The following is a 56699-nucleotide window of genomic DNA, read 5'->3' as shown; positions in this document are numbered from 1 at the left end:
AGCGCTGCTTCAGACGCGACAGCCCGTCGAACAATTTCGCGCCCATATGCCGGGCGCGGTCGACCAGCCGCTCCTCCTCCACCACATCGAGCACGGCGAGGCCGACCGCCGCCGGCAGCGGGTCGGAGACATGCGTGGTGTAGAACAGGAAGCCTTTCTCGTGCGCGGCGTCTTCGATGTCGGCTGTCGTCATCACGGCCGACAGCGGCAGGCCGGCGCCGATGGTCTTGGACAGGGTAAGAATATCTGGGGTGACGCCGTCCCTCTGGAAAGCGAACATGTCGCCGGTGCGGCCAATACCGGTCTGCGCCTCATCCAGGATCAGCAGCATGCCGCGCTCGCCGCATTTCTGTTTGAGTGCCGCCAGATAGCCGCGCGGCAATTCCAATATGCCGCCGCTCGACAGGATCGGCTCGGCGACGAACGCTGCCAGGCTCCCCGTCGACTGGCTGTCGACGAGGTCGAAGGCATCGTCGAGTTCGGTGCGCCAGTCGAGCGAGCCGTCGGCATTCCTGAAGCGCGGCCGAAAGCTGTTAGGGGCAGGGATGGCCAGCGACCCGACCGTGGCCGGACCGTAGCCCTTGCGGCCGGCGCTGTAGGTCGCCGATGCCGCAGCCCCGGTCATGCCATGCCAGCTCTTGGAGAAGGCGACGACCTCGTGCCTGCCGGTCACCAGCTTGGCCATGCGGATCGCGGCTTCATTCGATTCTGCACCCGTCGAAAGCAGCATGACCCGGTCGAGTCCTGGCGCCAGTGCCGCAAGGCGTTCGGCAAGCTCGACCACCGGTCGCGACAGCATGCCGCTGAAGAGATGCGCGACCTCCGCGACTTGGCGGGTCACCGTCGAAACGATCCTGGGGTGAGAATGGCCGAGCAGCGCGCTCATCTGACCGGAGGTGAAGTCGAGGATCGGCCTGTCGTCGGCATCGTAGACGAACGAGCCGCCGGCGCGCTCGATGATGGCGGGTTCGAAGCTGCCGCCATAGCGTATCAAATGCTTCTGCGCCGCCGCCCAGAATTCCCGATCCGCATTTTTCGACATGCCGCAGCTCCATAAAACCATTGAGGAGGAAAAAATAGCCGATGGCGCGGGTGCAGTAAAATTGATAGTAGTCGGATTCCGATATCAATGGAATTGATATGCAGGTTCCACTCGATCTCAAGCTGCTGACGACCTTCGTGCGTGCGGCGCATTCGGGAACGCTGAGCGCGGTGGCCATACAGGTCGGGCGCACCCAGTCGGCCGTGACCATGCAGATACAACGGCTCGAGGAGGCACTGGGCCAAAACCTGTTTCATCGCAGCGGCAGCGGCGTGCGGCTGACCGGCAGCGGCGAGCGGTTCCTCGCCTATGCCGAGCGCATCCTCAAAATCCATGATGAAGCGATCTCGGCGCTGTCCGATAAGGGCCTGCACGGCTCGATCATTTTCGGCAGCCCCGAGGATTATCTCAGCGCCTTCTTTCCCGCCCTCCTAAAGAGTTTTGGGACGATGTATCCCGATGTCGAGATCAAGGTCGTCTCGGCACCGACCGTCGAATTGCGGACGCTGCTCAACGCACGCCAGATCGATCTGGCACTGGTTTCGAATGCGCATGATGCACAAGGCGTCGTGCGCACGGAACGGCTGGTCTGGGTCGGCAGCAAGCCGACCCTGGATCTCTATGAGTTCGGCGACACCGTGCCGCTGGCACTGTCGGCGTCGAACGCTGTCGACCACAGAGCGGCGTGCGAGGCCATGGCCCGCGCCGGACTGCGCTACAAAATCGCCTACGCCAGCAACAGCCTTGCCGGGTTGATCGCGGTGGCGCGGTCGGGTCTCGCCATCAGCGTGATGGCACAGGAGGCGGTGCCATCCGACCTGCATATTCTGCCGCTGCCGCCACTGCCGCGCCTTGGCATTCTGATCGCCTTTGCCGACACCGAGCGGTCGCCTGCGGTGGAGGCGTTTGCCAATCACATCCGCAGCGTTCTTCCGTCGCTTTGACAGGCTGGCCGGTCGGGAGGCAACCGGCCAATTCCCGGCCGTGGCCTCAGCCTGCCGCCAGTTGCGGCCGGCTTGCCGTCAAAGCCATTCTCAATGCCGCCAGGCAGCCGACAATGCCGAGCGGCACGAAGGCGAGGAACAGCCAGCCGGCGACGCTGGCCGCCGCATCGCGGTTCAGCCCTGCGGAGAAGCCGCTGGCATTGGCGATGATGCCGGCCACGGCAGCACCGACGGCGTAGCCGATGCGCTGCATGGTCGGCACGGCGGCCGAGGCAATCGTCTGCTCGCCATCGCGAGCCGAGGCGACGATGATCCGCGTCAGGAACGGCCAGGTGACGCCGAAGCCACCGCCTTGCAGCAGGGCGCAGACCAGGATCAGCGGGATCGACCCCGACGGGATCGAGTAAGCGAAACCGGCGAGGCCGGATGCAATCATCAGCGCGCCGATGACGATGATTTGCCGTTCGCGCTCCAGCGGCGCATTGGCGACGGCAATCGACAGGATCGACCAGGCGATCGATTCGGCGGCGATGATGTAACCGGTGGTCAGGATCGGGATGCCGTGCAGCGTGGTCAGCAGCAGTGGCCCGTAGATCGAGAAGGAGACCGTCGCCACCGAAAAGGCGGCGACCACGGTCATGCCGCTGCCGACCGGCGAGCGCCACGAAAACAGCTGTGAAGGGAACAGCCGCGAGCGCGGCTTCATGGCGTCGACGAATACGAACAGCGCCAGGCCGGCGAGGCCGAGGATGAGCAGCAGCGAGGAGCGCAGCAGGGCGACGTCGACGCCGGCGGTGGCGATCAGCACGACGGCGATGGCGAGACAGCCAAGTGCTGCATAGGGGAAGGGTGGCGAGGTGCCGGCGGCGGCTTGCGGCTTTGTCGCTTCCGGCGTGTTCAGCACGATGAAACTCGCCAGCGCCATGGCGATGCCGCCGAGCACGAAGACGCCGAAGGCCCAGCGCCAGGACAACAGCTCGACCATGATGGCGCCGAGCATCGGGCCGCTGAAGGCGGCAACGCCCCAAATCGCCGACATGATGCCGAACAGCTGCGGCCAAATCCTACGGTCGAACAGCCGCTCGACCGAGACGAAGGCCAGCGACACCAGCGCGCCGCCGCCGAGACCCTCGACCAGGCGGCCGGCGAGAAACACCGGCATGGACGGTGCGGTGGCGCAGATCAGCGCGCCGGCGGCATAGAGCAAAGCGGCGACCGTGACGTTGGAACGCAGCGCGACATAGCTGACCATGCGCCCCGCGGCAGCACCGGCGACGATGGCGCCCAGTTCGTAGACCGCCAGCGACCAGCCGACGAACTGAACGCCGGCGAGGTCGCCGACCATGGCCGGCATGACGGTTGCCACCATCGTCTCGTTGGTGGCGTGCAGCAGGATGCCGAGGCTGATGAAGCAGAAGCGCGCGAGGTCGCCGCTTGCCCACAAGGCCCGCCAGTCGACTTTGTTGCTGGGGATGTCAGTCATTCTTTTTACCCTGCCTTTGCATATCTCGATGCCGGCGCGTTGCACCAGAAGCCAGTGTGGCTTTCCGGCCGGGCCATGCGTGCTGTTTCAGTCAGGGCAGGCTTGTAAAACCTCAACCGAGGTTGAGTTCAAGCGGCTTTTTCGCCAGTGCGATCAGTTCTCGGTGCTGCGCAGCTGGAACTGGCTGACGCCGATGGCGATGTTGATGCCGGTCTGGGTCTGCAGGCTGAGCGGCTGCAAGGTGAAGGCCTGCGAGGAGCCGCCGACCAGGAGGTTGGCCCCGGCGCCGACCGCCGCCGTGACCTCGGCGCTGGCGCCGACATAGTCGCCGGCCAGCGCGCCCGGCGCATAGATGTTCTTCAGCGGCGTCAGCACCAGCCACTGCATGACGGCCTGCTTGGTGGTGCCGATGTCGAGCCCGTATTTGTTGACGGCGCCGAAATAGGCTTCCGGCGAAAAGCTCTTGTCGGCCGGGGTGAAGGTGCAGCTCAGATCCTTGCTGGAGCCGAAGATGAAGCCGGTGCCGCCGCCTATGGCGCAATCGAGCACGCCGAGTTCTATGCCCTGGTCCTGCGCTTGAGCCTGTTCTGCCCAGGCAATGGCGATGATGGCGGCGGCGATGGTCTTCAGCACGGCGGTTCCCCCCAAAAAGCATACGGCGCGAAACAGTATCCTGTTCCGCGCCGCACGTAGAGGGATCAGTCGATCCTTATTTGCCGATACTTACTTGAACGAGTGGATCAGTTCCAGCGAGGTCACCGCAACCGCCACGTTGACGCCGGTCTGCGCCTGAACGCTGAGCGGCTCCAGCACAAAGGCGCCGTCCAGCCCGCCGACCAGCAGATTGGCGCCGCCGCCGGTCACCACGCTCGCCTCGGCGTTGACGCCGTAATAATGGCCGGCAAGGTCGCCCCCGTCATGGCTGCGGGTGGCGGCCAGAACAGCCCACACCAGCTGGCCCTGATGCGTCTGGCCGAGATCGACGCCGAGCTTGGAGATCATCCCCGTGTATTTCTCGGACGGCCCATGGTGGTAGGGGCGGAAGGTGCAGTCGACGCCCTTGTTCGACGTGACGACGTAACCGACGCCACCGTCGATGGTGCAATCGAGCGTGCCGAGTTGAAGCTTGCCGGCGCTGGCGGGAACGGCAAACAGCGTCGTGGCGAGCGCTGCGGCGCAGCCGAGTTTCTTGATCATGGGTCAGTCCTTTCGAAAAATTGCCTTCAACAACGGTTGAACGGCCCGGAGCGTTCCGCTGAAAACTTGGCGCGATCAAGGCAAGGGTTAACGCTTTGCCCCTCGGTGGTTAAGATTGAGTGATGGCGTGTCGGCCAGAGCTCAGTGGCGCCACAGGCGCCCGAGCGCCGACCAGGCCTTGTCCAGCGGGCCTGGGTCCGGCAAATCGACCAGCACCGTGCCGTGGAAATCCTCGGGATAGCGCCGGTAGAAGTCGATGTCGTTGACGGGCCGCCGTCCGCGAAGGGCGCGGCGCATATCCGGATGCGGCTTCAGCGGCGAGTGGGTCAACTGCTCCGCCTTCTCGACCAGCTCTTCAAAATCCTGCTCTATGAAATCATCCACGTCGAACGCGATCTTCGACCTGACATAGCCATTGGCGTTGATGCGCTGGGCAATGACCTTCAGCATCTGCCACACCGGGGCGTCGCTGTCGTCCGTCCCGCCGTTTTCCGCGGCCAGGATGAGGTAATAGGCCGGCTGCCCCAGCCAGAACATGGTCAACGCGGTGGCCTTGTCGCATTGCGGCTGGCGCGCGAGCCAGAACAGTGGGTCGATGTCCCCATCCCAGTTGAAGTCGAGGACGGCCCGATGCCAATCGTCGGGCGAGGCAGTCTCAAGCCAGGCGATCTGTCGCTTGATCAGGAGTTCGTTGTCATCCATCGCGGTGCCGTTCCGATGTCGCGGTCGCTTCTCCGGCTTCCATTCTGGCACGCAAAGATTGCGATTTTGCTGCGCGGGCCGCTTTGCGGCGACCTGCACAGGGAAAGGAACACTGTTGAATAAAACGTTGCGGGCGACGACTCGCGCGGCGAACCGGCTGGGTATCAGCCGGCGGCGGCGGTGGCGGTGCGCGACAGGCCGTCCTTGGCCGGCTGGTAGGTCGGGTCGAGGTGAACCGCTTCGCGGTAGGCCTTCGATGCCTTGACCTTGTCGCCGCGGCGCTCATAGATCAGCGCCTGATTGGACCAGGCCTCGGCGTTCTTGCCGTCGAGCTTGATGGCCATGTTGAAGTCGGAGAAAGCGTTGTCCTCGTCATTCATGGCGAGATAGGACAGGCCGCGGCCGTTATAGGGTTCGGCGGCATCGGGCGCCAGCGAGATGGCGGTCGAGAAATCCTCGATGGCAAATTTGTGCTGGCCCTGGCTCTGATAGATCAGGCCGCGATTGTGGTAGGCGCGGGCATCGGTGGTGTCGAGCTGGATCGCCTTCTGGAAATCGTTGAAGGCCTGCTGGGTCTGGCCGGCCTTGCGGTAGAGGTTGCCGCGGCCGATATAGGCGGCGTCGTAGTTCGAATTGATCTGGATCGAGCGGTTGTAGTCGGCAAGGGCGGCGGACTGGTTGCCGAGGAAGCGCTGGATCAGCGCCCGGTTCGAATAGGCCTGGTAGAAATTCGGGTTGAGCTGGATGGCGGTGTCGAAGTCCTTCAGCGCCGCCTGGTACTGGCCGCCACGGCCATAGGCCGAGCCGCGCACATTGTAGCCTTCCGGATCCTGCGGATTGCGCTGGATCACCGCCGACAGCGAGGAGATGTTCTCGGTCGAGCCTTGCGCCTTGTCGATGTTGTTGAACTCGCCGGTCGGGACGCTCTGGCAGCTGGCAAGCACCAGGCCGGAGAGCAAGGCTGCCGTCAGGGCGAAACCGCGCATTGTGGTTCTGCGCTCTACGCTGGTTGCGTTCATGTCTGCCCTGTCCTCACTTCAGTCGCGTCGCTCAGTCCAGGTCCCCCCTCCGGGCCGGGTCCACAGATTGTCGTAACAAAATCTAGAGCGTCGTTTGCGCGTTCAAGGGAACGCCCTCTAACAAAAAGGCGGCGCTCTAAACAAAAAGGTGGCGGCGATTCCGCATCGCGCCACCTCAAATTATCCTTCGAAAAGGACGAAAAATTGGCGTTAGAACCGCGGCGGGCGCGGAGCACCACCAGGACCACCGGCGGCGCCGGCAGCAACCGGGCGCGGCGTCATCGGCAGCAGGCCTTCGCGCTGAGCGCGCTTGCGGGCCAGCTTGCGGGCGCGGCGAACGGCTTCAGCCTTTTCACGGGCGCGCTTCTCGGAAGGCTTCTCGTAGTGGCCGCGCATCTTCATTTCGCGGAAAATGCCTTCGCGCTGCATCTTCTTCTTGAGAGCGCGAAGCGCCTGATCAACGTTATTGTCGCGGACGAGTACCTGCACGGGCAATCCTGTCTTTCGGGTTTGATATCAACAGGCAAGCGGCCATAGCCACATGCCTCCGCAGCGATTTACACCACGAATTGTGGCGGCTGATAGCAGAATCAGGCCGCGCTGTCCACACTCGAAATGAAGGACAACCGCCAATTTGCCACGGTCGCCCCGAGATAGGGCACCAACTAGGCGCTGGCTAGGTGCAGTCGCGCGAAATCCTCGAAGAATTCGCCGTAGTCGCAGGTGATTTCCTCGCCGGCTGATATATCGCGAGTGGCGGTGGCGCCGCCATATTGCGAGAAATCCGTGTTCGGCCGCTCGGCATGGTTCATGAAGCGGCCATTGTCGACCTCATAGACCATGAAGCCGGGACGGTCGGGGCTCGGATAGGCGTAGCGGTCGAGCAATTCGCGGAGGTGCGGCGGGGCCGTCTCATATCTATCCATCGGGATCAGCCGGTCGAAATCCGGATCGAGCCGCCAGATCGAGGCGCCCTTCCTGATCGGCTCGGCGGCGAAGACGCCGACGCCTTCGATTGCGCTCTGGGCGATATAGGTTCTGATCAGCAGCATGTCCGTCTCCTTACTCGAAACCGAATCGCCAAATCGGGTGGAAAAAGCAAGGCCGGTTTCGGGCTCTATGGCTGATCGGTGCAGGCTGTGACCGCGAAATGCTTCACGTCCGGGTGATCGAGATGCCGCCATCGGCAAACAGCGCCGATCCGGTGGTGAAGCTAGAAGCATCCGAGGCCAGAAAGAGCGCCGCGCGGGCGATCTCTTCGGGCTCCGCCACACGCTTCAAGGCATGCAGGTTTTCGACGAAACTACGCGATTCCGGAGTCTTGAACGTCGCCGACGGCGTGTTGGTGCCGCCCGGCACCAGCGCGTTGACCCGCACGCCCTTGGGACCATATTCGGCGGCCAGCACCTGCGTCAGCCCGATCAGTCCGGCCTTGCTGGCGGCATAGCTGGTCATACCGGGCATGCCGACGGTGTGACCGACAAAGGTGGAGGTGAAGATCAGCGATCCGCCGCCACGCTCGACCATTGCCGGCACCTGGTATTTGGCGCCGAGAAAGGCGCTGGTCAAATTGGTGTCGAGCGTTTCGCGCCAGCCCTTGAACGACAGGTCCGAAATCGGACCCATTGGGCCGACGGCGCCGACATTGTTGAAGGCGATATCGAGCCCGCCAAACCTTTCGATGGCCAGATCGACAAGGGCTTTTGCATAGGCCTCTTCAGTGACGTCGCCGGCCAGCGCGATTGCCGTGCCGTCGGCCTCCTCGATTTCGGCGACCAGCGCGTCAAGCCCGGCCTGGCGGCGAGCGGCGACAACGACCTTGGCGCCTTCCTCGGCAAACAGTTTTGCCGTGGCGCGGCCGATGCCGGAACTGGCGCCAGTGACAATGGCGATCTTATTGGCGAGTGCGAACATTTTCTGCATCCTTTTTTCGCGCCAGCATCGCCGGCAATCGGGATGGTGATCGCAGGCTGGGGCGGCGCGAGCCACCCGATACGTGCGAAGCCTGCCGAGACCTCTTTTCCACCACGGCGCAAAACGGCAAGCGCCGTCGCAAACAGCGCAAGGGTGGAAGCGCTGTTTCGCTAGTGATACACCTCGCGCGCCGGGGCCGAATGAATGCCCCTGCCGCCATTTGCGAGGCTGGAACGTTGAAAAAATATTCGGTATTCGCCATCGCCCGCGAGGCCATGCGCGGCCATAAGGGCTGGGAGGAACAATGGTCCTCGCCGGAGCCGAACAAGGAATACGACGTCATCATCGTCGGCGCCGGCGGCCATGGCCTTGCCACCGCCTACTATCTCGCCACCGTGCACGGCATCACCAATGTCGCGGTGCTGGAAAAGGGCTGGCTCGGCGGCGGCAATACCGGCCGCAACACCACCATCATCCGCTCCAACTATCTCTATGACGAGAGCGCCGGCATTTACGACCATGCGCTGAAGCTGTGGGATGGGCTGAGCCAGGAGCTCAACTACAACGTCATGTATTCGGCGCGCGGCGTCATGATGCTGGCGCACAATGTGCACGACATCCAGGTGCTGAAGCGCCATGTTCACGCCAACCGGCTCAACGGCATCGACAATGAATGGCTGACGCCGGAGCAGGCGAAGGAATTCTGCCCGCCGCTGAACATTTCCAAGCAGGCGCGGTATCCCGTCGTCGGCGCCGCCTTGCAGCGCCGCGGCGGCACGGCGCGTCACGATGCGGTCGCCTGGGGTTATGCGCGCGGCGCCTCGGCACGCGGTGTGCACATCATCCAGAACTGCGAGGTCACCGGGGTCAAGCGCGCGGCCAATGGCGCGGTCATGGGCGTCGACACCACGCGCGGCTTCATCGGCGCCAAGAAGGTCGGCGTGGTGGCTGCCGGCCATTCTTCCGTCATCATGAACATGGCCGGAGTGCGCATGCCGCTGGAAAGCTATCCGCTGCAGGCACTGGTGTCGGAGCCGGTCAAGCCGGTGGTGCCATGCGTGGTGATGTCGAACACGGTGCACGCCTACATCTCGCAGTCCGACAAGGGCGAACTGGTGATCGGCGCCGGCACCGATCAATATGTCTCCTACTCGCAGACCGGCGGCCTGCACATTTTGCAGCACACGCTGGACGCTATCTGCGAAATGTTCCCGATCTTCACCCGCATGAAGATGCTGCGCTCGTGGGGCGGCATCGTCGACGTCACGCCCGACCGTTCGCCGATCCTGGCCAAGACGCCGGTGCCCGGCCTCTACGTCAATTGCGGCTGGGGCACGGGCGGCTTCAAGGCGACACCTGGCTCGGGCCATGTCTTTGCCCACACCATTGCCAAGGACGATCCGCACCCGATCAACGCGCCCTTCACCATCGAGCGCTTCCGCACCGGCCGCCTCATCGACGAGGCGGCGGCGGCGGCGGTGGCGCACTGATGGCTGCCATGAGGCTTTGCGACCAACCGGCCATCGGCCACGGCGAATTTTAGGACCAAACAGATGCTTCTCATCCGCTGCCCCTATTGCGAGGAAGAGCGCCCGGAGCTCGAGTTCCGCAACGCCGGCGAGGCGCATATTGCGCGCTCGGCCAACATGGCGGGCGAGAGCGATGACGACTTCGAAAAGTTCTTCTTCATCCGCTCGAACCCCAAGGGCATCATCTATGAGCGCTGGCGCCACATCCATGGCTGCGCACGCTTCTTCAACGCGGTGCGCGACACCGTCACCGACAAGTTCGTCATGACTTACAAAGCCGGCGAGCCGAAGCCGTCCAAGCTTCCGGGAGCTGTGAAATGAGCGGCGCCTTCCGTATCCCGAGGGCCGGCCGCCTCAGCCAGGCCAAGACCGCGCGCTTCTCCTTCGACGGCCAGTCCTATACCGGCATAGAGGGCGACACGCTGGCCTCGGCGCTGCTGGCCAATGGCGTCCATCTCGTCGGCCGCTCGTTCAAATATCACCGTCCCCGTGGCTTCCTGTCGGCTGGCGCGGAAGAGCCCAATGCGCTGGTTCAGGTCGAGCGCGATGCGGCGCGCAAGGCGCCGAACATCCGCGCAACCGTGCAGGAGCTCTATGACGGGCTCGTTGCCCAATCGCAGAATCGCTGGCCCTCGCTTGCCTTCGACATCGGCGCGGTCAACGACATTGCGTCGCCGCTGTTTTCGGCCGGTTTCTACTATAAGACCTTCATGTGGCCGAAGGCGGCCTGGAAGAGCCTGTACGAGCCGAAGATCCGCGCCGCGGCAGGCCTCGGCGTTTCTCCTGACAAGCCCGATCCCGATCATTATTCGTCGCGCTATGCGCATTGCGATGTGCTGGTGCTGGGCGGCGGTGCCGCCGGCATCACGGCCGCTCTGGCTGCGGCTGAAACCGGCGCCCGCGTCATCCTCGCCGACGAGCAGGCGGATTTCGGCGGCAGCCTGCGCTTCGAGACCGGCGCGAAGATCGATGGCCAGGACGGCTATGCCTGGGCGCAAGCAGCGATCGCGAAGCTCAAGGGCATGGACAATGTCCGCGTGCTCTCCCGCACCACGGCGTTCGGCTACTACGCGCAGAATTTCGTCGGCCTGGTCGAGCGCGTCAGCGACCATCTGCAAAGCCCTGGCCATGACCTGCCGCGCGAGCGGCTGTGGCAGGTCCGCGCCAAGCGCGTGGTGCTGGCGACCGGCTCCATCGAACGCCACATGGTGTTTGCCGACAATGACCGGCCCGGCATCATGCTGGCCTCGGCTGCGCGCATCTATCTCAACCATTATGGCGTGGCGGTCGGCAAAAATGTCGGCGTCTACACCGCCAATGACTCGGCTTATGCGGCGGCGATCGACCTGAAGAAGGCCGGCGTCAACATCGCGGCGATCGTCGATTTACGTGACCATCCGACCGGGCCGGTCATCGACGAGGCGAGGGCGCTCGGCATCGAGGTCAATTTCGGCCGTGCGGTGATCCGGGCCGGCGGCAAATTGCGCGTGACGTCGATGACCGTGCAGCCAAAGAATGGCGGCGGCGAGCGGACCATTCCGGTCGATGCCATCCTGATGTCGGCCGGCTGGACGCCATCGGTGCATCTCTTCTCGCAATCGCGCGGCAAGGTCGCTTTCAACGACGAAACCAAGCGTTTCGTGCCCGGAATTTATGCGCAGGATTGCATCTCGGTCGGCGCCTGCAACGGCACGGACGGGCTGTCGGCAAGCATCGACGAGGCCTATGCGGCCGGCGCCAAGGCGGCGAAGGACGCCGGTGCGAAAACCGCGAAGGGTACAAAGCCAAAGGTCGATGCGTCGGAAAGCTGGTCGCGCGGCATGCTGGGGGCTGCGCCCGGCGCCGGGCCGGACAAGACGGTCAAGGCCTTCGTCGATTTCCAGAACGACGTTACCGCCAAGGACATCCGCCAGGCGGTGCATGAAGGCATGCGCTCGATCGAGCACGTCAAGCGCTTCACCACCAACGGCATGGCGACCGACCAGGGCAAGACCTCCAACATGCACGGACTGGCGATTGCCGCCGAGACGTTGGGCAAGCCGATCCCGGAGGTCGGCCTGACCACCTTCCGCGCGCCGTACACGCCGGTGACCTTCGGCGCGATCGTCAGCCATGCGCGCGGGCCGCTGTTCGACCCGACGCGCAAAACCGCGATCCATCCGTGGGCCGAAGCGCAGGGCGCGGTGTTCGAGGATGTCGGGCAGTGGAAGCGCGCCTGGTATTTCCCAAAGGCGGGCGAGGACATGCACAAGGCGGTCGACCGCGAATGCGTCGCGGTGCGCACCAATGCCGGCCTGTTCGACGCTTCGACGCTGGGCAAGATCGAAGTGGTCGGGCCGGATGCGGCCAAGTTCATGGAGCTTCTCTACACCAATCCGTGGGAAAAGCTGGAACCCGGCCGCTGCCGCTATGGCATCATGCTGCGCGAAGACGGCTTCATCTATGATGACGGCGTCGTCGGCCGGCTGGCGCCGGACCGTTTCCATGTCACGACGACGACGGGCGGTGCGCCTCGCGTCATGAACCATATGGAGGATTATCTCCAGACCGAATTCCCGCATCTGAATGTCTGGCTGACCTCGATCACCGAGCAGTGGGCGGTCATCGCGGTGCAGGGGCCGAAGTCGCGCGACATCATCGCGCCGCTGGTCGAAGGCATCGACATGTCGGATGAAGCGCTGCCGCATATGTCGGTGCGCGAAGGCAAGATCTGCGGCGTGCCGACAAGGCTGTTCCGCATGTCGTTCACCGGCGAACGCGGCTTCGAAGTCAACGTGCCGGCGGATTACGGCCAGGCCGTCTGGGAAGCGCTGTGGGCCGAAGGCCAGAAGCATGGTGCGGCCGCCTATGGCACCGAGGCCATGCACGTGCTGCGCGCCGAAAAGGGCTACATCATCGTTGGCCAGGACACAGACGGCACGGTGACGCCGAACGATGCCGGGCTCGACTGGGCGGTCGGCAAGAAGAAGACTGACTTCGTTGGTATCAGAGGCCTGACGCGGCCCGACCTCGTCGCCAAGGGCCGCAAGCAACTGGTCGGCCTGAAAACCAAGGACCCGAAGGTGGTGCTGGAGGAAGGCGCGCAGATCGTCGCCGATCCCAAACAGGCGATCCCGATGAAGATGATCGGCCACGTCACTTCGAGCTACTGGTCGCAAAATTGCGGCCGCTCCATCGCGCTGGCGCTGGTCGCCGGCGGGCGCGACCGGATGGGCGAGACGCTTTACGTGCCGATGCCGAACGGGGTGATCGAAGTGGAGGTTACCGGCATGGTGTTCTTCGACGAGACGGGAGGGCGCCTCAATGGCTAAGGCCACTGCGAAAACCAACGCATCTTCGGCTGAGCGCCGTCCGGCACAGGCCGGGCGCAACGTTTCGGCGAAGAACGTGAAGGTCGAGGTGCTGCCGCCGGCTGAGCGTGTGTCGCTGCGCGCGCCGGAGGCTTCCATTGCCGCGCTGTCGAAGGCGCTCGGGCTGACCTTGCCGAAAAGCCCGAAGACGTCGGCTTCGAAGGCCGGCCGCACGGCGCTGTGGCTCGGACCGGACGAATGGTTTCTGATCGACGAGGCCGGCAAGGACCTGCTCGCCGACTGCGCCAAGGTATCCGCGCTGCATTCGGCCGTCGGTATTTCACACCGCAACGTCGCCTTCGAAGTCACCGGCCCGGCAGCAGCCGCTGCGATCAATGCCGGCTGCCCGCAGGATCTGTCGCTCGAGGCCTTTCCGGTTGGCGCGGCGTCGCGCACCATTCTCGGCAAGTGCGAAATCGTGCTGCTGCGCACGGCAGCCGACGCCTTCCGGGTCGAGTGCTGGCGTTCTTTCTCCGACTATGTCTTTACTTTCCTGTCGGAGGCAGCCAGCGACGCGGCGGCGTAGAGCAATCCTTTTGGATTGCTCCGGGAACGCCTGACACGGGCGCTCGTTCTGCTTGCGCTGTCGAGGGAGAATGCCGATGCCGTCGAAATCTGCGCCGAAGTCAGCCAGGAAAACCGCCGCGGTCCGCTCGCTCGAACGTGAACAGCACCACGAGGTGAGTGCCGAAGAGGAACTCGAGGAAGGTCTCGAGGACACGTTCCCGGCCAGCGATCCGGTGTCGATCACCGCGACCTCCATCTCCGGCGCGCCCGCAAGACACGGCAAGGCCAAGAGGGTGCCGGGACGCAAACCGCGCAAGAAATAATCTCTCCGCTGCGCCCAGGCTTGAGTTAAGGAAAACCCCGGCCTGCGCCGAGGAAAAACGGGCGGCCGGGATTATCCTGCCGCCCTTAGCCGTTGTGCTGTCTGGTGGTCGAGCTTAATCAACTCAGAACGTGCTCGGCACGATCCACGGGTTGATCTCGATGCCGAGGCGCGGGCCCTTGGCCTTGACGTCGGACTTTTCGACCGAACCGGTCACGCTGCAATCGAGCTTGGCATGGGTCGTGGCGTCGACGCAGGTCGCGGCCGGAGCCTGCTTGGGCGAAACATTGTTGCCGGCAGCGACAGCCGAGCCGGAGAGCGCCAGCACGGTGGCAAGGGCGAGAACGGTCTTGTTCATGTCAGTCTCCAACGGTTAAATTGTTTTCATACATGTACGATTAAGCGTACATATACGTCCGCGGAAACGGGCCTTCAAGTCAGAAAATGTACATGTACGACAGTTTTTTTTGAACGCCGAAAATTGCGGCTGACTGACACAGCCGAAGCTGTCAGGCCGGACGTTCAATTGAAGGGGCGAAGGATACCCAGGTGCTCAGCAGGTGACGGGGGTCTTCGTCAGCGGTGGCACGTCCTGCATGGTGAGCGAGGCAAGGGTGGAATCGCACATCCGCTTCACGAAAGCCTCCGGATCGCCAAAGGGGTAGAACGGAAAGGTGATCAGCAACGAGATGGTGCCGTGGCCGACGGCCCACAGCATGGTGGCGATGGCGCGCGCATCGCCGTGCAATTTGCCGGCGGCGACGCAAGCCTCGACCCTTGAGATCAGCGCTTTCATCGCCGGGTTGCCCTCTTCCATGTCCTCATAGCTTCTGCCCTCCGGCAGCTTGGTCTTTTCGGTCATGAAGACGGTACGGTATTCGTTGGGGTTGCCTAGCCCGAAGGCGGCATACTCGGTCATCACTGCCTTCAGCGCCTCGATCGGGTCGTCGGAGGGATGCGCCTCGATGTTGCGGGCAAGTGTTTCGAACGCATCCTCGGCCAGCGCAAACAGGATGTCCTGCTTGTCGGCGAAGTAGGAATAGACCGACATCGGGGCGTAGCCGACCCGGTTGGCCAGCTTGCGGATCGTCAGGCCTTCATAGCCCTCTTCCTTGACAAGCTTGTGGGCTGCGTCGAGCAGCTCGGAACGCAGTTCGGCCTTTTGTTTCTCGCGGCGTTTCTGGACGCTCAGCGGCACGTGAGTCTGCCTTCATGTGGTGGGGTGTTGGCTAAATTATATACGCTGTACGAAAACGGACAAGGGCGCCGTAGGTTCCCCTGCGGCAATGGTTACCAAATCTTGGGTTGCTCAAATCTGGGGTTGCCAAATCTGGGGTTATCAAATCGCGCCGACGCCGCCGTCCACGGCCAGCGTGTTGCCGGTCATGAAGGAATTGGCGGGGTCAGCGGCAAACAGGATGGCGGTCACGACCTCGTCCACTTCGGCGACCCGTTTCATCGGCACGCCGCGCGTCAACTCGGCCAGGGCTTCGGCTTCCGGCGCGCCGGAGATGCGCACGAAGCTGTCGACCATGGCTGTGCGGGTGTGCGCCGGGCAGACGGCGTTGATGCGTATGCCCTTGGTGGCGTATTCGGCGGCTGCCGACTTGGTCAGCCCGACGACGCCATGCTTGGCGGCGGCATAGACCGACAGTTTCGGTGCGCCCACCAGCCCGGCAACCGAGGCGATGTTGACGATGGCGCCGCCTTTCCCGTCCGATTTGAACTGCCGCTCCATCTGCGGGATCTGGTGCTTCATGGCGTAGAAGACGCCGAGCAGGTCGATCTCCAGCACGCGGCGCGCCTCGTCGGAGTCCACTTGCGGCAGGCGCACGAAGCTTTGGACGATGCCGGCATTGTTGATGGCGATGTCCAGCCGGCCGAATTTCTCCGCCGCCAGCCTCACCAGATCCTCCGACAGTTTTTCGTCCGCTATGTTGCCAGCAAGGATAGCTGTTTCGGCCCGCAGCGAGCCGGCAAGTTCGGCCAGCGCCTTTTCGTCGATGTCGGACAACACCAGGCGGGCGCCTTCAGCGGCAAAGCCCTTGGCCGCACCGCGGCCGAGGCCGCCTGCGGCCCCGGTGATCAGCACGGTCGCTCCGTCAAAACGGCCCATTGCGTCTCCCACTGTGTCTCATTGTCGATTCAGGTTCGATCGATCAGCTTGGCGGCAAGATGCGACAGCAGCTTCACTGCCTCGCCATAAGTCTTTGCCTTTTCGGGATTGGAGGCGTTGCCGTCGAGCGCCCGTTTGTAGACGCCCTGGCAGATGGCCGCCAAACGGAAGAAGGAGAAAGCGAGGAAGAAGCTCCAATTGTCGATGCCTGCCAGCCCTCGCCGTCGGCAATAGGCGGCGACATAGGCTTCCTCGGAGGGCAGGCCCAGGGCGGCGCGGTCAATACCGCCAAGGCCGCGAAAGCCCGAGGCATGCGGCAGGCGCCATTGCATGCACTGGTAGGCGAGGTCGGCAAAGGGGTGGCCGAGTGTCGACAGTTCCCAGTCGAGCACCGCCAGCACCTTTGGCTCACTGGCTGCAAAGATCATGTTGTCCAGCCGGTAGTCGCCATGCACCAACGAGACACGGCCGTCATCGGCCGGCATATGCGTCTCCAGCCAGGCGATCAGCCGGTCCATGTCGTCGACGGTGCCGGTCTCCGAGGCGCGATATTGGCTGGTCCAGCGGGCCAGCTGGCGTTCGAAGTAATTGCCCGGCCGGCCGAAATCGCCGAGCCCGACGGCTTCGACATCGACATCGTGTAACGCAGCAAGCGTGGCGTTCATGGCGTCGTAGAGCACGGCACGGCCATCGATGCCGCCGGCTTCCGGCACAGCCGGATCCCAGAAGATGCGGCCGTCGAGGAAGTCCATGACGTAGAACATGCGGCCGATCGGCGAGTCTTCCGCCGATAGATACAGCATTCGGGGCACCGGCACCGCGGTTCCGGCAAGCGCCTTCATCACGGTGAATTCGCGGTCGACCTGATGCGCCGATTTCAGCAGTTGGCCCGGCGGCTTGGCGCGCAGCACATAGCGGCCGCTGGCCGCAGTCAGCAGATAGGTCGGGTTCGACTGGCCGGATTTGAATTTCTCGATGGAATGAAGCCCGGCAAAACCCGGAATGTGCGCTTCGAGGTAAGGGGCAAGTGCTGCCTGGTCGATTGCGTTGGCGTCGCCGCTCATGCGGTCTCCGGCTCACGCTCGATCAGCGTCAGCGTCAGCCAGCGCGCGGTCAGCGCCGGCTTCTTCGAGCCCTCGATCTCGATGGTCACGTCATGCGCCGTCTGCACCCAGCCGGATGGCCGGACCTTGACGTCGGCCAGCACGAAACGGGTGCGGATGCGCGAACCGGTCTTCACCGGCGCCAGGAAGCGCAGCGAATCGAAGCCGTGATTGACGCCCATCTTGCCCTTTTCCAGCGGCGGCATGGTCTCGAAGGTCATCGCCGAGAGCAGCGACAGCGACAGAAAACCATGGGCGATGGTGCCGCCGAACGGCGTCTCGCGCTTTGCCCGCTCGGGGTCGCAATGGATGAACTGGTGGTCGTCGGTGGCGTCGGCGAACTGGTCGATCATGGTCTGGGTGACCACGCGCCAAGGGGAGACACCGACTTCCTTGCCGACGCTGGCCAAAAGCACATCGAGACTGATCGGTTCCACTGCGACGTCCTCCATTTGCCGCCGACCGCGGCTCATTCCTTGAACAATGTCAGCCCATGCTGCACCGACTGCCCGCCGTCGATCGGCAGGATGGCGCCGGTGACATAGGAGCCGGCACGGCTGCACAAATAGAGCGTTGCGCCGCCAATGTCATCCGCCACGCCGATACGGCCGATGGGGACATGGCTGCCGACATGTCTGGCCTTTTCCTCGGTGCCGGTGGCAAAGGCGGTCATGCGGCTCTGGAAGGGGCCGGGAGCGAAGGCGTTGACGGTGATACGCCGCGCCGCGAGCTCGATTGCCAGCGTGCGGGTCAGATGGTGAACGGCGCCCTTGGACGCCGTGTATGAGTACGCATCGTCGGCCAGCGGCTGCGTGCCCATCACCGAGCCAAGGTTGATGACGCGGGCCGGATCGGCGTCGCTGGCCGCGGCGTCGAGCAGCGGCAGCAATTCGCGCGTCAGGTGGAAGACAGCGGTGACGTTGACGGCGAACACCTTGGCCCAGCCGTGGTAGGGAAAATCCTCGAGCGAGGCGCCCCAGGATATGCCGGCATTGTTGACGAGGATGTGCAGCTTGTCGGTGCGCGCCTTGACCTCGGCGACCAGCGCGGCAATGCCGGCCTCGGTGGAGACGTCACCGGCGAAGCCTTCGGCGCGGCCGGAGGCACCGAGCCCGTTCAACTCGGCCGCGACCTTGATGCAATCCTCGCCCTTGCGCGAAGCGATCATCACGGTGGCGCCGGCCTGGACCAGGGCGGTCGCAACCATGCGGCCGATGCCGGTCGCGGCTCCGGTCACCAGTGCCGTCTTGCCGGCAACTGAGAACAGCTCGTCGAGATAGCTCATCGATCCTCCCCGCGGAAACTTCGCCTCGTTGGGCGGTTGCCGCATTGACAACATACCCGGTAGTATGTTGATCTTTTGCCCAGACGTAAAGGCCTTGAATGCAGCATCGCTGCGGAAGCAGGCGAAAGGCGAAACCGATGCTCAGCGTCGAAGCTCCACTGCTCGATCGCCCGCGCGCCGATATCTTGCGCGCCGCTGCGATCTGTTTCATGCAGCGCGGCTATGCCGCGAGTTCCATCGACGACGTCGCGCGCAGCCTAGGCTCGACCAAGGGCCGCATCTACCACCACTATCCGTCCAAGGCCGATCTGTTCGCCGATGTGTTCCGCGCCGGCATGGACATGAATTTTGCGGCGATCGAGCCGGTGCGCGCGCAGCCCGGCCCGGCGATTGGACGATGGCGCAAGATGGCTGCCATCCATTGCGGCCAGATGATCCGCACCAAGCCGTTCCAGCGTGTCGTCTGGGAAGGTGTCGAGCTTTACCTGCGCGGGGCGACCACCCCTGAACAGCGCGAGGAGTTCACCCGGTTGATGCAGTCGCGCGACGCTTACGGCCGCATCTTTCGCGAGGCGATCGCCGCCGCGCGCGACGAGGGCGACATGCGCTTCGGCACGATCGGCATTGCCGAGCAGCTGATGTTTTTGACGCTGAACTCGCCGCTGTTCTGGTACACGCCGCGCCCGACAGAGACGGACGGGGATATCGAGGCAATTGTCGGCGAGGTCGTCGCGTTCGCGGCGCGTGGCCTGGGTGCGGCTGAGGAGAACAGATAATGAGCGACATGACTCTCGGCATGACCGAGCGGCTGAAGCCGATCCACGCCCGCGTCGCCGGCATGGTGCACGGCGAGATCATGCCGCTCGACCACGAGTTTCTGAGCGAGGTCGGCAAGGGCGGCGACCGCTGGGTCTACACAGCGCGGCAGACCGAGATTCTCGAAGGGCTGAAAAAGACGGCCAGGGAGCGCGGCCTGTGGAATTTCTGGCTCACCGGCTCCGAGCGCGGCTATGGGCTCTCGACCGTCGAATATGCCTATCTGGCCGAGGAGATGGGCAAGGCGCATCTGGGTGCTGAAACCTTCAACTGTTCGGCGCCCGACACCGGTAACATGGAGGTGCTGGAGCGCTATGGCTCGGACGATCACAAGAAGGCCTGGCTGGGGCCGCTGCTCGAGGGCAAGATCCGCTCGGCCTATCTGATGACGGAGCCGGACGTCGCTTCGTCCGATGCCACCAACATCGCCATGCGCTGCGAACGGCGAGGCGACGACTATGTGCTCAACGGGGAGAAATGGTGGGCATCGGGCGCAGGCGATCCGCGCTGCGCCATCTATGTGGTCATGGTGCGTACTGGCGGCGAGGCCGAGCCGCAGCACCGCCGCCATTCGATGATCCTGGTGCCGTCCGACACCAAGGGCGTGACCAAGCTTCGGCCGATGCAGGTCTATGGCGACGACGACGCGCCGCATGGCCACATGCACCTTCGCTTCGACAATGTGCGGGTGCCGGCCTCCAACCTGATCCTCGGCGAGGGCAGAGGCTTCGAGATCGCGCAAGGCAGGCTCGGGCCCGGCCGCATCCACCATTGCATGCGCGCCATCGGCCAGGCGGAGATGGCGCTGGAGATGCTGTGCCAGCGCTCTGTCCGCCGCGAAGCCTTCGGCCAGCCCTTGGCGAAGCTCGGCGCCAATTTCGACATCATCGCCGAATGCCGCATGGAGATCGAGATGGCGCGGCTGCTCTGCCTCAAGGCAGCGTGGATGATTGATCAGGGCGATGCGCGCGCGGCGGCGCCCTGGATCAGCCAGATCAAGGTCATCGCACCGCGCGTCGCGCTCAAGGTCACCGACGAGGCCGTGCAGATGTTCGGCGCGCAAGGCATCAGTCAGGACACGCCGCTGGCGCGCTCGTGGACACATCTGCGAACCCTGCGGCTGGCCGACGGGCCGGACGCCGTGCACCGCCGGCAAGTGGCGCGCACCGAACTCAGGAAATACACGCAGGAAAAGGTGTGAGGGCATGAAAGCCATCATCGCCCGCGATTTCGCGCCGCTCGACCAGCTCGTCTATGGCGACTGGCCGGAGCCGGAGGCCAAGGGCAATACGGTCGTCATCGAGGCCGAGGCGATCGGCGTCAACTATCCCGACGGCTTGCTCGTCCAAGGCCTTTACCAGATGAAGCCGCCGCTGCCTTTCGTGCCCGGCATGGAGGTTGCGGGACGGGTGGTCGCGGTCGGGCCGGGGGTGAAATCGGTCAAGATCGGCGACCGGGTCGCCGCGCTCTCGACCCATGGCAGCTATGCCGAGCGGGTGGGTGCTGCCGAACCCTTCGTCATGCCGCTGCCGCCTGATATGCCCGCCACTGATGCCTGCGCGCTGCTGGCCGGCTACGGCACGTCGCATTATGCGCTGAAGCAGCGCAGCGCGCTCAGGGAAGGCGAGACGCTGTGCGTGCTGGGTGCGGCCGGCGCTACCGGCATCGTCGCCATCCAGATCGGCAAGGCGCTTGGCGCGCGCGTCATCGGCGTCGCCTCGTCGGAGGAAAAGCGCCGCATCGCCACTGAAGCCGGCGCCGACATTGCGCTCGGCTACGACAATCTGAAAGAAGCGCTGAAAGAGGTCACCGGCGGCAAGGGCGTCGATGTCGGCTTCGATCCGGTCGGCGGCAAAACCTTCGACGTGCTCGCCCGCTCGATGGCGTGGAACGGCCGCCTGCTGGTCATCGGCTTTGCCTCGGGCGCCATCCCGCAATTCCCCGTCAACCTGGCGCTGGTCAAGGGCTTTTCGGTCGTCGGCGTGTTCTGGGGCGCGTTCACCGCCAAGGAGCCGCGTGTCTACGCAGACAATATGAAGGAGCTGGTCGGTTGGTACCTCGCCGGCAAGGTCCGGCCGGTGATCGAAGGCACGTACCCGCTTGCCGATGCAGCCGCCGTGCTCAAGCGCGTGCTTGGCCGCGGATCTTCCGGCAAGCTCATCCTCAGGCCGTAAGGAGCCCGCCATGGCGATCCCCTCAGACATGAAAGCGCTGCTGCTGACCGGCGACGGCTATACCAGGACGCCGACTGGCACCGTGCTGGAGGCGATGGAGCCTTATCTCCAGCCGGGCAGCATCGGCGTGCCGACGCCCGGACCGAGCCAGGTGCTGATCAAGGTCGGCCTCGCCTCGATCAATCCGTCCGATGTCATGTTCATCAAAGGCCAGTACGGCCAGCCACGCGCCAAGGGCCAGCCGGCCGGGTTCGAGGGTGTCGGCACCATTGTCGCCACGGGCGATGAGCCTTATCCCAAGAGCCTGGCCGGTAAGCGCGTCGCCTTCGCCACCGGCGTCACCAATTGGGGCTCCTGGGCCGAATATGCGGTCGCGGAAGCCGCTGTCTGCATCCCGCTGCTCGACACCGTCCGTGACGAGGACGGTGCGGCGTTGATCGTCAATCCACTGACGGCGATCGCCATGTTCGACATCGTCAAGGAGGCCGGCGAAAAGGCTTTCATCATGACCGCCGGCGCCAGTCAGCTGTGCAAGCTGATCGCCGGCCTTGCCAAGGAGGAAGGATACCGGCCGATCGTCACCGTGCGCCGCGACGAGCAGATCCCGCTCTTGAAGGAGATCGGTGCCGCGCATGTGCTCAACGAGAAGGCGCCCGATTTCAAGGCCGCGCTGCGCGAGGTGATCAAGACCGAACAGCCGCGCATCTTCCTCGACGCGGTGACCGGGCCGCTGGCCTCAGTCATCTTCGACGCCATGCCGAAGCGCGCGCGCTGGATCGTCTATGGCCGGCTCGACCCCGACACGACTGTCATCCGCGAGCCCGGCCAACTGATCTTCCAGCAGAAGCACATTGAGGGCTTCTGGCTGGTCGAATGGATGCGCCAGTTCCGCGACAGACGCGGCCCGGCCATCATGGAAGCGCAGAAGCGCTTTTCCGACGGGCGCTGGTCGACCGACGTGACGGCGGTGCTGCCGCTGGATGAGGCGATGGCGAAGGTGCCAGTGGAGCTGGCCAAGCCGAACGGGAAAGTGTTTATACGGCCGTGACGGCACCCCTTCCTTCTCCCCGTTCTACGGGGAGAAGGTGGCCCGAAGGGCCGGATGAGGGGCGGCGCCGACGTCAGTGACTGGCTTTGCTGCTGCGGTCTGTCCAAGGCGATAACCTCGAAACTCCGCGCTGCCCCTCACCTGCCTGCCGGCATCCTCTCCCCGTAAACGGGGCGAGGAGGGCTAATCTCACTCCGCTGGCTCCACATTGGTATACGCAGCTTCTTCCAGCTCGCGCTTCAGCCTGGCTTCCTCATGCGTCTTCGGCGTGACGAAGCGGCCGAGCAGGAGGTAGGCGACCGGGGTCAGGAACAGCGTTGAGACGGTGGCGAGGCCCAGCCCGCCGACGATCACCCAGCCAAGCGCGATGCGTGCCTCGGCACCGGCGCCGGCGGCCAGCACCAGCGGCACGCCGCCAAGGATGGTGCAGATCATCGTCATCATCACCGGACGCAGGCGGATGATCGAAGCCTGCTCGATCGCCTCGCGCACACCCAGCCCACGGTCGCGCAGCTGGTTGGCGAATTCGACGATGAGGATGCCGTTCTTGGCCATGACGCCGACCAAAAGCACCAGGCCGATCTGGCTGTAGGCGTTGAGGCTGGTGCCTGACAAAAGCAACGCAAAGATTGCGCAGGCGAGGCCGAGCGGCACCGTCGCCATGATGATGACGGCGCTGACAAAGCTTTCGAACTGGGCGGCAAGCACCAGCAGGATGATGACCAGCGCGAAGCCGAAAATGGTGACCATGGCGCTGTTGGTTTCGCCGAGCGTCGCGGCTTCCGCCAGTGGCAGGATGCGGCTGCCCGGCGGCAGCAGCGGCGTGGCGATCTGCTCGGCGACACCGAGCGCATCGCCGAGTGCGAAATTGCCGTTGAGATTGGAGGTGATCGCCACCGAAGGCTGCTGCTGTTCGCGCGTCAGCGACGGCGGCACGGCGCGTTCGGTCAGCGTGGCGATGGTCGACATCGGCACGAAGCGGCCGTCGGCGGTCTTCAGGAAGATGTTTTCCAGATCGGTTGGATCGTTGATCGGGTTGGTGGTCGAAACCAGCTTCACGCCATAGCTGCGGTCGGCGATGTAGACGTCGACGACATCATTGCCGTCGAGCATCGCCTGCAGCGTGTTGGCAAGCCCGGTGATGTCGATGCCGAGATCGGAGGCGCGCTCGCGGTCGATGGCCACGGCCAGTTGCGGCTGCGTCGGGTCGACGGAAAGGCGCGGGTTCTGGAAGCGCGGGTCTGCCTGCACCTGCGCGATGATCTTTACCGCCGCGTCGCCCAGCGCCTTGCGGTCGTTGCCGACCAGCGCGAATTGCAGGCCGTTGCCGGCGCCTCTGATACCGAGGCTGTTGGCCTGCACCGGGAAGATGCGCACGGATGGCACCTGCCGGGTCAGCTGGGTTATCTCGGCCATGATCTCCTGCTGGCTGCGCGCGCGCTCGTCCCACGGCGCCAGTGTCATCACCATGAAGCCGGAGTTGTAGGCGCCGTTCTGGCCGGCATTTTCGAAGGTCGAGACGATCTCGCCGGAATCGCGCAGCGGCTGGATCAGCCGCTCGATCTTCTGCATCTGCTGAGCGGTGTAATCGAGGCTGACGCCTTGCGGCGCGTTGATGCGCAGAAGCACGACGGCGCGGTCCTCGCTCGGCGTCAGTTCCTGGCGGATGGTGCCGAACAAGGTAAAGGCGGTGGCGGCGAACAGCACCGCGACCAGAAGCACGATCCACGGTGCGCCGAGGCAGGCATGCAGGCCGCGCTTGTAGGCTGAATTCAGCGCGCCGCCGATGCGCGCGCCAATGCCATGGCCGCCTTCGTGGTGGAGCGATGCGCCGGTCAGCATGCGCGACGCCAGCATCGGACACAGCGTCAGCGCTACCACGCAGGAGAGCAGCACCGACATAGCGAGCACGAAGCCGAATTCGCGGAACAGGCCGCCGGTCTGTCCGGGCAGGAAGGAGATCGGCACGAAGACGGCGACCAGCGTCAATGTCGTGGCGATGACGGCAAAAAACACTTCCTGGGCGCCGAGCACTGCCGCCGCACGCGGTCCCATGCCTTCATTGCGCCGTCGCACGATGTTTTCCAAGACGACGATGGCGTCGTCGACGACGAGGCCCGTCGCCAGCACCAGCGCCAGCAAGGTCAGGATGTTGATCGAGAAGCCGGCGAGATAGATCGCGGCGATGGTGCCGATCATGGCGACCGGCATCGACAGACCGGGGATCAGCGTCGCGCGCCAGTCGAGCAGGAAGATGTAGATGACGATCAGCACCATCGAGATCGACAGGCCGAGCGCGATCTCGACCTCGTGCACGGCGCCGTTGACGAAGACGGCGTCGTCGCTGGTGATCTTGATCGACATGCCCTTGGGCAGGTTTTCCTGCAGCGTGGCGACGGCCGCCTTCACGCCGGTGGAAATATCCAGCGTGTTCGATTCCGCCTGGCGGATGATGCCAAGGCCGATGCCGGTCTTGCCGTCGGAGCGCAACGAGGTCTGGCCGATGTCGGGGCCGAGCGTGACGGTGGCGACGTCGCGGATGCGCGTCGTGCCGCCGATGATGATGTTTTCGAACTCTTCCGGCGTCGTCACATCGGCTGTGGTGCGAACAATCAAGTCCTGGTTGGTGGTGGTGATCGAACCGGCCGGCGAATCGAAGGCCACAGAGCCAAGTGCCGCCCTCAAATCGGCGACGGTGAAGCCTAGGCTCGCCAGCTTGTTCTGGTCGACATCGATGCGGAAGATCTTGTCGCGATCGCCATAGACCTGGACGTCGGCGACGCCCGGCACGGCGGCCAGTTCGTCCTCGATCTGGTCCTGGACGATCACCGTCATGTCCTGCACCGACATGTTATCGGAGGTGACGGCCAGCCGCATCACCGGATCGGAGTTGGCGTCGGCCTTGACGATGCGCGGCGGATCGGCGGTGTCCGGCATCTGGTTGGCGACACGGCCGACGGCGTCGCGCACATCGGAGGCGGCGACGTTCAGATCGACGCCGTCATTGAACTCGATGGTGACGCGGCTCTGGCCGAAGGACGAGGTCGACGAGATCGACTTGACGCCGGAGACACGCGCGACCGCGCCCTCGATCGTGTCGGTCAGCTCACGGTCGACCGTTTCGGCGGCAGCACCTTCGAACGCCGTCGACACGGTGACGACGGCGCGGTCGACATCGGGCAGTTCGCGGACCTCGACGCCGTAGAAGGCGGCAAGGCCGGCCACCGCGATCAGCGTGTTGAGCACGAAGGCCATGACCGGCCTGCGGATGAAGAGCGCGGTGAAGCCGGTTTCGCTGGCGGCGTTGGCGGTTGCGGTCATGAGCCTTCGGCGGCGTTGGCGGCGCGCTGGGCCTGGCCAGCTATGCGGACCTCGCCGCCTTCGCTGACGCTCTGGGTGCCTTCGGTGACCACCATGTCGCCATCCTCGATCTCGGCATCGATCAGCACGGTCTCGGTGTTGCGCTGGATGATGCGCACGGGAACGCGCCTGGCCTTGCCATCCTCGACCTGCCAGACATAGGCGCCGTCGGAGCCCCACAGGATCGCCAGCGGGCTGACCGCCGGATAGGTGTCGCCGGCAAAGCGCATGGTGATGCCGAACGACATGCCGGCGCGCAGCGAATCCGCCGGGTTGGCGATCGCCGCCTTGACCAGAAGGGTGCGGCTCTTTTCGTCGATATGGTTGTCGATGGCCGACACCGTGCCGGTATAGGCTTTGCTCGGATTGGCGATCGGCGTCGCCGACAGCTGCGCGCCGACCTTGACGGCGGCCGCAAAGCGCTCGGGCACCAGGAACTCGACCAGGATGGAAGAGCGATCGTCGAGCGTGGCGATCGCCGACTGACTGGTCACGTAATTGCCGGCCGATATCGGCAGGATGCCGACCGTGCCGGCGATGGGTGCTACGATCGAGCGGCGCTGCAAGGCGAGTTCGGCATCGCTGAGCGCCAGTTTAGCGCCGGCAAGCACCACTTCGGCATCGGCGACGGCGACCGGTGTCGCGGCATTGGAGGCCCTCAGTGATTTCACCCGCTCGAGTTTGGCCTGGGCATCCTGCAAAGCGAGCTTGGCACGATCCTGCGCGATCACCTCGGTTTCGGAATCGAGGACGGCGATGATCTGCCCCTTGTCGACGCGGGTGCCGGACTGGACCAGAAATTCAACGAGACGGCCTGAGCTGTAAGGGTTGACTGTCACCGAAGCGTTGGCGCGGCCGGTGCCGATCGCCTGCAAGCGATCGTTGATGGTTGCGGTGCCCGCCGGCAAGACAACGACATTTGCCAGCCGGCCGGCGGCGTTGCGGCCGCCTGCCTGTTTCGTCGTGTCGACCGCGCCGGTCGTGGCGGGTGCCGAGGCATAGGCCCAGTCGATGCCCCAGCGTGCCAGAACCTCCGGCGCGCCTGGGAAGAAGCGCGCCCAGGCGAGGACAGCCGCGACCAGGATCACAAGCGCAAAAACGATCTGTTTCCAGGCGGCCATCGGCACTCCGGCAGGCAAAATCGACCGGTTTCCCCAAGCAAAAAACGCGCAGCGACGCACCCGGCATGTGCGAAGCCACGGCAATATCATGGCTTTATGGCAATTCTGCCGCGGCCATGCACATTAAATCTGCGTAACGTTGCGCGCCTGAGGCCGGGATTGAGGCCGTCAGCGCAGGCTTTCCAGGTCGCGGATGCGCTTGGCGCTGTCGGCCTCGAGCTGCCGGGTGACGGCGCCGATCAGCGTCTCGGCGACAACGAACAATGCCGCCGAGGAATCCCACGCTGACGGCACGGCGGTGCGTCCGGCGATGACATGGCGGGCGAAACGGGCTATCGGCGACAGCCACTGGTCCGTGAACAGCACGATCTGTACGCCGCGCTGGTGCGCCGTCTCGGCGAAGCGCACCAGGCTGTCCTGGTAGCGCCTTATGTCGAAGATCACCAGCACGTCACGCTTGCCCATGTCTATCAGCCGGTCGCGCCAGATGCTTTCCTGGCCGGCAAGGTGGTAGACATCGGGCTGGATGATGGCGAGGTGGGCGGCCATGTAGCGCGCCAGCGGATCGGTGAAGCGGCCGCCGATCAGGAAGGTCTTGCCGCGTCGCTCGGCAAGCCTGGCCGCGATATCGGCAAGCTGCCTGTCGGAGAGATGCCGGAAGGTCTCGCGCATGTTGTCCAGCGTCGCTTCCAGCATCGGCGATATCGCACCGCTTGGGGACGCCGGGTTGAGCGTGCGCGATGCCGGCGACTGCAATTGCGCCGCCAGCTCGTCCTGCAGCGCCGACTGGAATTCGGGATAGTTCTGGAAGCCGAGCCGGGAAACAAAGCGCAGGATCGTCGGCGACGATACGCCGGCGGCAGTCGAGAATTCGGCGACCGTCTTCAGTCCGATCAATGGATAGTTGGCAATCAGCGTCTGCGCGGCGCGGCGCTCGCCGGCCGGCATCGTGCCGATGCGGTCCGAAATCAGTTCGGCAATGCTGGAAATCATGGTTTTCCCCCACCCTTGGCCCCGTCCGCCGCGCTTCCTCGAAATCGCATTTGACAAAGCCTGACAAACTGTATGAAATCATCCACAGGGACGCAATGAGGCAAAATACGTAACATAAGATACAGCGCTCCCCAGGGGACGGCAGTATGGAGAGAGCACGGCCCGCCAGCCTTGCATCGTCTGATACCGTAGGGGTGACGAATCCCGGCGGGTCCAGCCCTTTCGTGCTGACCTGCGACCACGCTTCCAATTTCCTGCCGGCTGAATTCGGCACGCTTGGCCTGGCCGCCGAAGATCTTTCCCGCCACATCGCCTGGGACCCGGGCGCGTTGCCTGTGGCCCGCCGCATGGCAGCCACGCTCGATGCGACGCTCATCGAGACACGGATCTCGCGTTTAGTGATCGACTGCAACCGTCCGCTCGATGCGCCCGACCTGGTGCCGCCGGTCAGCGAGACGACGATCATTCCAGGCAATGCCGGCCTGTCGGATACGCAGCGCGCCGAGCGCGTCACCCTGTCGTGGCGGCCGTTCCATGACACGATCGCAAAGATCATCGACAAAAGGTTGTCACGCGGCCAGGAAACTCGGCTGGTTTCAGTCCATTCCTTCACCCCGGTCTACAAGGGTAAAAACCGGCCCTGGCATATCGGCATCATCCATGATGACGACCGCCGGCTGGCGTCGCCGCTGATAGCGGCGCTGCAGCGACTCTCCGGCGTCACCGTCGGCGTCAACGAGCCCTACTCGCCGGCCGATCGCGTTTATTTCACTTTGGAGCGCCATGCGCGCTCACGCGGCCTTGCCTGCGCGATGATCGAAATCCGCAACGACGAAATTTCCGGCGAGACCGGGCAGCGGAAATGGGCGGATCTGCTCACCGGCATTTTTTCGAATCTGGAACCCGAAGAGGCCAAGGGTTCCAGACGGCAAGCAATGGGAAAGTCAGTTCAATCGGCCAGCTAGAAACAACAGGGGACGAAAATGGCAGGACCGGATACATCAGACCATGAGAGGTCGGAGGACGTAAAAACCCTCCATAGCATGGGCTATGCCCAGGAGCTGGCTCGCCGTATGAGCGGTTTCTCGAACTTCGCAATTTCCTTTTCGATCATTTGTATTCTGGCGGGCGGCATCACGTCTTTCCCGCTGGCCATGGCTACCGGCAGTGGCTTCGAGGCGACTGTCGGCTGGATCATCGGCGGCGTCTTCGCACTTGTCGTGGCTGCGTCGCTTGGCCAGATTGGCTCGGCGTACCCAACGGCCGGCGGCCTCTACCACTGGTCGTCAATTCTTGGCGGACGTGGCTGGGGCTGGGCCACGGCCTGGATCAACCTGCTTGGCTTGGTCTTCGTCGTCGCCTCGGTCAATGTCGGTGTCTATGCACTGTTCAAGGACCTTGTCTGGTCCGGCGTGTTCGGGCACGACGTATCCGCCTGGGGGTATCAGGAGCAGGTAATCGGCGTTGTGATCATCACGGTCGCGCAGGCGCTGATCAACCATTTCGGCATCAAGCTCACCACCATACTGACCGATTTCTCGGGCTACCTCATTCTGGTCGTCGCCGTCGTGTTGACCGCGATGTTCCTGATCTGGGGCGCAAGCTGGGATTTCTCGCGGCTCACCACCTTCGTCAACAATACGGGTGATCCAGGCGCCGGATACGTTCCCACCGCACGGACGGCACTGGTCGCCTTCCTGATCGGCCTGCTCTACCCACTTTACACGATCACCGGCTTCGACGCTTCGGCCCACACATCCGAAGAGACCCACAATGCCCGCGTGGCGGTGCCGCGCGGCATGATCCATTCGGTTCTGTGGTCGCTGGTGTTTGGCTTCGTCATGGCCGTGTCATTCGTTCTTGCCAGCCCCGATCTGGCAGCAACGGCCAAGGATGGCGCCAATGCCTGGTTCAATCTCTTCAACAACCTGCCGGCACCATTCTGGCTGAAGAGCATCATTGCCATCGCAATCGTGCTGGCGAACTTCATCTGCGCGCTCGCCGGACTGACGTCGACCTCGCGCATGATCTTTGCCTTTGCGCGTGACGGCGGCCTGCCCGGTTCGTCGGTGTGGAAAACCGTCAGCCCGACATGGCGTACGCCGGTGGCGGCAATCTGGCTCGGAGCGGTGCTCGCGGTCGCAGCGACATTGTACTCGCCGGCCTTTGCCGCACTGGCCGCCGGCTGTGCATTGTTCCTCTACGTGTCCTACGCCATGCCGGTGGCGGCTGGACTGCTTGCGGAAGGCAAGAGCTGGACCGAATTCGGCCCGTTCCGCCTCGGTATCTGGTCCAAGCCATTCGCCGTCATCACGGTGCTTGGCGTTCTGGTCCTCATGTATGCCGGCATCCAGCCGCCATTCGACATCCTGATCAACTATGCCATCGGCCTGATCGTTCTGCTCGTGGTTCTGTGGTTCGGCATCGAGTCGCGCCGCTTCAAGGGCCCGCCGATCGGCGCCGATATTGCTCGTCGCGCGGTGGAGATCGCGGCTGCGGAAAAAGCCGTTGGTCAGACGGCGGGCTAACAGCAAGACTACATGCTCCGGCCGGCGCAAGCCGACCGGGGCAGGGCCGGCCAGCTAAGAACGCAAAGGGGACTTCAAATGGCAGCACCGGGTTATTCAGACGTCGACAAGGCGGAGGACGTAAAGCACCTCCACAGCATGGGCTATGCCCAGGAACTGGAGCGGCGGCTCAGCCGCTTCTCTAATTTCGCGGTTTCCTTTTCCATCATCTGCATCCTGTCGGGCGGCATCAATTCGCTGGCGCAGGCAACGTCGGGCGCCGGCGGCATCGGCATCGGCATCGGCTGGCTGGTCGGCTGCTTCGTCTCGCTGACCTTCGCGGTCGCCATGTCGCAGATCAGCTCGGCCTATCCAACGGCCGGCGGCCTCTATCACTGGGGTTCTATCCTCGGCAATCGCGGAACCGGCTGGGTGACGGCCTGGCTCAATCTGCTCGGCCTGATCACCGTGCTCGGCGCCATCAATGTCGGCACCTGGACGTTCTTCATCGGCGCTTTTGGGCCGACGCTCGGCATCGAGGGCACGCTCACCAACCAGATGATTTTTCTGATTATCATCACCGGCGCCCAGGCGCTGATCAACCATCTCGGCATCAAGCTGACGGCGAAGCTGACCGACTTTTCGGGCTATCTGATCTTCTTCGGTTCGATCCTGATCGCGGTCGTCTGCCTGTTCTCCGCCGAGACCTGGGATTTCAGCCGGCTCTTCACCTTCCACAACTACTCGGGCGAAGCCGGTGCTAGCGTCTGGCCGTCCGTATCGAACGCCTGGGTGTTCGCGCTTGGCCTCCTGCTGCCGATCTATACGATCACCGGCTACGATGCTTCGGCGCACACGTCGGAGGAAACCATCAAGGCAGCATCCTCGGTGCCGCGCGCCATGGTGATGTCAGTGATCTGGTCGGCGGTGTTCGGCTACCTCTTCCTGGCCGCCTTCGTGCTGATGATCCCGAACATGGACGACGCAGCCAAGCAGGGCTGGAACGTGTTCTTTTGGGCTTTCGACCAGCGCGTCAGCCCCGGCCTCAAGGAGTTCGTCTACCTCGTGGTGTTCATCGCCCAGCTGCTGTGCGGCCTCGCAACCGTCACCTCGGCTTCGCGCATGATCTTCGCCTTCTCGCGTGACGGCGGCCTGCCTGGCTCGGCGGCGCTGGCCAAGGTCAGCCCGACCTACCGCACGCCGGTGGCGGCTATCTGGACGGCATCGATCCTGTCGGTGCTGTTCGTCTGGGGTTCGACGCTGGTCTCGGTTGCCGGCACCTCGGCCTATACCATCGTCGTGTCCTGCACCGTCATCTTCCTGTTCCTGTCCTTCACCGTGCCGATCGTGCTCGGCATGCTGGCCTGGGGCACACCGAAGTGGGACAAGATGGGGCCGTGGAACATGGGCCGCGCCATCTTCATGCTGTTCGGCGTTCTCTCGATCGTCTCGATGATCCTGATCTTCGTCATCGGCATCCAGCCACCGAACGACTGGGCGCTCTACATCACCGTCGGCTTCTTCATCCTGACGGCGATCGTATGGTTCGCATTCGAACGCAATCGGTTCCAGGGTCCGCCGCTGGGCGACATCATCGCGGCCCGCCAGGCAGCGATCAAGGCAGCCGAACAGGCGGTCGGCGAAACCGGCCACTGACGTCAACCATCATGGTCATGGCCGGCGCTCCGCCGGCCATGGTTTCATTTACCCCTCAATCGACCAGCGCTGGAGTGCCAAAGGAATGGCCGGAAATTTCTCGTTCGATCAGTTGAAGAAAGCGGTCTCCAATGGCGAGATCGACACGGTGCTGGCCTGCATCGTCGACATGCAGGGGCGGCTCGCGGGAAAGCGTTTCCTGGCGCAGTACTTCGTCGATTCCGCCCATGACGAGACGCATGGCTGCAACTATCTCTTGGCCGCCGACATCGATATGGAGCCGGTGCCGGGCTACAAGGCGGCAAGCTGGTCGAAGGGTTATGGCGACTTCGTCATGAAGCCGGATCTGGCCACGCTGCGGCGCCTTCCCTGGCTGGAAAAGACAGCACTTGTGATCTGCGACGTGCTCGACCACCATACCCATGACGACCTGCCGCATTCGCCGCGCGCCATCCTGAAGAAGCAGGTCAAGCGGCTGACGGAGCGTGGCTATATCGGCTATTTCGCCTCCGAGCTCGAATTCTATCTGTTCAACGAGACCTACGATTCCGCCCGCAAGAAGCATTGGCAGGGCCTCGACACTGCCTCGCCCTATATCGGCGATTACCAGATCGGCATCACCGCCAAGGAAGAAGGCGTCATGCGCCGGCTTCGCAACGAGATGGAAGCGGCCGGCATCCCGATCGAGAATTCGAAGGGCGAATGGGGCCCGGGCCAGGAAGAAATCAATGTGCGCTATGCCGAGGCGCTCGACATGGCCGACCGCCACGTCATCCTGAAGAACGGCGCCAAGGAGATTGCCGAGTCCGAAGGCAAGGCGATTTCCTTCATGTCCAAGTACAATTACGGGCTCGCCGGCAATTCCAGCCACATCCACAATTCGCTGTGGAGCGCCGACGGCAAGACGCCGCTGTTCTTCGACAAAAAGGCGGATTGGACTTTGTCGACGCTCGGGCAGCAATGGGCGGCGGGGCAGCTGAAATACGCCAAGGAGTTCACCTGGTTCCTAGCGCCCTACATCAATTCCTACAAACGCTTCCAGGCCGGCACCTTCGCGCCGACCAAGATCATGTGGAGCGAGGACAACCGCACCGCCGGCTTCCGGCTGTGCGGTGAGGGCACCAAGGGCATCCGCATGGAATGCCGCATCGGCGGCGCCGACCTGAACCCCTATCTCGCCTTTGCGGCGCTGATCGCCGCCGGCCTCGCCGGCATCGATGAGAAGCTGGAGCTGCAGAAGCCGTTCGTCGGCGATGCCTATCAGGCCTCGCGCCTGCCCGAGATTCCGAAGACGCTTCGGGACGCCACCGAGACGCTGGCAAAGTCGAAGATGCTTAAGCAGGCGCTCGGCGAGGACGTGCTCGAACATTACGTCCACACCGCGAAGTGGGAGCAGTTCGAATACGACCGCCGCATTACGGATTGGGAACTGCACAGGGGGTTCGAGCGGTACTAGGGTAGCCTGCGAAACGTCGACTGCCTCGCACTCTTTCCCCGTTGAGAATGGGAGAGAGTGCGCCAGCGTTGGAACGGGGCAGCGCCAAGCCATGTCATTCTTTGATTGTTGTAAAAGTACGAGGACTTACAAATGACCGAAACGGTCAAACTCAAATCCCCCATCGATGGTTCGATCTATGCCGAGCGGCCGATCGCGACCGACCAGGCGATCAATGCCGCGGTCGAGCGCGCCAAGGCGGCGCAGGAGAAATGGGCGCTCACGCCGATCGTAGAGCGCGGCAAGTATATGCTGGCTATGCTGGAAGCGCTGGTCGCCATGACCGACGAGATCGTGCCGGAGATCGCCTGGCAGATGGGGCGGCCGGTGCGGTATGGCGGCGAGTTCGGCGGTGTTAGGGAACGCACCAACTATATGGTCGAGATCGCCGAGCAAGCGCTGAAATCCGTGCCGGCCTCCAACCCGAAGGACGGCTTTCGCCGCTATGTGAAGAAGGATCCGCTCGGCGTCGTCATGGTCATCGCGCCGTGGAACTATCCTTATCTGACCGCGGTCAACACCATCGTGCCGGCGCTGATGGCCGGCAACACGGTCATCCTGAAGCATGCGGCGCAGACGCTGCTGGTCGGTGAACGTTTTCAGCTGGCCTTCGACAAGGTTGGCCTGCCAAAGGGTGTGTTCCAGAATGTCGTGCTCAACCATGCCCAGACCGAGAAGCTGCTTGGCTCCGGCAAGATCGACCATGTCAATTTCACCGGTTCGGTCGACGGTGGCCGCGCCATCGAGAAGGCGGCGGCAGGCACCTTCATGACACTCGGCCTCGAGCTCGGCGGCAAGGATCCGGCCTATGTGCTGCCCGACGCCAAGCTCGACCATGCGGTGGCCAATCTGGTCGACGGCGCCTTCTACAATTCCGGCCAGTGCTGCTGCGGCATCGAGCGCGTCTATGTGCATGAGAAGGTCTACGACCAGTTCGTCGAAGGCTTCATCGCCGAGACGAAGAACTATGTCGTCGGCAATCCGCTGGAGCAGGCGACGACAATGGGGCCGATGGCGCAGGCGCGCTTTGCCGACCTGATCCGCGAGCAGAAGGCCGAGGCGCTGCGCAAAGGCGCGCTAGCACATATCAATATGAAGGTGGCTAATGACCAAGCCGGCTCGCCCTACCTGGCGCCGGAAGTGCTGACCAGTGTCGACCACCAGATGAGCGTCATGCGCGAGGAAAGCTTTGGTCCGATCGTCGGCATCATGAAGGTGCGTAACGATGAAGAGGCGATCGCATTGATGAACGACAGCCCCTACGGGCTGACGGCCTCGATCTGGACGCGCGACACCGAGCACGCCATCGCGATCGGCGACCGCGTCGAGACCGGCACCGTGTTCATGAACCGCTGCGACTATCTCGATCCGGCGCTGGTATGGACCGGCGTCAAGGACACCGGCAAGGGCGTTGCCCTGTCGGCGCTCGGCTACGACAATCTGACCCGACCGAAATCCTTCCACCTGCGCGAAGCCATCTGACTTTTTGAAAGACAAGCCATGTCCAAGCTGATCTCCAAATGGAACTACCCGACCACAGTCCGCTTCGGCGCCGGGCGCATCAAGGAATTGCCCGAGGTGCTGGAAGCGACCGGCATCAAGCGGCCGCTGTTCGTCACCGATCCGGGCCTCGCCAAACTGCCGGTCGTCGCTTCGACGCTGAAAATCCTCGACGACGCCAAGGTCCCCTATGGCGTGTTTTCCGAGGTGAAGCCGAACCCAGTCGATTCCAACCTCACCGCCGGCATCGCCGTGTTCAAGAAAGGCAAGCATGACGGCGTCATCGCCTTCGGTGGCGGTTCAGCGCTCGATCTCGGCAAGCTGATCGCCTTCCAGGCCGGGCAGACGAGGCCCGTCTGGGACTTCGAGGATGTCGGCGACTGGTGGACGCGCGCCAATTCGGATGCCATCGCGCCAATCATCGCCGTGCCCACCACTGCCGGCACCGGCTCGGAAGTCGGTCGTGCCGGCGTCATTACCAATGAGGCGACGCACACCAAGAAGGTCATCTTCCATCCGAAGCTTTTGCCGGCGACCGTCATTGCCGATCCGGAACTGTCGGTCGGGATGCCCGGTTTCATCACCGCCGGAACCGGCATGGATGCGCTGGCACACTGCCTCGAAGCCTATTGTGCGCCGGGCTACCACCCGATGGCCGACGGCATCGCCGTGGAAGGTGTGCGCCTGGTGTTCGAGAACCTGCCCAAGGCCTATGCCAACGGCAAGGACCTCGTGGCCCGCGCCCATATGATGAGCGCTGCGGCCATGGGCGCTGCCGCCTTCCAGAAGGGGCTGGGCGCCATCCATTCGCTGTCGCATCCGATCGGTGCGCTCTACGACACCCATCACGGCATGACCAATGCCGTGTTCATGCCCTATGTGCTGGCTTTCAACCGGGACTCGATCGAAGAGCGGATCGCTCGGCTTGCCGCCTATTGCGGCATCAAGGGCGGCTTTGACGGTTTCGCCAAGGCGATCATCAAGCTGCGCAAGGAGCTCAAGGTGCCGCATGCGCTGCCCGGTCTGATCAAGGGGCTCGATATGGACAAGAAGCGCAAGGGGCTGATCGCCGACATGGCGGTGGTCGATCCGACCGCCGGCGGCAACCCGGTCAAGCTGACCAAGAAGGCGGCGCTGACGCTGCTTGAGAACGCCATAGCCGGCACTGTGTGACGCGGCTTGCGGCGCCGGAAGTGATCTGGAAACGAGGGGAAAGGAAAGGGCAAGGGGGCAAAGGGCAAGGCAATAAACCATTAGCCGGGAAATTAAGTGGAGGCTGATTGCTACAGCCCGTTAAAAAGAGTTAACTTTTCGCACCGCCGGGGGCCAGTTTCAAAAAGCTTTCATCTGGCTGTCATATGAAAAAGATACCGCATCGCAGGCGTCCAGCGACGCCAGTTCAACGGAGAGAACACATGTTCAAGTTTACGGGGAAAGTGCTTTCCCTATCGGCCGTCGCCCTCATGGCGACCTCTGCTATCTCATCGGCCCAGTCCATGGATGAACTGGTTGCCGCGGCGAAGAAGGAAGGCCAGCTCACCACAATTGCGCTGCCGCATGACTGGTGCGGTTACGGCGCCGTCATCGACGGCTTCAAGGCGAAGTATCCGGAAATCACCGTCAACGAACTCAACCCCGATGCCGGCTCCGGCGACGAGGTCGAGGCGATCAAGGCCAACAAGGACAACAAGGGCCCGCAGGCTCCCGACGTCATTGATGTCGGCCTGTCCTTCGGCCCGACCGCCAAGGCCGACGGCCTTATCCAGGCCTACAAAGTGTCGACCTGGGACTCGATCCCGGACAGCGCCAAGGATGCCGACGGTTTCTGGACCGGCGACTACTACGGCGTGCTGTCCTTCCTGGTGAATAAGGATCTCGTCAAGGAAGCACCGGCTGACTGGGCTGACCTGCTGAAGCCGGAATTCGCCAACACCGTGGCGCTTGCAGGCGACCCGCGCGCCTCGAACCAGGCCATCCAGGCCGTCTACGCGGCCGGCCTTTCAGGCGGCGCGGCTGCCGGCGAAGCTGCCGGTACCGCCGGCCTCGACTTCTTCAAGAAGCTCAATGCCGCCGGCAATTTCGTGCCAGTCATCGGCAAGCCGGCGACCCTGGCTCAAGGCCAGACGCCGATCCTGGTGACCTGGGACTACAATGCACTTGCCGGTCGCGACACGCTGAAGGGTAATCCGCCCGTCGACGTCGTCGTGCCGAAGACGGGTGTCGTTGCCGGCGTCTACGTGCAGGCGATCAGTGCTTTCGCACCGCATCCGAACGCTGCCAAGCTCTGGCTGGAGTATCTCTACTCCGACGAAGGCCAGATCGGCTGGCTGAAGGGCTATTGCCACCCGATCCGCTTCAACGATCTTGCCAAGAACGGCAAGCTTCCGGCGGACGTGATGGCCAAGCTGCCGCCGGCTGAGGCTTACGCTGCGGCGGTGTTCCCGACGCTGGACGAGCAGGGCAAGGCAAAGGAAGCCGTCACCAAGAACTGGGATGCCGTCGTCGGCGCCAACGTCAAGTAAGGCTTGAAGCCAACCGGGCGGCCTCGCGGCCGCCCGGTTTTCCTCGGAGACGGTAGCCGGCGCATGACAGATCTCTCGCTTTCCGATCACGCAGTCGCCGGGAAGACCGCGCCCCCCAGCGAGGCGCGCGCATTGCGACTGCCGACGCAATGGCTCGGTGTCGCGCCATTTTTCATCTTCGCAATCATGTTCCTGATCTTGCCCACGCTCTATCTGATGCTGGGCGCATTCCAGAACGATGCCGGCGAATTCACGTTCGAAAACATAGCGGCGCTGGCGCAGCCATCGATTGTCGCCGCCTACTGGATCTCGCTCAAGGTCAGCCTTTCCTCGGCGCTGATCGGTGCCTTCGCAGGGCTCGCCATCGCCATCGCGATCGTGCGCGGCGGCCTGCCGGAGTGGATACGCTCGGCAACGCTAACCTTTTCCGGCGTTGCTTCCAATTTCGCCGGCGTACCGCTGGCCTTCGCCTTCCTCGCGACACTGGGACGGCTCGGTCTCGCGACGGTGCTTCTGAACACGGTGTTCGGCCTCAACATCTACGCACACGGCTTCAACATCCTGTCGTTCTGGGGCCTGACGCTGACCTATGTCTATTTCCAGATCCCGCTGATGGTGGTCATCATCACGCCGGCGATCGACGGTTTGAAGAAGGAATGGGGCGAGGCCGCCGCGACGCTCGGCGCCACCCAGGCGCAATACTGGCGCATGGTGGTGATCCCGGTGATCTGGCCAAGCTTCCTCGGCACGGTCATCCTGCTCTTTGCCAATGCCTTCGGCGCGATCGCCACCGCTTATGCGCTGACCGGCTCCTCCCTCAACATCGTGCCGATCCTGCTCTATGCGCAGATCCGCGGCGACGTGCTGCACAATGCTCATCTCGGCTATGCGATCGCCTTCGGCATGATCGTCATCACCGGGCTCGCTAATGTCTTCTACATCTGGTTCCGGACGCGTTCGGAGAGGTGGCTGAAATGAAGTCCGGCAAATTCTGGGCCTGGGTCGTCTTCGCGCTGGGCGCGGCCTATTTCTTCATTCCGCTGATCGCAACCGTGGAGTTTTCCATGCGCATGCGGCGCGGCGCCTATTCCTTCGATGCCTATCAGATCGTGCTTGGCGACCCTCGTTTTCAGGCGACCTTTGGCTACTCGGTGCTCGCCGCCGTCTTCACCATCATTCTCGGCGTGTTGATCGTGGTACCCGCCGCCTACTGGATTCGGCTGCGCCTGCCGCAACTGCGGCCGATCGTCGAGTTTATCACGTTGCTGCCGCTGGTCATTCCGGCCATCGTCATCGTCTTCGGCTATATCAGGATGTACGGTTCGAATTCGCCGCTGCCGTTCCTGGCGACCGACATGGGTACAAATGCCTTGCTGGTCATCGGTTATGCGATGCTGGCGCTGCCCTACATGTACCGCGCCGTCGATACCGGCCTTCGCACCATTGATGTCAGGACGCTGACGGAAGCGGCGCAGATTCTGGGCGCCGGTTGGGGCACGATCATTGGTCGAGTGATCCTGCCCAATGTGCTGATCGCGGTGTTGTCGGGCGCCTTCCTCACGTTCGCCATCGTCATCGGCGAGTTCACCATGGCCAGCCTGCTCAATCGGCCCGCCTTCGGCCCCTATCTGCAAAACGTTGGCGCCAACCGCGCTTATGAGCCGGCGGCGCTTGCCATCATCGCCTTCGCCATCACCTGGGGCTGCATGTCGCTGATCCAGATCCTGTCCCGGTTCGCGCCGAGATCGGCGAACCGCCCGAACTGATCGACAAAGTACTGATCGAAAGAAAAAGCCATGGCCGAACCATTCCTCTCCATCCAGCATGTGCGAAAATCCTTCGGCGCCACCACTGTGGTCGAGGATTTCAATCTCGATGTCGAGCCGGGCGAATTCGTTTCCTTCCTCGGGCCGTCCGGCTGCGGCAAGACCACCGTTCTGCGGATGGTCGCCGGTTTCGAAGAGCCGTCGGCGGGCAAGATCGTCGTTGCAGGCAAGGACATCACGAGGCTGAAGCCAAACCAGCGCAATGTCGGCATGGTGTTCCAAGCCTATGCGCTGTTCCCCAACCTGACGGTGGCGCAGAACATCGGCTTTGGACTGAAGGTCGCCGGCATGCCCAGGGCAGATATCGATGCCCGCGTTGCCGAGATGCTCGACATCATCAAGCTGCCGCAGATGGCCGACCGCTATCCCTACCAGCTCTCCGGCGGCCAGCAGCAGCGTATCGCGTTGGCTCGCGCCATTGCGCCGAAGCCGAAGCTGCTCTTGCTCGACGAGCCGCTGTCTGCGCTCGACGCCAAGGTGCGCGTGTCGCTGCGCGAGGAAATCCGTTCCATCCAGAAGAAGCTTGGCATCACCACCATCTTCGTCACCCATGACCAGGAAGAGGCGCTGTCGATCTCGGACCGTATCGCGGTGATGTATGGCGGCAAGGCCGAGCAGGTCGGCACGCCGTTCGAGATCTACAATCGCCCGGCAACCAAGTTCGTCGCCAATTTCGTCGGCACGCTGAACGTGCTCGAAGGCAAGGTCACCGATGCCGCGGCCGGCACGGTGCAGGTCAATACGCAGGAGGTCTCGCTCAAGGGCAAGCTCAACGGGTCGAAGTCCGGCGACATGCTGTCTCTGGCGCTGCGGCCGGAGGCGATTTCGCTGGGGCGCCAGCCTGGCCGTGACTCCAGCCTGTCAGGCGAAATTTCCGAAGTGCACTTCCTCGGCTCGGTCATCCGGGTTCGCGTCGGTATCGGCGGTAACACGGTCTCGCTCGACACATTCAACAGCCCGGCAACGCCGCCGCCGGCAGTCGGCGAGAAGGCCGAGATATCATTCTCGTCGAGCGATATGCTGGTGCTGCATTAGCAAGCAGCCTCCTAGGGCGACCGAGAGATGGTCGATTCAAGCTGGCGCGATGAACGGCCGTATCATTGCTAAAGCCGGGAAGCGTGCTGACAATCAACAGCATCCTGTCATCCGGCCACTGCCCACGCCGCAGCTTCGCCGCTACCATAGGCAATGGCTCTTTTCGAACTGACACTAATTCTGCTTCTGGCTGCCGTCGCGCTGACGGCGCTGTCGCGGCGGCTGGAGATTCCCTATCCGTCCTTGCTGGCTCTAGCCGGGGTCGCGATTGCCTTCGTGCCGGGCGCGCCGACGATCGAGATCGATCCGGAACTGGCGCTTGCCTTGTTCATCGCCCCGGTGCTCCTCGACGCTGCCTACGACACCTCGCTGCGCGACCTGAAACGCTACCGGCTGTCGCTGGCGCTGCTGGCGCTTGGCGCCGTTGTCTTTACCACCGTGGTGGTTGCCTTTGTCGGCTGGAAGATGGCCGGTCTGCCGATCGCGGCGGCAATCGCGCTTGGCGCCATCGTTGCGCCACCGGATGCAGTGGCCGCGTCTGCCGTACTCAGCCAGTTCAAGGTGCCGCACCGCATCACCGCCATCCTGCAGGGCGAGAGCCTGCTCAACGATGCCACCGCACTGCTGATATACCGGCTGGCGGTTTCGGCGGCGCTCGGCACGATCATGCTGAGCAACGCCATTCCTGTGATCCTGCTGGCAACGATCGGCAGTCTGGTCGCGGGCTACGTCTTCGGCCGGATCTCGCTGCTGACGCTTGGCCGCATCGAGGACGCGGCGAGCAGCACGGTGGTGCAGTTTGCCGGAACCTTTGCCGTCTGGATCATCGCAGACAGGCTCGGCCTTTCCGCCATCATCACCATCGTCGTCTACGCCATCACCATTGCGCGCAGGGCACCCCGCCGCATGTCGGCCAGACGCCGCGTCAGCACCTATTCGGTCTGGGAATCGGCGGTGTTCGTGCTCAACGTGCTGGCCTTCGTGCTGATGGGCCTGCAGGCTCGCTCGATCGTCGGCCGGCTTGCCGGCGACGGGCAGGGCGAAGCCTTTCTCTTTGCCGGAACCGTGCTGGTCGTCGTCATCGTCGCGCGGCTGGTCTGGGTGGGGAGCTACGTCGCCATCATCCGATGGCTTGCCCGCCTCGGCAGCAAAGAGGCAAGGCGCGATCTGCCGACATTTGGCGGCGCCGTGCTGGTCGGTTGGTGCGGCATGCGCGGACTGGTGACGCTGGTCGTGGCCATTGCCCTGCCGGCCGATTTTCCCCACCGCGACCCGATCGTGCTTGCCGCCTTTGCGGTGGTGCTGGGCACGCTGGTGCTGCAAGGCATGACCCTGAAGCCGCTGCTGCGCTGGATCAACTTCGCCCCGGACAGAACGGTCGACAACGAGGTGGCGCAGGCGCGTGTCGCCGTCATGCAGGCCGCACTCGATGTGCTCAGCCGCAAGACCTCGGCGGCGGCTGCCGTCGTGCGAGAACAGTATGAAGCTCAGCGCGTGATCGCGGAAAACCCGGACAACGCCCAAGCCGCCACCGAATACGACCGGTTGCGCCTCTATGCCATCAACCGCCAGCGCGACACGCTCGAGGAGCTGCGCCGCAACGGCACGATCGGCGACGAGGCCTATCACCGGCTGGAGGAAGAGATCGACTGGGCGGAACTGGCCGCATCACCGGCGGGCCGGTTCCAACCGCTGACGACCGACTAGCGCCAATTTCGCGCCATCACTTTCCACGGGACGCCTCGCGGCGTTTTCCGGCGTGCGGAGGATACCGAGCCGGGCGGGAATCGGTGCATGATCGCGCAGCAAGGCGGGGAGGCTTCTGGCACAAGCCGCTTCCATTCTCGTGCACATTGCAACCAATCTGCCGAACCGCTACTGCCATCAGCGAAAGTGAGCCGGGTAAGCAATGAAGCTGGTCAGCTACAACATCCAGTACGGGTTCGGCAGCGATGGCCGATACGATCTGACGCGCGCGGCGCCGATTGTCGACGGCGCCGACATCATCTCACTGCAGGAGGTCGAGCGGCACTGGCAGAGGAGCAATGAGGACGATCAGCCTGAGATCCTGTCCAGGCTGCTGCCGGACTATCACTGGGTCTACGGCCCGGCCTTCGACATGGACGCCAGCGAGCGGCGCGATGGCCGCATCGTCAACCGCCGCCGGCAGTTCGGCACCATGCTGCTGTCGAAATTGCCGATCATCTGGTCGCGCTTGCACACGCTGCCGATGCGCCGCACGCTGAGGCCGCTCAACACCCGCAATGCCGCGCTTGAATGCATGATCCGCACGCCGGCCGGGCCGGTGCGATTCCTGTCGCTGCATCTCGCCCATATCGCGGCGGAAGAGCGGCTGGAGCAGCTCGACTACCTGCTTGCCGAACATCGCCGCGCACCGTCCGAGGGCGGACCGTGGAGCGGCATCGATGACGAGCCTGCGCGCAACTGGACCAGCGGCGAAGCCGAGCCGGAAAATCCGATGGCGGCGATCTGGATGGGCGATTTCAACATGGAGCCGGGGAGTGCTGAATACAGCCGCATCGTCGGCAGCACGCCCTATCATCGCGGTGCCGCCTATCTCGACGGTTTCGTCGATGCGGCGTCCATTGCCAGCGAGCCGACCGCTGATTTCCACACCCATGTGAAGACCATCGACGGCAAGGTGGCCAAGCGCCGGCTCGACCATTGCTTCGTCGGTGGCATGTTCGCCGATCGCGTCCGCTCGGTCGGTGCCGATATTGGCGAGGTGGCGTCCGATCACTTCCCGGTCCGGGTCGACATCGATCTCGAAACGCCCCTGGGCTCGGGAGGTCGGTGAGCCCTCCATGACGCTTTTCGTCTTCTTCGCGGTGCTTGCCGCGGCCGCCATGCACGCAATCTGGAACGCGCTGGTCAAGGTGCATCTCGACCGTTTCCTGTCGATCACTCTGATGACGCTGGGCATGGGGTTTGCCGCGCTGTTCGTGCTGCCCTTCGTCGAGTTTCCGAAGGCCGAAGTGTGGCCTTACATCATCGCCTCGGTGATCTTTCACATGGGCTACCGGACCTTCCTGATCGGCGCCTACAAGGCCGGTGATTTCGCCCAGACCTATCCGCTGGCGCGCGGTACGGCGCCGCTGCTGACCGCGCTCGGCGGCATTGTGGTGGTGCAGGAGATGCCGGCGCCGTTCGCCATCCTCGGCATCCTGCTGCTGTCGGCCGGAACGCTGGTGATGTCGTTTCGCGGCGGCGTACATCTGGAGCGGTTCAATCTTCGCGCGGTCGGCTTTGCGCTCGGCACCTCGATCTTTATCTCCAGCTACACGCTCTCCGACGGCAGCGGCGCGCGGCTGGCGGCGACCGCGCAGAGCTACGCCGCATGGCTGTTCATCTGCGACGCTTTTGGCGCGCTGGTGCTGTGCCTCATCTTTCGCGGGCCCAAGGCACTGCCCGTTCTGGCGCGTGACTGGAAGGCCGGGCTGTTCACCGGCGTGCTCAGCGGCGCTGCCTACTGGATCGTCATGTGGGCAATGACCAAGGCGCCGATCGCCTCGGTGGCGTCGCTGCGCGAGACCTCGATCCTGTTTGCCATGATGATCTCGGTCTTCGCGCTGGGCGAAAAGATGACGGGCTGGCGTGGTGCTGCCGCGCTCAGCATTGTCGCCGGGGTCGTGGCGCTCAGGCTGGGCTGATCTCGAGATCGAATACCATCAGCCCGTCGGTGCCGCCTTCGAGTGCAGCGACCAAACGGGCGCCGGCGCGTTGATGCGCCTCATGCACCAGATAGGCGTCGCGGGCGACAGCATCGCGGAAGTCGATGGTGAAGCCATGGCTGAAACCGCGCGCGAATGGCTCCGGGCTGACATTGGCGCTGAAATAGACAGTGTCCATGCCGTCGACAAAGTAGCGAAGCGCCTCGAGGTCGGCATGAATTGCCGCGCGTTCGGTGGCGGCGACATCGCTGCGGAATTTAACGAAGACGCAGTGCCTGATCATCTGGGGGGCCCTTCCTGAACTCGTTACGCGGCGCGATTGCCGGAAAACACCGCCGGTGGCAGCGGCTCGCGGCCGAGAATAATGTCCGAGCCCTTTTCGCCGACCATGATGGTCGGCGCATTGGTGTTGGAGGAGGGCACGCGCGGCATCACCGAGGCGTCGCAGATGCGCAAGCCTTCGATGCCGCGCAGGCGCAGGTCCGGTGTCACCACGGCCATATCGTCATGGCCCATGCGGCAGGTGCCCACGGGGTGATGATCGGTCTTGGCGGTGCGGCAGGCATAATCGATCAGCTCTTCATCGCTGGCGAGCGATGGGTCGGGCAGCACTTCGCGCAGCACGTAAGGGGCAAGCGCCTTCTGCCGCATGATTTCGCGCGCGAGTCTCAGCCCCTTGATCGACATCGCGCGATCATAGGGATCGGACCAGTAGTTCGGATCGATCAGCGGGTGGTCGGCCGGATGGCCGCTCTTCAACCGCACCGTGCCGCGCGAGCGCGGGCGCAGGAAGGCCGAGTTCAAGGTGACGCCCGGATTGTTCAGCTTTTCGACGCCGGCCTCGATGCCGGAGCCAAGGCCGAGATGGAACTGGATGTCGGGCGAGGCGGCGGTCGGATCGGCGTACCAGAAGCCGCCGGTCTCGAACAGGCTGGACGCGACGGGTCCCTTTTTCAGCAACAGATACTGCAAGCCGGCCCATGCCGTACGGTGCAGTTTGGCGTAGTTGTCGTAGGTGTGGTCGCCGGTGCATTCGGCGATGACGAACAAATCGAGATGGTCCTGCATGTTGGAGCCGACGCCGGGCAGATCATGCACCGGCGTCACGCCGACCGATTTCAGGTGATCGGCCGGGCCGATGCCCGACTGCATCAACAGCTTCGGCGAACCGATGGCGCCGGACGAGACGATCACTTCGCGTTCGGCGCGCAGGATGGTCTTCTGGCCGCCCGGCCTGTCGACGATCTCGACGCCGATGGCGCGGCCTTTCTCGACGATGATGCGGGTCACCAGCACATCGGTCCTGACGGTCAGGTTCTTGCGGGCGCGGATCGGCTTCAGATAGGCGACCGAAGCGGATGAACGCCGGGCGTCCTTCTGGGTCAGCTGGTAATAGCCGACGCCTTCTTGGGCAGCGCCGTTGAAATCCGGGTTGAAGGGGATGCCCATCTCCTGGCCGGCACGGAAATAAGCCTCGCAAATCGGCAGCGGCGAAATCGGGTTCGATACGCCGAGCGGCCCCTGGTCGCCATGAAAATCGTTGGCGAAGCGCTGGTTGTTCTCGGCCCGTTTGAAATAGGGCAACACGTCGCGATAGCCCCAGCCGGTCAGGCCCTCTTCCTTCTCCCATGCGTCGTAGTCGCGCGCGTTGCCGCGCGTGTAGATCTGGGCGTTGATGGAGGAGCCGCCACCGACCACCTTGGCCTGCGTGTACCAGAAGACGCGGTCCTGCATGTGCTTTTGCGGTACGGTCGACCAGCCCCAGGAAGCGATGCCCTTGGTCATCTTGGCAAAGCCCGCCGGCATGTGGATCAGCGGATGCCAGTCCTTGCCGCCTGCTTCCAGCAGCAATACCGAATTGCCCGGATCCTCGCTCAGCCGGTTGGCGAGAACACAGCCGGCCGGGCCGGCGCCAACGATGATGTAGTCGGTCATGGCATCACCCTTACAATCGCGGCACGGACAGCGCGCCGTCGACATTGATGATCGAGCCGGTGGAAAAGCCGAGCTTGCCGGCGGCAAGCGTCGCCACCACAGCGCCGATGTCGGACGCTTCGCCCCAGCGCTTTGCTGGCACCAGGCCGCCATCGATCAGCGCGTCGTATTTGGCTGTCACGCCCGCCGTCATTTCGGTGCGGATGATGCCTGGGCGCAGCTCGAACACTCCGATGTTTTCCGGCGCGAGCCTGAGCGCCAGGTTCTTCACCCACATGGACAGCCCAGCTTTCGAGATGCAGTAATCCGAGCGTTCCGGTGAGGCCATTTCTGCGCTGACCGAGGTGATGGTGATGATCGAGCGCGGATGATCACCCGGTGCCCCCAGCATCGCCTTGGCGACGGCCTGGCTGAGGAAGACGGTACCGCGCAGATTGATGTTCAGCGCACGGTCGAAATTCTCCGGCTTCAGCTCCAGCAGATCGCCGCGCACCACGGCGCCGACGCCCGCATTGTTGACGAGACAGTCGATGCGGCCGAAGGCGTTTGTGGCGGCGTCGACCAACGCGGCATGACCGTCGAGGTTGGCGATGTCGCATTTGATGTAGGCGAACTTGGCGCCGCGTGCGGTGATGTCGGCGGCAAGCCCATCCGGCGCTCGTTCGGCGAGATCAGCGACCAGGATGTCGAATCCGGCATCGGCCAACGCTTGACTACAGGCCAGCCCGATGCCGCGCGCGCCGCCGGTGACGATGGCAGAGGGCCGGGTCATGCCGCGAGGTCCGTCTGGCGGATGTGCTCGGCGACGCGCAACGCCTGCGCGGCGATGGACAGTGCCGGGTTAACCGCCGCCGAATTCGGCAGAAAACTGCCGTCGACGACGAACAGGTTCCGGTGATCAAAGGCGCGGCAGAACGGGTCGAGCGGCGAGGTCGCCGGATCGTCGCCCATCTTGACCGTGCCGCACTGGTGCGACGGCGTACGCTTGTCGAAGGGGCGCGACAGCACGATTGGATAGCCGCAGGCGCGGAAGTTTTCGCGCATCACCTTGGTCAGCCCGTCGAGCGACTGCATGTTGGAGCGCCGCCACTGCATGACGATGTCCTTGCCGTCGACCATGATGCGGCTTTCCGGATCGGGCAGGTCCTCGCACATCAAATACCAGTCGACCGCATGCCCGGCCATGTAATCCAGCGCGAATTTCGGCACAGACTTCACATTGGCCTTGAGCATGTTGCCGTCGATCTTGCCGAGCAGCTGGACGTTGCCGAGCGGCTTGCCGCCCTTGCCGTCGGAGAGATAATAGTCGTTCAGCATCAACGTCTTCTGGTAGACGCTGTCGTTCCTGCGGCGTGGATCGATCGCCAGCATGGCGCTGGAATTGTGGTTCATGAAATTGCGGCCGACCTGGTCGGAGCGGTTGGCAAGGCCTTTGCCATCGGAGGATGGTGAACGCAACAGGATGACGGCGGAATTGACCGCGCCTGCCGACAGGATGACCAGCTTCGGCGACACTTTCTTCAGCTCGCCATTCTGCCGGTAGTGGATGGCCGATATGCTTTTGCCGTCGGGCGCCGCTTCGAGATACTCGGCATAACAGCCTGTCTCGAGCCGAATCTTGCTGTCCTTTAGCGCCGCCGCTAGCGGCGCCGTCTGGGCGTCCATCTTGCCCTGGCCGGTGTTGGGGAAAGCGTCCCAGCCGGTCTTGCCTTCCTTCAGCCAAGTGTCGATGTCGACGCCGAGCGGCAGCGACGCCGGGTGCAGGCCCAGCCCCTTCAGTTCCGCGCGGGCGCGGGCGATCGGCGCTTCGTCGGGCACCGGCTTGTAGGCATAGGGGATCGAATGGAACGGCTCGGTCGGGTCTTCGCCGAGTGAGCCGCGGACGCGAAACAGCTGCTCGGCTTTCGAATACCAGGGTTCGAATTCGTCATAGGAGAACGGCCAGGCCGGCGAGACGCCGCCAAAGTGCTTCATGGCGGCGAAATCCTCTTTGCGGTAGCGGATCAGTACCGCGCCGTAGAATTTCGAGTTGCCGCCGACATAGTAATAGTTGCCGGGATTGAAGGCGGCGCCGCCGGCCTCGCGCCACATCTCCTTGGGACGGTAGTGGCCGTCGACGAAGATCGAGCGCGTGTCGCGCGCATGCGGCGTTGCCGGCAAGGGTTCGCCGCGCTCCAGCATCAGGATCGAGGCGCCGTTGCCGGCCAGACCGGAGGCGATCGTGGCGCCGCCGATGCCAGAGCCGATGATGACGATATCAGGATTTGTCATAGCCGTCAGCGAATGCGGCTCTCGGTCGCCGGATCGAAGAACACTGCCTTGGTCAGGTTGAAGGCCAGCGGCGTGCTGGTGCCCGGCTGGATGTTGGCGTCGGCGCGCAGCCGCGCCACAACGGGCTTGCCGCCGAGATTGGTCACCGCGAACGTGTCGGAACCCGCAGGCTCGACCACCTCGATGTGCAGGTCGGCAGTGGCGATGTTGGAAGCGTTGCGTTCGGCGCCTTCCGGATCGGTCAGCGCTTCCGGCCGGACGCCGAAGATGATCGGCTTGCCCTGGAAGGCCGAGAGACCCGCCGGTGCATTGGCCATCGGCAGCGTGATCGGCTCGCGCGCCTCGCGCTGCAGCACGACGGACAACGCATTGCCCGAGGTGGCGATGGTCGCCGGGATCAGGTTCATCGCTGGCGAGCCCATGAAGTCGGCGACGAACAGGTTGGTCGGGTTGTTGTAGATTTCGGCCGGGGTGCCGAACTGCTGTACCTCGCCGTCGCGCATGACGGCGATCTTGGTCGCCAGCGTCATTGCTTCGATCTGGTCGTGGGTGACGTAGACGATAGTGGTACCGGTGGTGGCATGCAGGCGCTTGATTTCGATGCGCATGTCGACGCGCAGCTTGGCGTCGAGGTTGGACAGCGGCTCGTCGAACAGGAACAGTTTGGGGTCGCGCACCAGCGCCCGGCCCATGGCGACGCGCTGGCGCTGGCCGCCGGAAAGCTGGCTCGGCTTGCGCTGCAGGAGGTGGCCGATCTGCAGCACCTTGGCCACCTTGTCGATCGCCTTCTGGCGCTCGTCGGCCGGCACGCCGCGCATCTCCATGCCGAAGGAGATGTTTCCGGCCACCGTCATGTTCGGATAGAGCGCATAGCTCTGGAACACCATGGCGATGTCGCGCTTGGAAGGATGCAGATCGTTGATGGCGCGGCCGTCGACACGGATCTCGCCCTCGGTGATCTGCTCCAGGCCGGCAATGGTGTTGAGCAGCGTGGACTTGCCGCAGCCGGACGGACCGACCAGCACCAGGAAGCCGCCCTTTTCGAGCTCGACATCGATGCCCTTCAGGATCTCAACATTCCCGAAACGCTTCTTCAGCCCATCGATTTCCAGAAAAGCCATGGGTTATTCCTTCCTGATAGTTCAGCCTTTGACCGCACCAGCCATCAGCCCGCGCACGAAATAGCGGCCGGCGACGACATAGACGATCAGGGTGGGCAGCGCCGCGATCATCGCGGCCGCCATGTTGACATTGTATTCGACGACACCGGTCGAGGTGTTGACGACGTTGTTGAGCGCCACCGTCATCGGCATGGAGTCGCCGGTGCCGGCATAGGCCGAGGCGAACAGGAAGTCGTTCCAGATGTTGGTGAACTGGTAGATCACGGTGACGACGAAGATCGGCATCGAGTTCGGCAGCATGATGCGGCGGAAGATCTGGAAGAAGGAGGCGCCGTCGACCTGTGCGGCCTTGATCAACTCGTTCGGGAACGCCTCGTAGTAGTTGCGGAAGAACAGAGTGGTGAAGCCAATGCCGTAGACGATGTGGACGAAGACCAGATTGACCGTCGGGTTGCCGAGGCCGAAGCTGGTGCCGACCGAGTTCTGCAGCGAGACACCGAAACGTCCCAGGCTGCCGAGGATGGTCGCCATCGGCAACAGCACCGACTGGAACGGAATGAAGCAGGCAAACAGCATCAGCCCGAACACCAGCGTGGCGCCGCGAAAGCGCCATTTGGTCAGCACATAGCCGTTGAGCGCGCCGAGCATGGTCGAGATCAGCACGGCCGGAACCACCATCTTGATGGAGTTCCAGAAATAGCCCTTGATGCCGGCGCAGGTGAGGCCGACGCAGGTCTCGCCCCAGGCCTTCAGCCACGGGTCGAAAGTCGGCGCCTTGGGTAGTGCCAGCATGTTGCCGTTCTGGATCTCGTCCATGGTCTTGAACGACGTCACCAGCATGACGAACAGCGGCATCAGATAGAACAGCGCGAACAGCGCCAGCAGCCCGTAGATGACGATGCGGTTGAGGGTCTTGGTGCTCATGCCGCCGGAGGCCTGCCGGGAAGCAGTGGGGCGGGCAGGGGTGGCGACAGCGCTCATCGCGGCTTCTCCCGCAGTTCCGAATAGAGATAGGGCACGATGATGGCGACGATGGTCATCAGCATGATCACCGCACTGGCCGAGCCGACGGCCATTTCGTTACGCTTGAAGGTGTACTCATACATGAAGTTGGAGGGCAGCCAGGCCGAGCCGCCGGGGCCGCCGCTGGTCAGCGCGACCACCAGATCGTAGGACTTGATGGCGAGGTGGGCGAGCACGATGAAGGCCGACAGGAAGATCGGCCGCAGCAGCGGGATGACGATGCGGCGGTAGAGCTGGAAGGTTGTGGCGCCATCGATCTGCGCCGCCTTCATGATCTCGCCGTCAATGCCGCGCAGCCCGGCCAGGAACATCGCCATGATGAAGCCGGAGGCCTGCCAGACGCCGGCAATGACCACGGTGTAGATGACGAAATCCTTGTTCTTGATCCAGTCGAAATGGAAGCTCGTCCAACCCCATTGATGCAGGGTCTGCTCAAGGCCGAGACCGGGATCGAGGAACCATTTCCAGGCAACGCCGGTGACGATGAAGGACAGCGCCATCGGGTAGAGATAGATCGGCCGCAACACGCCTTCGCCGCGGATTTTCTGGTCGAGCAGGATGGCCAGGAACAGGCCGAGCGCCAGGCAGATGGCGATATAGAGAAAGCCGAAAATGCCCATATTGGTGATCGACGTGTACCAGCTCGATGGCGGGTCGGTGTCGAAGGTCCAGCCCCACAGGCGCTGATAGGCGCGCGAGCCGGTGATGACATAGGACGGGAAGGTCTTGGAATTGGTGAAGGACAGATAGATCGTCCACAGGATGAAGCCGTAGACGAACACGATGGTGATGGCGAAGCTCGGCGCCAGCACGATCTTCGGCAGTGCGTCCTGCAGGCGCGAGCGCACCGAGGGGCGCGACCGCTCCGGCGTCAGCTTGATCTGGCTTGTCGCTACACTGCTCATGAGGCTCCTCCCGTTTCGGGTCGTCCGTGCTCTGCCGTCAGGCGGCAAGGCGGCCCCGTGCATACGGGTCTTTGGTCGGCATGGTGTTCAGGCCGGCCAATCCTGAGGTGAAACCTTCCCCGCCGAAGCGGGGAAGGTGTTTTTAGGCTTACTTGGCGTCGTCGATTGCCTTGACCAGTTCGGTCACGGCTTCGTCCGAGGTCTTGATCTGACCATGGACGAACTTCGAAACGACGTCCTTGTAGGCATTCGCGACCGCCGGAGGCGCGCCATAGCCCTGGGCCAGCGAGCCGAACAGCGTGCCGCCTTCATTGGCAGCCTTCAGGTCGGCGATGCCCTTCTTGCCGCACGCGTCGAAGTCGGTGTCCGGAACGTCGGTACGGGCCGGAACCGAACCCTTGACGACGTTGAAGGCCGACTGAAAGCTCTTCGACAGGGTGGCGGTGGCCAATGCGACCTGCGCGGCCTTGCGATCGTCCGGAACGTTAAACATGCCGAACATGTCGGAGTTGTAGATCACGGAGCCTTCGGTGCCCGGGAACCGATAGCACAGGAAGTCCGTGCCCGGCGTTTTCTTGGCGGCGTTGAACTCACCCTTGGCCCAGTCGCCCATGACCTGCACAAGGGCGTCGCCCTTGATGACCATGGCGGTGGCAAGGTTCCAGTCGCGGCCCGAGAAGTTCGGGTCGACATAGGTGACGAGCTTGGCAAGATTGTCGAACGACTTCTTCATCGTGTCGGATTTGAGCGACTCGTCGTCGAGGTCGTTGAAGGCCTTCTTGTAGAACTCAGGTCCACCGGTCGACAGTACGACCGAGTCGAACATGGTGGCTTCCTGCCAGTTCTGGCCGCCGAGAGCGAGCGGGATGACGCCAGCCGCCTTGGCCTTGTCGAGCAAGGCGACGAAGTCGTCGAAGGTCTTCGGCTCGGCGCCGCCGATCTTGTCCATCACCGCTTTGTTGATCCACAGCCAGTTGACCGAGTGGACGTTGACCGGAGCCGCGACCCACTTGCCGTCATAGACGGAGAACTTCTGCAGGGCTGCCGGAACCGACTTGTCCCAACCTTCCTTCTTCGCCGTCTCGGTGAGGTCGCCCATGACCCCGGCCGCCGCATAGTCGAGCACGGTGTAGCCGAGCATCTGCGACGCCGTCGGGTAATTGCCGGCCGCGACCATTGCCTTCAGCGCGGTCATGGCGGCGTCGCCGCCACCGCCGGCCACCGGCACGTCCTTCCAGGCATAGCCTTCCTTGGCCAGGTCGCCCTTGAGGACGTTGAGAGCAGCCGCTTCGCCGCCCGACGTCCACCAATGCAGCATCTGCACTTCCTTGACGTCCTCGGCATGCGCCGAGAAAGCAAAGGTCGTCGCCAGAGCCGTTCCGATAAGCAGTTTGCGCAACATGTACTACCTCCCTTGTTGCATTCACATAACCGACGGATGCCCGCCGGGTTCTTCCAAACTCAGCCGACCCACCAACCGGTGCGCAGGCCGCGATGAAACTGGATTGTTTTTTCCTCGGTATAGTCCTCGACAGCGCGTTTGCCGAGTTCGCGTCCGATGCCGGACTGCTTGTAGCCCCCGAAAGGCAGCTCGGGATAGCCTTCCATGAATGTGTTCACCCAAACCGTCCCCGAACGCACACCACGCGCCACCGACATGCAAGTGTCGATGCTGGCGCTCCACACACCCGCCGACAGACCATAGGGCGTGTTGTTGGCGATGTGCAACGCCTTATCAATCGATTCAAAAGTCAGCACCGAGAGCACCGGTCCGAACACTTCCTCACGCGCAATGGCCATGTCTTCGGTGACGCCGCGAATGATGGTCGGATCGAGGTATTGGCCGGCATTCGAGGCCAGCTGTTTGCCGCCGCTGTAGATATTGCTGCCGCCGCTTGCAGACGCCGTAACGTAACCGGCCACCTTGGCCAGATGGTCCGACGAAATCATCGCGCCGACCTTGGTGCGGTCGTCGAGCGGATCGCCTACCGTCACTTTAGCGGTGAGGGCCTTCACGGCGGCGAGGAAATCGTCTGCGATCGCCTCATGCACGATCAGCCGGCTGCCGGCATTGCAGCATTCGCCGGCGTTGAAAAAGCCGCCGAACACCGCGGCGTCGGCGGCCGCTTCAAGGTCGGCGTCGGGGAAGACGATCTGGCCGTTCTTGCCGCCGAGCTCCATCGAGACTTTCTTCAGCGACTGCGCGGCTGCAGCCATGGTCATCTTGCCGACGCGGGTCGAGCCGGTGAAGGACACCATCTCGACCAAGGGATGGCTGACCAACGGTGCGCCGACATCGGCGCCGAGACCGGCCAGGATGTTGACGACGCCGGCAGGCAGCCCGGCCTGCATCAGGATATCGCCGAGCAGGAAGGTCGAGGCCGAGGTCATTTCGCTGGGCTTCACCACCGCCGTGCAGCCGGCGGCAAGCGCGAAGGGCAGTTTCTGGCTGACAATGAGGAAAGGGAAATTCCACGGCGTAATGATCGAGACGACACCGATCGGCTCGCGCACGACCACGCCCAGCATGGCGTCGCCAAGATTGGCGTAGCTCTCGCCATGCAGCGTGCGGGCAAGCGAAGCGGCATAGCGCCAGATGTCGACGGCGCCGCCAATCTCGCCGCGCGCCTGGGCGATCGGCTTGCCGGATTCCAGCGCATCGAGCCGGGCGATGTCTTCCAACCGGGCTTCGATGAGGTCAGCCGTCTTGAGCAGGATCGCGGCCCGTTCAGCCGCCTTCATGCGCGGCCACGGGCCGGTCTCGAAAGCCTTGTGCGCCGCCTGCATCGCCGCGTCCACCTCGGCCGCGCCGGCCTGTGCATAGCGCGAAACGGTGAAGCCGTGGCCGGGGCTGTTGCGCTCCAGCGTACGGCCGTCGCGGGCATCGACATGCTTGCCGTCGATCAGGAGCTTGTAAGCCTTTGGCGCCTTGGACGCCTCAGTCGGCATGGAAATGTTGAGCGGTGCGTTCATCATGCTTTCTCTAGGATCTCGAAAAGGCCGGCTTTTGCTTCGTCTTGAAGGCGCCGACGCCGGCCTTGAGATCGCCGGTCAGGGCAATAAAGCCGCTGGCCAGCGCCTCGGTCGCGGCAGCGCTTTCCTCGCCTTCGGCGACTGCGATCATCAGCTTGGCGGCTTCGGTTGCGAGCGGCCCGCGCTCGGCGATTTTTTCGGCCCACGTCTTGGCCTCTGCCAGCGCCTGCCCGGTCTCCACCACGCGGTCGACGATGCCGAGGGCAAGCGCGTCGGGGGCGGCAAAGACCTCACCGCCAAGCGCCATGCGGCGCACGACCTGCGCACTGAGGCGGCGCACGGCGCGCTGCGTGCCGGACCAGCCGGGGACCACGCCGATCGATGTTTCGGGGAAGCCGAGCTTCACCTGCGTTTCGGCGACGCGGAAGTCGCAGGCGACTGCCAATTCCAGCCCGCCGCCCAGCGCATGGCCGGACAGCGCCGCAATGGTCGGTTGCCTGAGCCTTGCCAGCCGGTCGAAGACGCGGTGGCCATAGCGCACCCACTGCACCTGGAAATCGGCGGCGCTCATTTGCGCCCAGGCCTCGACATCGCCGCCGGCGCAAAAGCCCTTGCCTTCGCCGCGGACGAGCACGACGCGCACGCCGTCAGCTATCTCGGCTTCGTCGAGCGCTGTCTCAAGCGCCCGCAACATCGGAATGTCCAACGCATTGAACTTTTCCGGCCGACGCAGCGTGACGATGCCGATGGCGCCGTCCTGTTCGAAGCTGACGAGGCGCTCAGCCATGTGCGCCTCCGAGCGAAGCGCCGCCATTGAGCGACAGGCCGATCGGCCGATCCTGGTAGAGGGCCGTCGGCGTGACCTTGAGGTCGTTGGCGACGCCGAGCGGTGTCTCGGACTGCGCCAGCACATCGCGCTCGAGGTCGATGCCCGGCGCCAGTTCCGTCACCATCAGGCCGTCCGGCGTCAGCTTCATTACGCAGCGTTCGGTGACATAGGTGATGTCCTGTCCCTGCGCGACGGCGCGTTTTCCCGAGAAGGAGATGTGCTCGACCTCGTTGACCACCTTCTTGACCTTGCCTTCGCGGTCGATGCGGATGCCGCCTTCGGCCAGCGACAGTTTCGCACCGGCATTGAAGAAGCCGGAGAAGACGATCTTCTTCGCCCGCGCCGTGATGTCGACGAAGCCACCGGCGCCGGCGGTGACATGCGGCCGTGCCGACAGCTTGGAGACATTGACCGAGCCGTGGCGGTCGATCTGCAGGAACGACAGCAGCGAGGCGTCGAAGCCGCCGGCCTGGAAATAGATGAACTGGTGCGGCGAGGGCATGATCGCCTCGGCGTTCGAGGCACAGCCGAACTTGAAGTCGAGCAGCGGCACGCCGCCGACAGCGCCCTGTTCGATCACCCAGGTGACCTTGCCGTGCTGGCCTTCCTCGAGGAGGATGCGTGGCACGTTGGCGGAGATGCCGAAGCCGATGTTGACGGCCATGCCGTCGCGCAATTCCATGGCAACGCGGCGTGCGATGACCTTCTGGACGTTCATCTCGGCGTTGCGGAAGCTCGACAGCGGCCGAAAGATCTCGCCTGAAATCGCCGGATCATAAGGCGTCAGCGTCGTCTGCAACTGATCCGGAGCGACCACGATATGGTCGACCAGAACGCCGGGCACGCGCACATCATGCGGCTTCAGCGTGCCGTTCTCGACCACGCGCTTGACCTGCGCGATGACGATGCCGCCATTGTTGCGGGCAGCGAGCGCCTGTTCGAGACCGCCGAGATAGGCGCCTTCATGCTCATAGGTGAGGTTGCCGCGTTCGTCGGCGGTGGTGGCGCGGATGATCGACATGTTGGGTACGATCGAGCGGAAATAGAGCCATTCCTCGCCGTCGAACTGCTGCACCGAGACGATCGGCTCGCTGGCGGCCGCGTTCATGGCGCAGCCCTGGTGGCGCGGATCGGCGAAAGTGTCGAGACCGACCTTGGTCAGCACGCCCGGCCGCTTGGCGGCGGCCTCCCGATGCATGTCGAACAGGATGCCTGAGGGGACGTTGTAGGCGGCAACCGAATTGTCGCCGATCATCTTCCAAATCTGCGGCGGCTCGGACGAGGAGGGGCCTGAGGGGTAGGAGCCGCACAGCGTGCGCTTCAACAGGCCGGGCTTGGCCAGATGGTCGATGCCCTTGATGCCGTACATGTCGCCGGCGGCGAT

General features: G+C 63.7%; 52 protein-coding genes (2 of these 52 cut by a window edge). 23 read left to right on the top strand and 29 right to left on the bottom strand.

The annotated features are described in order from the left end of the window. Nucleotides 1–1042 carry the 5' portion of an aspartate aminotransferase family protein gene (locus ACYHH6_RS31765; protein ID WP_352586210.1) on the bottom strand. The gene continues 290 nt to the left of window position 1, outside the view, so only the first 1042 of its 1332 coding nucleotides appear in the window; the start codon lies at nucleotides 1040–1042; the stop codon falls past the left edge of the window. 98 nt (nucleotides 1043–1140) lie between these two features. Between ACYHH6_RS31765 and ACYHH6_RS31760 the strand changes: the two genes are divergently transcribed. Next, nucleotides 1141–1986, top strand: a complete 846-nt coding sequence (locus tag ACYHH6_RS31760) for a LysR family transcriptional regulator (protein WP_352586211.1) — start codon at nucleotides 1141–1143, stop codon at nucleotides 1984–1986. Nucleotides 1987–2032: 46 nt separating this feature from the next. Here the strand turns inward: ACYHH6_RS31760 and ACYHH6_RS31755 are convergent, their stop codons facing one another. The 8 genes from ACYHH6_RS31755 to ACYHH6_RS31720 all read right to left on the bottom strand — a co-directional run bounded on the left by ACYHH6_RS31755 (nucleotide 2033) and on the right by ACYHH6_RS31720 (nucleotide 8301). Further along, nucleotides 2033–3469: an MFS transporter gene (locus ACYHH6_RS31755; protein ID WP_352586212.1), complete on the bottom strand. Its 1437-nt coding sequence runs from the start codon at nucleotides 3467–3469 to the stop codon at nucleotides 2033–2035. Nucleotides 3470–3622: 153 nt separating this feature from the next. Further along, on the bottom strand, nucleotides 3623–4102 hold the full coding sequence (locus ACYHH6_RS31750) for a DUF992 domain-containing protein (protein ID WP_352586213.1): 480 nt from the start codon (nucleotides 4100–4102) through the stop codon (nucleotides 3623–3625). A gap of 90 nt (nucleotides 4103–4192) precedes the next feature. Beyond that, the gene (locus ACYHH6_RS31745; protein WP_112559213.1) at nucleotides 4193–4666 is read right to left on the bottom strand and encodes a DUF992 domain-containing protein; all 474 of its coding nucleotides are present in this window, start codon (nucleotides 4664–4666) and stop codon (nucleotides 4193–4195) included. A gap of 141 nt (nucleotides 4667–4807) precedes the next feature. Beyond that, nucleotides 4808–5467, bottom strand: coding sequence for a DUF4274 domain-containing protein (locus tag ACYHH6_RS31740; RefSeq protein WP_352586214.1), 660 nt, complete (start codon nucleotides 5465–5467; stop codon nucleotides 4808–4810). Nucleotides 5468–5532: 65 nt separating this feature from the next. Continuing rightward, the gene (locus tag ACYHH6_RS31735) at nucleotides 5533–6387 is read right to left on the bottom strand and encodes a tetratricopeptide repeat protein (RefSeq protein WP_352586215.1); all 855 of its coding nucleotides are present in this window, start codon (nucleotides 6385–6387) and stop codon (nucleotides 5533–5535) included. Between the two features lie 210 nt (nucleotides 6388–6597). Further along, nucleotides 6598–6876 (bottom strand): 30S ribosomal protein S21, encoded by a 279-nt coding sequence (gene rpsU / locus ACYHH6_RS31730; protein ID WP_023671138.1) that lies wholly within the window; start codon nucleotides 6874–6876, stop codon nucleotides 6598–6600. Between the two features lie 176 nt (nucleotides 6877–7052). Then, nucleotides 7053–7439, bottom strand: coding sequence for an SET domain-containing protein (locus ACYHH6_RS31725; RefSeq protein WP_192259050.1), 387 nt, complete (start codon nucleotides 7437–7439; stop codon nucleotides 7053–7055). Between the two features lie 103 nt (nucleotides 7440–7542). Then, nucleotides 7543–8301 carry an SDR family oxidoreductase gene (locus tag ACYHH6_RS31720; RefSeq protein WP_352586216.1) on the bottom strand — a complete coding sequence of 253 codons (759 nt, stop codon included), beginning with the start codon at nucleotides 8299–8301 and terminating at the stop codon, nucleotides 7543–7545. Between the two features lie 236 nt (nucleotides 8302–8537). On the opposite strand from ACYHH6_RS31720, the gene ACYHH6_RS31715 reads away from it, so the two are divergent. From ACYHH6_RS31715 to ACYHH6_RS31695, 5 genes are all read left to right on the top strand, one after another. Beyond that, entirely contained in the window at nucleotides 8538–9791 is a 1254-nt protein-coding gene (locus ACYHH6_RS31715) for a sarcosine oxidase subunit beta (RefSeq protein ID WP_112559217.1), read from the top strand. A gap of 63 nt (nucleotides 9792–9854) precedes the next feature. Continuing rightward, entirely contained in the window at nucleotides 9855–10151 is a 297-nt protein-coding gene (locus tag ACYHH6_RS31710; protein WP_112559219.1) for a sarcosine oxidase subunit delta, read from the top strand. Next, the gene (locus ACYHH6_RS31705) at nucleotides 10148–13141 is read left to right on the top strand and encodes a sarcosine oxidase subunit alpha (protein WP_352586217.1); all 2994 of its coding nucleotides are present in this window, start codon (nucleotides 10148–10150) and stop codon (nucleotides 13139–13141) included. The genes ACYHH6_RS31710 and ACYHH6_RS31705 overlap by 4 nt, the downstream gene beginning before the upstream one ends. Next, a complete protein-coding gene (locus ACYHH6_RS31700) occupies nucleotides 13134–13706 on the top strand; it encodes a sarcosine oxidase subunit gamma (protein ID WP_352586218.1) in 573 nt (190 codons plus the stop codon). The genes ACYHH6_RS31705 and ACYHH6_RS31700 overlap by 8 nt, the downstream gene beginning before the upstream one ends. A gap of 76 nt (nucleotides 13707–13782) precedes the next feature. Then, nucleotides 13783–14010 carry a hypothetical protein gene (locus tag ACYHH6_RS31695; protein ID WP_352586219.1) on the top strand — a complete coding sequence of 76 codons (228 nt, stop codon included), beginning with the start codon at nucleotides 13783–13785 and terminating at the stop codon, nucleotides 14008–14010. A gap of 123 nt (nucleotides 14011–14133) precedes the next feature. On the opposite strand, the gene ACYHH6_RS31690 is transcribed toward ACYHH6_RS31695, so the two are convergent. The 6 genes from ACYHH6_RS31690 to ACYHH6_RS31665 form a co-directional block, all read right to left on the bottom strand. Then, entirely contained in the window at nucleotides 14134–14367 is a 234-nt protein-coding gene (locus tag ACYHH6_RS31690; RefSeq protein ID WP_352586220.1) for a DUF680 domain-containing protein, read from the bottom strand. A gap of 195 nt (nucleotides 14368–14562) precedes the next feature. After that, on the bottom strand, nucleotides 14563–15207 hold the full coding sequence (locus ACYHH6_RS31685; RefSeq protein WP_352586221.1) for a TetR/AcrR family transcriptional regulator: 645 nt from the start codon (nucleotides 15205–15207) through the stop codon (nucleotides 14563–14565). Nucleotides 15208–15348: 141 nt separating this feature from the next. Beyond that, nucleotides 15349–16125 carry an SDR family NAD(P)-dependent oxidoreductase gene (locus ACYHH6_RS31680; RefSeq protein WP_352586222.1) on the bottom strand — a complete coding sequence of 259 codons (777 nt, stop codon included), beginning with the start codon at nucleotides 16123–16125 and terminating at the stop codon, nucleotides 15349–15351. Between the two features lie 29 nt (nucleotides 16126–16154). After that, on the bottom strand, nucleotides 16155–17189 hold the full coding sequence (locus ACYHH6_RS31675; RefSeq protein ID WP_352586223.1) for a phosphotransferase family protein: 1035 nt from the start codon (nucleotides 17187–17189) through the stop codon (nucleotides 16155–16157). Further along, the gene (locus ACYHH6_RS31670; RefSeq protein ID WP_352556010.1) at nucleotides 17186–17680 is read right to left on the bottom strand and encodes a MaoC family dehydratase; all 495 of its coding nucleotides are present in this window, start codon (nucleotides 17678–17680) and stop codon (nucleotides 17186–17188) included. Before ACYHH6_RS31670 ends, ACYHH6_RS31675 begins: the two co-directional genes overlap by 4 nt. A 17-nt stretch (nucleotides 17681–17697) precedes the next feature. Next, nucleotides 17698–18513, bottom strand: a complete 816-nt coding sequence (locus ACYHH6_RS31665) for an SDR family oxidoreductase (RefSeq protein WP_112559226.1) — start codon at nucleotides 18511–18513, stop codon at nucleotides 17698–17700. A gap of 137 nt (nucleotides 18514–18650) precedes the next feature. On the opposite strand from ACYHH6_RS31665, the gene ACYHH6_RS31660 reads away from it, so the two are divergent. Genes ACYHH6_RS31660 through ACYHH6_RS31645 form a run of 4 tightly spaced genes read left to right on the top strand, consistent with a single transcriptional unit; the run spans nucleotide 18651 to nucleotide 22551 of the window. Next, nucleotides 18651–19289 carry a TetR family transcriptional regulator gene (locus ACYHH6_RS31660; RefSeq protein WP_352586224.1) on the top strand — a complete coding sequence of 213 codons (639 nt, stop codon included), beginning with the start codon at nucleotides 18651–18653 and terminating at the stop codon, nucleotides 19287–19289. Next, a complete protein-coding gene (locus ACYHH6_RS31655; RefSeq protein WP_352586225.1) occupies nucleotides 19289–20530 on the top strand; it encodes an acyl-CoA dehydrogenase family protein in 1242 nt (413 codons plus the stop codon). The genes ACYHH6_RS31660 and ACYHH6_RS31655 overlap by 1 nt, the downstream gene beginning before the upstream one ends. Nucleotides 20531–20534: 4 nt before the next feature. After that, nucleotides 20535–21503: an NADPH:quinone oxidoreductase family protein gene (locus tag ACYHH6_RS31650; RefSeq protein WP_352586226.1), complete on the top strand. Its 969-nt coding sequence runs from the start codon at nucleotides 20535–20537 to the stop codon at nucleotides 21501–21503. 10 nt (nucleotides 21504–21513) lie between these two features. Continuing rightward, nucleotides 21514–22551 (top strand): zinc-binding dehydrogenase, encoded by a 1038-nt coding sequence (locus tag ACYHH6_RS31645; protein ID WP_352586227.1) that lies wholly within the window; start codon nucleotides 21514–21516, stop codon nucleotides 22549–22551. A gap of 189 nt (nucleotides 22552–22740) precedes the next feature. On the opposite strand, the gene ACYHH6_RS31640 is transcribed toward ACYHH6_RS31645, so the two are convergent. The 3 genes from ACYHH6_RS31640 to ACYHH6_RS31630 form a co-directional block, all read right to left on the bottom strand. Then, complete coding sequence (locus ACYHH6_RS31640) at nucleotides 22741–25872, bottom strand: efflux RND transporter permease subunit (protein WP_352586228.1); 3132 nt, start codon at nucleotides 25870–25872, stop codon at nucleotides 22741–22743. Then, nucleotides 25869–27032 (bottom strand): efflux RND transporter periplasmic adaptor subunit, encoded by a 1164-nt coding sequence (locus ACYHH6_RS31635; protein WP_352586229.1) that lies wholly within the window; start codon nucleotides 27030–27032, stop codon nucleotides 25869–25871. The genes ACYHH6_RS31640 and ACYHH6_RS31635 overlap by 4 nt, the downstream gene beginning before the upstream one ends. 168 nt (nucleotides 27033–27200) lie before the next feature. Beyond that, nucleotides 27201–28025 (bottom strand): MurR/RpiR family transcriptional regulator, encoded by an 825-nt coding sequence (locus ACYHH6_RS31630; RefSeq protein ID WP_352586230.1) that lies wholly within the window; start codon nucleotides 28023–28025, stop codon nucleotides 27201–27203. Between the two features lie 146 nt (nucleotides 28026–28171). On the opposite strand from ACYHH6_RS31630, the gene ACYHH6_RS31625 reads away from it, so the two are divergent. From ACYHH6_RS31625 to ACYHH6_RS31565, 13 genes are all read left to right on the top strand, one after another. After that, nucleotides 28172–28990 carry an N-formylglutamate amidohydrolase gene (locus ACYHH6_RS31625; RefSeq protein WP_352586231.1) on the top strand — a complete coding sequence of 273 codons (819 nt, stop codon included), beginning with the start codon at nucleotides 28172–28174 and terminating at the stop codon, nucleotides 28988–28990. Between the two features lie 18 nt (nucleotides 28991–29008). Further along, complete coding sequence (locus ACYHH6_RS31620; RefSeq protein WP_352586232.1) at nucleotides 29009–30553, top strand: amino acid permease; 1545 nt, start codon at nucleotides 29009–29011, stop codon at nucleotides 30551–30553. Nucleotides 30554–30631: 78 nt separating this feature from the next. Further along, a complete protein-coding gene (locus ACYHH6_RS31615) occupies nucleotides 30632–32188 on the top strand; it encodes an amino acid permease (protein WP_352586233.1) in 1557 nt (518 codons plus the stop codon). Between the two features lie 85 nt (nucleotides 32189–32273). After that, entirely contained in the window at nucleotides 32274–33644 is a 1371-nt protein-coding gene (locus ACYHH6_RS31610) for a glutamine synthetase family protein (protein ID WP_352586234.1), read from the top strand. 132 nt (nucleotides 33645–33776) lie between these two features. Beyond that, a complete protein-coding gene (locus ACYHH6_RS31605; protein WP_352586235.1) occupies nucleotides 33777–35165 on the top strand; it encodes an aldehyde dehydrogenase family protein in 1389 nt (462 codons plus the stop codon). Between the two features lie 18 nt (nucleotides 35166–35183). Then, nucleotides 35184–36356 (top strand): iron-containing alcohol dehydrogenase, encoded by a 1173-nt coding sequence (locus ACYHH6_RS31600; protein ID WP_352586236.1) that lies wholly within the window; start codon nucleotides 35184–35186, stop codon nucleotides 36354–36356. Nucleotides 36357–36598: 242 nt separating this feature from the next. Continuing rightward, the gene (locus tag ACYHH6_RS31595) at nucleotides 36599–37705 is read left to right on the top strand and encodes an ABC transporter substrate-binding protein (RefSeq protein WP_142866056.1); all 1107 of its coding nucleotides are present in this window, start codon (nucleotides 36599–36601) and stop codon (nucleotides 37703–37705) included. Nucleotides 37706–37768: 63 nt separating this feature from the next. After that, nucleotides 37769–38683 carry an ABC transporter permease gene (locus tag ACYHH6_RS31590; protein WP_112559240.1) on the top strand — a complete coding sequence of 305 codons (915 nt, stop codon included), beginning with the start codon at nucleotides 37769–37771 and terminating at the stop codon, nucleotides 38681–38683. Continuing rightward, complete coding sequence (locus tag ACYHH6_RS31585) at nucleotides 38680–39471, top strand: ABC transporter permease (RefSeq protein WP_112559241.1); 792 nt, start codon at nucleotides 38680–38682, stop codon at nucleotides 39469–39471. Before ACYHH6_RS31590 ends, ACYHH6_RS31585 begins: the two co-directional genes overlap by 4 nt. 30 nt (nucleotides 39472–39501) lie before the next feature. Beyond that, a complete protein-coding gene (locus tag ACYHH6_RS31580) occupies nucleotides 39502–40566 on the top strand; it encodes an ABC transporter ATP-binding protein (RefSeq protein ID WP_112559242.1) in 1065 nt (354 codons plus the stop codon). Between the two features lie 153 nt (nucleotides 40567–40719). Beyond that, complete coding sequence (locus ACYHH6_RS31575; RefSeq protein WP_352586237.1) at nucleotides 40720–42273, top strand: cation:proton antiporter; 1554 nt, start codon at nucleotides 40720–40722, stop codon at nucleotides 42271–42273. A 202-nt stretch (nucleotides 42274–42475) separates the two neighbouring features. Next, on the top strand, nucleotides 42476–43384 hold the full coding sequence (locus tag ACYHH6_RS31570) for an endonuclease/exonuclease/phosphatase family protein (protein ID WP_352586238.1): 909 nt from the start codon (nucleotides 42476–42478) through the stop codon (nucleotides 43382–43384). A 7-nt stretch (nucleotides 43385–43391) separates the two neighbouring features. Continuing rightward, nucleotides 43392–44237, top strand: coding sequence for an EamA family transporter (locus ACYHH6_RS31565; RefSeq protein WP_352586239.1), 846 nt, complete (start codon nucleotides 43392–43394; stop codon nucleotides 44235–44237). Here the strand turns inward: ACYHH6_RS31565 and ACYHH6_RS31560 are convergent. From ACYHH6_RS31560 to ACYHH6_RS31510, 11 genes are all read right to left on the bottom strand, one after another. Further along, a complete protein-coding gene (locus ACYHH6_RS31560; protein WP_352586240.1) occupies nucleotides 44224–44541 on the bottom strand; it encodes a Dabb family protein in 318 nt (105 codons plus the stop codon). The genes ACYHH6_RS31565 and ACYHH6_RS31560 overlap by 14 nt on opposite strands. Nucleotides 44542–44564: 23 nt before the next feature. Beyond that, on the bottom strand, nucleotides 44565–46193 hold the full coding sequence (locus ACYHH6_RS31555; protein ID WP_352586241.1) for a GMC family oxidoreductase: 1629 nt from the start codon (nucleotides 46191–46193) through the stop codon (nucleotides 44565–44567). 10 nt (nucleotides 46194–46203) lie between these two features. Continuing rightward, nucleotides 46204–46965, bottom strand: a complete 762-nt coding sequence (locus tag ACYHH6_RS31550) for a 3-ketoacyl-ACP reductase (RefSeq protein ID WP_352586242.1) — start codon at nucleotides 46963–46965, stop codon at nucleotides 46204–46206. Continuing rightward, a complete protein-coding gene (locus ACYHH6_RS31545) occupies nucleotides 46962–48464 on the bottom strand; it encodes a GMC oxidoreductase (RefSeq protein WP_352586243.1) in 1503 nt (500 codons plus the stop codon). Before ACYHH6_RS31545 ends, ACYHH6_RS31550 begins: the two co-directional genes overlap by 4 nt. A gap of 5 nt (nucleotides 48465–48469) precedes the next feature. Beyond that, nucleotides 48470–49585, bottom strand: a complete 1116-nt coding sequence (locus tag ACYHH6_RS31540) for an ABC transporter ATP-binding protein (RefSeq protein WP_112559250.1) — start codon at nucleotides 49583–49585, stop codon at nucleotides 48470–48472. A gap of 21 nt (nucleotides 49586–49606) precedes the next feature. Continuing rightward, entirely contained in the window at nucleotides 49607–50566 is a 960-nt protein-coding gene (locus tag ACYHH6_RS31535; protein ID WP_352586244.1) for a carbohydrate ABC transporter permease, read from the bottom strand. Further along, nucleotides 50563–51513 (bottom strand): carbohydrate ABC transporter permease, encoded by a 951-nt coding sequence (locus ACYHH6_RS31530; protein ID WP_112559252.1) that lies wholly within the window; start codon nucleotides 51511–51513, stop codon nucleotides 50563–50565. Before ACYHH6_RS31530 ends, ACYHH6_RS31535 begins: the two co-directional genes overlap by 4 nt. A gap of 148 nt (nucleotides 51514–51661) precedes the next feature. Further along, nucleotides 51662–52915, bottom strand: a complete 1254-nt coding sequence (locus ACYHH6_RS31525; RefSeq protein WP_352556062.1) for an ABC transporter substrate-binding protein — start codon at nucleotides 52913–52915, stop codon at nucleotides 51662–51664. A 59-nt stretch (nucleotides 52916–52974) separates the two neighbouring features. Continuing rightward, nucleotides 52975–54486 (bottom strand): aldehyde dehydrogenase family protein, encoded by a 1512-nt coding sequence (locus ACYHH6_RS31520; RefSeq protein ID WP_352586245.1) that lies wholly within the window; start codon nucleotides 54484–54486, stop codon nucleotides 52975–52977. A 10-nt stretch (nucleotides 54487–54496) separates the two neighbouring features. Continuing rightward, nucleotides 54497–55273: an enoyl-CoA hydratase/isomerase family protein gene (locus tag ACYHH6_RS31515; protein WP_352586246.1), complete on the bottom strand. Its 777-nt coding sequence runs from the start codon at nucleotides 55271–55273 to the stop codon at nucleotides 54497–54499. Continuing rightward, nucleotides 55266–56699, bottom strand: partial view of an acyl CoA:acetate/3-ketoacid CoA transferase gene (locus ACYHH6_RS31510; RefSeq protein WP_352586247.1) — the 3' portion only. 168 nt of this gene lie beyond the right edge of the window; the window shows 1434 of its 1602 coding nt (coding positions 169–1602); the start codon falls outside the window, past its right edge; it ends in the stop codon at nucleotides 55266–55268. Before ACYHH6_RS31510 ends, ACYHH6_RS31515 begins: the two co-directional genes overlap by 8 nt.

It is taken from the genome of Mesorhizobium sp. P171375 (assembly GCF_057786075.1).
The sequence above is the reverse complement of the archived record's forward strand: the minus strand, read 5'-3'. Positions and strand labels throughout refer to the sequence as shown.

Excerpts from the sequence above, each read along its gene's own strand:
- ACYHH6_RS31760 (WP_352586211.1), top strand. The coding sequence starts at position 1,141 with ATGCAGGTTCCACTCGATCTCAAGCTGCTGACGACCTTCGTGCGTGCG.
- ACYHH6_RS31755 (WP_352586212.1), bottom strand. The coding sequence starts at position 3,469 with ATGACTGACATCCCCAGCAACAAAGTCGACTGGCGGGCCTTGTGGGCA.
- ACYHH6_RS31745 (WP_112559213.1), bottom strand. The coding sequence starts at position 4,666 with ATGATCAAGAAACTCGGCTGCGCCGCAGCGCTCGCCACGACGCTGTTT.
- ACYHH6_RS31735 (WP_352586215.1), bottom strand. The coding sequence starts at position 6,387 with ATGAACGCAACCAGCGTAGAGCGCAGAACCACAATGCGCGGTTTCGCC.
- ACYHH6_RS31725 (WP_192259050.1), bottom strand. The coding sequence starts at position 7,439 with ATGCTGCTGATCAGAACCTATATCGCCCAGAGCGCAATCGAAGGCGTC.
- ACYHH6_RS31720 (WP_352586216.1), bottom strand. The coding sequence starts at position 8,301 with ATGTTCGCACTCGCCAATAAGATCGCCATTGTCACTGGCGCCAGTTCC.
- ACYHH6_RS31710 (WP_112559219.1), top strand. The coding sequence starts at position 9,855 with ATGCTTCTCATCCGCTGCCCCTATTGCGAGGAAGAGCGCCCGGAGCTC.
- ACYHH6_RS31705 (WP_352586217.1), top strand. The coding sequence starts at position 10,148 with ATGAGCGGCGCCTTCCGTATCCCGAGGGCCGGCCGCCTCAGCCAGGCC.
- ACYHH6_RS31700 (WP_352586218.1), top strand. The coding sequence starts at position 13,134 with ATGGCTAAGGCCACTGCGAAAACCAACGCATCTTCGGCTGAGCGCCGT.
- ACYHH6_RS31695 (WP_352586219.1), top strand. The coding sequence starts at position 13,783 with ATGCCGTCGAAATCTGCGCCGAAGTCAGCCAGGAAAACCGCCGCGGTC.
- ACYHH6_RS31690 (WP_352586220.1), bottom strand. The coding sequence starts at position 14,367 with ATGAACAAGACCGTTCTCGCCCTTGCCACCGTGCTGGCGCTCTCCGGC.
- ACYHH6_RS31680 (WP_352586222.1), bottom strand. The coding sequence starts at position 16,125 with ATGGGCCGTTTTGACGGAGCGACCGTGCTGATCACCGGGGCCGCAGGC.
- ACYHH6_RS31675 (WP_352586223.1), bottom strand. The coding sequence starts at position 17,189 with ATGAGCGGCGACGCCAACGCAATCGACCAGGCAGCACTTGCCCCTTAC.
- ACYHH6_RS31670 (WP_352556010.1), bottom strand. The coding sequence starts at position 17,680 with ATGGAGGACGTCGCAGTGGAACCGATCAGTCTCGATGTGCTTTTGGCC.
- ACYHH6_RS31665 (WP_112559226.1), bottom strand. The coding sequence starts at position 18,513 with ATGAGCTATCTCGACGAGCTGTTCTCAGTTGCCGGCAAGACGGCACTG.
- ACYHH6_RS31660 (WP_352586224.1), top strand. The coding sequence starts at position 18,651 with ATGCTCAGCGTCGAAGCTCCACTGCTCGATCGCCCGCGCGCCGATATC.
- ACYHH6_RS31655 (WP_352586225.1), top strand. The coding sequence starts at position 19,289 with ATGAGCGACATGACTCTCGGCATGACCGAGCGGCTGAAGCCGATCCAC.
- ACYHH6_RS31650 (WP_352586226.1), top strand. The coding sequence starts at position 20,535 with ATGAAAGCCATCATCGCCCGCGATTTCGCGCCGCTCGACCAGCTCGTC.
- ACYHH6_RS31645 (WP_352586227.1), top strand. The coding sequence starts at position 21,514 with ATGGCGATCCCCTCAGACATGAAAGCGCTGCTGCTGACCGGCGACGGC.
- ACYHH6_RS31640 (WP_352586228.1), bottom strand. The coding sequence starts at position 25,872 with ATGACCGCAACCGCCAACGCCGCCAGCGAAACCGGCTTCACCGCGCTC.
- ACYHH6_RS31635 (WP_352586229.1), bottom strand. The coding sequence starts at position 27,032 with ATGGCCGCCTGGAAACAGATCGTTTTTGCGCTTGTGATCCTGGTCGCG.
- ACYHH6_RS31630 (WP_352586230.1), bottom strand. The coding sequence starts at position 28,025 with ATGATTTCCAGCATTGCCGAACTGATTTCGGACCGCATCGGCACGATG.
- ACYHH6_RS31625 (WP_352586231.1), top strand. The coding sequence starts at position 28,172 with ATGGAGAGAGCACGGCCCGCCAGCCTTGCATCGTCTGATACCGTAGGG.
- ACYHH6_RS31620 (WP_352586232.1), top strand. The coding sequence starts at position 29,009 with ATGGCAGGACCGGATACATCAGACCATGAGAGGTCGGAGGACGTAAAA.
- ACYHH6_RS31615 (WP_352586233.1), top strand. The coding sequence starts at position 30,632 with ATGGCAGCACCGGGTTATTCAGACGTCGACAAGGCGGAGGACGTAAAG.
- ACYHH6_RS31610 (WP_352586234.1), top strand. The coding sequence starts at position 32,274 with ATGGCCGGAAATTTCTCGTTCGATCAGTTGAAGAAAGCGGTCTCCAAT.
- ACYHH6_RS31605 (WP_352586235.1), top strand. The coding sequence starts at position 33,777 with ATGACCGAAACGGTCAAACTCAAATCCCCCATCGATGGTTCGATCTAT.
- ACYHH6_RS31600 (WP_352586236.1), top strand. The coding sequence starts at position 35,184 with ATGTCCAAGCTGATCTCCAAATGGAACTACCCGACCACAGTCCGCTTC.
- ACYHH6_RS31595 (WP_142866056.1), top strand. The coding sequence starts at position 36,599 with ATGTTCAAGTTTACGGGGAAAGTGCTTTCCCTATCGGCCGTCGCCCTC.
- ACYHH6_RS31590 (WP_112559240.1), top strand. The coding sequence starts at position 37,769 with ATGACAGATCTCTCGCTTTCCGATCACGCAGTCGCCGGGAAGACCGCG.
- ACYHH6_RS31585 (WP_112559241.1), top strand. The coding sequence starts at position 38,680 with ATGAAGTCCGGCAAATTCTGGGCCTGGGTCGTCTTCGCGCTGGGCGCG.
- ACYHH6_RS31580 (WP_112559242.1), top strand. The coding sequence starts at position 39,502 with ATGGCCGAACCATTCCTCTCCATCCAGCATGTGCGAAAATCCTTCGGC.
- ACYHH6_RS31575 (WP_352586237.1), top strand. The coding sequence starts at position 40,720 with ATGGCTCTTTTCGAACTGACACTAATTCTGCTTCTGGCTGCCGTCGCG.
- ACYHH6_RS31570 (WP_352586238.1), top strand. The coding sequence starts at position 42,476 with ATGAAGCTGGTCAGCTACAACATCCAGTACGGGTTCGGCAGCGATGGC.
- ACYHH6_RS31565 (WP_352586239.1), top strand. The coding sequence starts at position 43,392 with ATGACGCTTTTCGTCTTCTTCGCGGTGCTTGCCGCGGCCGCCATGCAC.
- ACYHH6_RS31560 (WP_352586240.1), bottom strand. The coding sequence starts at position 44,541 with ATGATCAGGCACTGCGTCTTCGTTAAATTCCGCAGCGATGTCGCCGCC.
- ACYHH6_RS31555 (WP_352586241.1), bottom strand. The coding sequence starts at position 46,193 with ATGACCGACTACATCATCGTTGGCGCCGGCCCGGCCGGCTGTGTTCTC.
- ACYHH6_RS31550 (WP_352586242.1), bottom strand. The coding sequence starts at position 46,965 with ATGACCCGGCCCTCTGCCATCGTCACCGGCGGCGCGCGCGGCATCGGG.
- ACYHH6_RS31545 (WP_352586243.1), bottom strand. The coding sequence starts at position 48,464 with ATGACAAATCCTGATATCGTCATCATCGGCTCTGGCATCGGCGGCGCC.
- ACYHH6_RS31540 (WP_112559250.1), bottom strand. The coding sequence starts at position 49,585 with ATGGCTTTTCTGGAAATCGATGGGCTGAAGAAGCGTTTCGGGAATGTT.
- ACYHH6_RS31535 (WP_352586244.1), bottom strand. The coding sequence starts at position 50,566 with ATGAGCGCTGTCGCCACCCCTGCCCGCCCCACTGCTTCCCGGCAGGCC.
- ACYHH6_RS31530 (WP_112559252.1), bottom strand. The coding sequence starts at position 51,513 with ATGAGCAGTGTAGCGACAAGCCAGATCAAGCTGACGCCGGAGCGGTCG.
- ACYHH6_RS31525 (WP_352556062.1), bottom strand. The coding sequence starts at position 52,915 with ATGTTGCGCAAACTGCTTATCGGAACGGCTCTGGCGACGACCTTTGCT.
- ACYHH6_RS31520 (WP_352586245.1), bottom strand. The coding sequence starts at position 54,486 with ATGAACGCACCGCTCAACATTTCCATGCCGACTGAGGCGTCCAAGGCG.
- ACYHH6_RS31515 (WP_352586246.1), bottom strand. The coding sequence starts at position 55,273 with ATGGCTGAGCGCCTCGTCAGCTTCGAACAGGACGGCGCCATCGGCATC.